The 57,671-nt window shown below is 66.5% G+C and carries 54 protein-coding genes and 3 tRNA genes (2 of these 57 cut by a window edge); 31 read left to right on the top strand and 26 right to left on the bottom strand.

Annotated elements, in window-relative coordinates; all coding sequences use genetic code 11:
- On the top strand, nt 1 holds a 1-nt sliver of the coding sequence (locus HF886_RS11075; RefSeq protein ID WP_169620914.1) for a hypothetical protein. Its footprint begins 671 nt before the window's first position; a 1-nt sliver of its 672-nt coding sequence is all that appears in the window; the start codon falls outside the window, past its left edge; the stop codon is cut by the window's left edge — 1 of its three bases falls inside, at nt 1.
- A 17-nt stretch (nt 2-18) separates the two neighbouring features.
- Here the strand turns inward: HF886_RS11075 and HF886_RS11070 are convergent, their stop codons facing one another.
- Nucleotides 19-573, bottom strand: a complete 555-nt coding sequence (locus tag HF886_RS11070; protein ID WP_169620913.1) for a TetR family transcriptional regulator — start codon at nt 571-573, stop codon at nt 19-21.
- Nucleotides 574-666: 93 nt separating this feature from the next.
- On the opposite strand from HF886_RS11070, the gene HF886_RS11065 reads away from it, so the two are divergent.
- From HF886_RS11065 to HF886_RS11050, 4 genes are all read left to right on the top strand, one after another.
- Entirely contained in the window at nt 667-1,866 is a 1,200-nt protein-coding gene (locus tag HF886_RS11065) for an NADH:flavin oxidoreductase (protein ID WP_169620912.1), read from the top strand.
- A gap of 162 nt (nt 1,867-2,028) precedes the next feature.
- Nucleotides 2,029-2,997 carry a thioredoxin-disulfide reductase gene (gene trxB / locus HF886_RS11060; RefSeq protein WP_169620911.1) on the top strand — a complete coding sequence of 323 codons (969 nt, stop codon included), beginning with the start codon at nt 2,029-2,031 and terminating at the stop codon, nt 2,995-2,997.
- A gap of 45 nt (nt 2,998-3,042) precedes the next feature.
- Complete coding sequence (gene trxA / locus HF886_RS11055; RefSeq protein ID WP_169620910.1) at nt 3,043-3,378, top strand: thioredoxin; 336 nt, start codon at nt 3,043-3,045, stop codon at nt 3,376-3,378.
- 131 nt (nt 3,379-3,509) lie between these two features.
- Entirely contained in the window at nt 3,510-4,688 is a 1,179-nt protein-coding gene (locus tag HF886_RS11050) for an N-acetylmuramoyl-L-alanine amidase (RefSeq protein WP_169652315.1), read from the top strand.
- A gap of 39 nt (nt 4,689-4,727) precedes the next feature.
- On the opposite strand, the gene HF886_RS11045 is transcribed toward HF886_RS11050, so the two are convergent.
- The 9 genes from HF886_RS11045 to rpmH form a co-directional block, all read right to left on the bottom strand.
- A complete protein-coding gene (locus HF886_RS11045) occupies nt 4,728-5,432 on the bottom strand; it encodes a GNAT family N-acetyltransferase (protein WP_169652314.1) in 705 nt (234 codons plus the stop codon).
- A 60-nt stretch (nt 5,433-5,492) separates the two neighbouring features.
- Nucleotides 5,493-6,698: a ParB/RepB/Spo0J family partition protein gene (locus HF886_RS11040; RefSeq protein ID WP_169652313.1), complete on the bottom strand. Its 1,206-nt coding sequence runs from the start codon at nt 6,696-6,698 to the stop codon at nt 5,493-5,495.
- Nucleotides 6,695-7,666: a ParA family protein gene (locus tag HF886_RS11035; RefSeq protein WP_169652312.1), complete on the bottom strand. Its 972-nt coding sequence runs from the start codon at nt 7,664-7,666 to the stop codon at nt 6,695-6,697. The genes HF886_RS11040 and HF886_RS11035 overlap by 4 nt, the downstream gene beginning before the upstream one ends.
- A 690-nt stretch (nt 7,667-8,356) precedes the next feature.
- A complete protein-coding gene (rsmG, locus tag HF886_RS11030; protein WP_169652311.1) occupies nt 8,357-9,037 on the bottom strand; it encodes a 16S rRNA (guanine(527)-N(7))-methyltransferase RsmG in 681 nt (226 codons plus the stop codon).
- Between the two features lie 108 nt (nt 9,038-9,145).
- Nucleotides 9,146-9,694 (bottom strand): R3H domain-containing nucleic acid-binding protein, encoded by a 549-nt coding sequence (locus HF886_RS11025; protein ID WP_169620904.1) that lies wholly within the window; start codon nt 9,692-9,694, stop codon nt 9,146-9,148.
- Nucleotides 9,695-9,716: 22 nt separating this feature from the next.
- Nucleotides 9,717-10,823 carry a membrane protein insertase YidC gene (gene yidC, locus HF886_RS11020; RefSeq protein ID WP_169620903.1) on the bottom strand — a complete coding sequence of 369 codons (1,107 nt, stop codon included), beginning with the start codon at nt 10,821-10,823 and terminating at the stop codon, nt 9,717-9,719.
- Nucleotides 10,824-10,891: 68 nt separating this feature from the next.
- A complete protein-coding gene (yidD, locus tag HF886_RS11015; RefSeq protein WP_169620902.1) occupies nt 10,892-11,176 on the bottom strand; it encodes a membrane protein insertion efficiency factor YidD in 285 nt (94 codons plus the stop codon).
- Nucleotides 11,173-11,616 (bottom strand): ribonuclease P protein component, encoded by a 444-nt coding sequence (gene rnpA, locus HF886_RS11010; RefSeq protein WP_169620901.1) that lies wholly within the window; start codon nt 11,614-11,616, stop codon nt 11,173-11,175. The genes yidD and rnpA overlap by 4 nt, the downstream gene beginning before the upstream one ends.
- Before the next feature lie 20 nt (nt 11,617-11,636).
- Nucleotides 11,637-11,780, bottom strand: coding sequence for a 50S ribosomal protein L34 (gene rpmH / locus HF886_RS11005; RefSeq protein ID WP_169620900.1), 144 nt, complete (start codon nt 11,778-11,780; stop codon nt 11,637-11,639).
- A 578-nt stretch (nt 11,781-12,358) separates the two neighbouring features.
- On the opposite strand from rpmH, the gene dnaA reads away from it, so the two are divergent.
- The 19 genes from dnaA (at nt 12,359) to HF886_RS10910 (ending at nt 35,097) form a co-directional block, all read left to right on the top strand.
- Nucleotides 12,359-14,041: a chromosomal replication initiator protein DnaA gene (gene dnaA, locus HF886_RS11000; protein WP_169652310.1), complete on the top strand. Its 1,683-nt coding sequence runs from the start codon at nt 12,359-12,361 to the stop codon at nt 14,039-14,041.
- Nucleotides 14,042-14,549: 508 nt separating this feature from the next.
- Nucleotides 14,550-15,734, top strand: a complete 1,185-nt coding sequence (gene dnaN, locus HF886_RS10995) for a DNA polymerase III subunit beta (protein ID WP_169652309.1) — start codon at nt 14,550-14,552, stop codon at nt 15,732-15,734.
- A 25-nt stretch (nt 15,735-15,759) separates the two neighbouring features.
- The gene (recF, locus tag HF886_RS10990; protein WP_169652308.1) at nt 15,760-16,995 is read left to right on the top strand and encodes a DNA replication/repair protein RecF; all 1,236 of its coding nucleotides are present in this window, start codon (nt 15,760-15,762) and stop codon (nt 16,993-16,995) included.
- A complete protein-coding gene (locus HF886_RS10985) occupies nt 16,988-17,545 on the top strand; it encodes a DUF721 family protein (RefSeq protein ID WP_169620896.1) in 558 nt (185 codons plus the stop codon). Before recF ends, HF886_RS10985 begins: the two co-directional genes overlap by 8 nt.
- A gap of 213 nt (nt 17,546-17,758) precedes the next feature.
- Nucleotides 17,759-19,795 (top strand): DNA topoisomerase (ATP-hydrolyzing) subunit B, encoded by a 2,037-nt coding sequence (gyrB, locus tag HF886_RS10980; RefSeq protein WP_169621078.1) that lies wholly within the window; start codon nt 17,759-17,761, stop codon nt 19,793-19,795.
- 366 nt (nt 19,796-20,161) lie between these two features.
- Nucleotides 20,162-24,181: an ATP-binding protein gene (locus tag HF886_RS10975; RefSeq protein WP_169652307.1), complete on the top strand. Its 4,020-nt coding sequence runs from the start codon at nt 20,162-20,164 to the stop codon at nt 24,179-24,181.
- Nucleotides 24,178-24,594, top strand: coding sequence for a roadblock/LC7 domain-containing protein (locus HF886_RS10970; RefSeq protein WP_072701130.1), 417 nt, complete (start codon nt 24,178-24,180; stop codon nt 24,592-24,594). The genes HF886_RS10975 and HF886_RS10970 overlap by 4 nt, the downstream gene beginning before the upstream one ends.
- A 13-nt stretch (nt 24,595-24,607) precedes the next feature.
- Complete coding sequence (locus tag HF886_RS10965) at nt 24,608-24,982, top strand: DUF742 domain-containing protein (protein WP_072701132.1); 375 nt, start codon at nt 24,608-24,610, stop codon at nt 24,980-24,982.
- A gap of 13 nt (nt 24,983-24,995) precedes the next feature.
- Nucleotides 24,996-25,550: an ATP/GTP-binding protein gene (locus tag HF886_RS10960; protein ID WP_169621077.1), complete on the top strand. Its 555-nt coding sequence runs from the start codon at nt 24,996-24,998 to the stop codon at nt 25,548-25,550.
- 26 nt (nt 25,551-25,576) lie between these two features.
- Nucleotides 25,577-26,344, top strand: a complete 768-nt coding sequence (locus HF886_RS10955) for an MHYT domain-containing protein (protein WP_206036875.1) — start codon at nt 25,577-25,579, stop codon at nt 26,342-26,344.
- Between the two features lie 24 nt (nt 26,345-26,368).
- Nucleotides 26,369-27,145 carry an MHYT domain-containing protein gene (locus HF886_RS10950; protein WP_169652306.1) on the top strand — a complete coding sequence of 259 codons (777 nt, stop codon included), beginning with the start codon at nt 26,369-26,371 and terminating at the stop codon, nt 27,143-27,145.
- A 178-nt stretch (nt 27,146-27,323) separates the two neighbouring features.
- Nucleotides 27,324-29,828, top strand: a complete 2,505-nt coding sequence (gene gyrA / locus HF886_RS10945) for a DNA gyrase subunit A (protein ID WP_169620892.1) — start codon at nt 27,324-27,326, stop codon at nt 29,826-29,828.
- Nucleotides 29,829-31,292: a DUF3566 domain-containing protein gene (locus HF886_RS21075; protein ID WP_169652305.1), complete on the top strand. Its 1,464-nt coding sequence runs from the start codon at nt 29,829-29,831 to the stop codon at nt 31,290-31,292.
- Between the two features lie 74 nt (nt 31,293-31,366).
- Nucleotides 31,367-31,440: transfer RNA gene (locus HF886_RS10935), tRNA-Ile, on the top strand.
- 138 nt (nt 31,441-31,578) lie between these two features.
- Nucleotides 31,579-31,651 (top strand) — tRNA-Ala (locus tag HF886_RS10930).
- 137 nt (nt 31,652-31,788) lie between these two features.
- Nucleotides 31,789-32,292, top strand: a complete 504-nt coding sequence (locus HF886_RS10925) for a hypothetical protein (RefSeq protein WP_169652304.1) — start codon at nt 31,789-31,791, stop codon at nt 32,290-32,292.
- 78 nt (nt 32,293-32,370) lie between these two features.
- Entirely contained in the window at nt 32,371-32,889 is a 519-nt protein-coding gene (locus HF886_RS10920; RefSeq protein ID WP_169652303.1) for a copper chaperone PCu(A)C, read from the top strand.
- Nucleotides 32,882-34,054 (top strand): Dyp-type peroxidase, encoded by a 1,173-nt coding sequence (locus HF886_RS10915; protein WP_169652302.1) that lies wholly within the window; start codon nt 32,882-32,884, stop codon nt 34,052-34,054. Before HF886_RS10920 ends, HF886_RS10915 begins: the two co-directional genes overlap by 8 nt.
- 65 nt (nt 34,055-34,119) lie before the next feature.
- Nucleotides 34,120-35,097, top strand: a complete 978-nt coding sequence (locus tag HF886_RS10910) for a R2-like ligand-binding oxidase (protein ID WP_169652301.1) — start codon at nt 34,120-34,122, stop codon at nt 35,095-35,097.
- 31 nt (nt 35,098-35,128) lie between these two features.
- On the opposite strand, the gene HF886_RS10905 is transcribed toward HF886_RS10910, so the two are convergent.
- A complete protein-coding gene (locus tag HF886_RS10905) occupies nt 35,129-36,229 on the bottom strand; it encodes a hypothetical protein (protein ID WP_169652300.1) in 1,101 nt (366 codons plus the stop codon).
- Between the two features lie 302 nt (nt 36,230-36,531).
- Here HF886_RS10905 and HF886_RS10900 point away from each other — a divergent pair, with 302 nt between their 5' ends.
- Nucleotides 36,532-37,827, top strand: a complete 1,296-nt coding sequence (locus HF886_RS10900; RefSeq protein WP_169652299.1) for a lipase family protein — start codon at nt 36,532-36,534, stop codon at nt 37,825-37,827.
- A 60-nt stretch (nt 37,828-37,887) separates the two neighbouring features.
- On the opposite strand, the gene HF886_RS10895 is transcribed toward HF886_RS10900, so the two are convergent.
- The 3 genes from HF886_RS10895 to HF886_RS10885 form a co-directional block, all read right to left on the bottom strand.
- A complete protein-coding gene (locus HF886_RS10895) occupies nt 37,888-39,825 on the bottom strand; it encodes an acyl-CoA dehydrogenase family protein (RefSeq protein WP_169620884.1) in 1,938 nt (645 codons plus the stop codon).
- Nucleotides 39,826-40,075: 250 nt separating this feature from the next.
- On the bottom strand, nt 40,076-40,285 hold the full coding sequence (locus tag HF886_RS10890; protein ID WP_169620883.1) for a hypothetical protein: 210 nt from the start codon (nt 40,283-40,285) through the stop codon (nt 40,076-40,078).
- A 27-nt stretch (nt 40,286-40,312) separates the two neighbouring features.
- The gene (locus HF886_RS10885; protein ID WP_169652298.1) at nt 40,313-40,735 is read right to left on the bottom strand and encodes a hypothetical protein; all 423 of its coding nucleotides are present in this window, start codon (nt 40,733-40,735) and stop codon (nt 40,313-40,315) included.
- Nucleotides 40,736-40,839: 104 nt separating this feature from the next.
- Between HF886_RS10885 and HF886_RS10880 the strand changes: the two genes are divergently transcribed.
- Both HF886_RS10880 and HF886_RS10875 read left to right on the top strand, forming a co-directional pair.
- A complete protein-coding gene (locus HF886_RS10880; RefSeq protein ID WP_169620881.1) occupies nt 40,840-41,367 on the top strand; it encodes a peptidylprolyl isomerase in 528 nt (175 codons plus the stop codon).
- A 10-nt stretch (nt 41,368-41,377) separates the two neighbouring features.
- Complete coding sequence (locus HF886_RS10875) at nt 41,378-42,304, top strand: rhomboid family intramembrane serine protease (protein WP_169620880.1); 927 nt, start codon at nt 41,378-41,380, stop codon at nt 42,302-42,304.
- On the opposite strand, the gene HF886_RS10870 is transcribed toward HF886_RS10875, so the two are convergent.
- Both HF886_RS10870 and crgA read right to left on the bottom strand, forming a co-directional pair.
- The gene (locus tag HF886_RS10870) at nt 42,289-42,744 is read right to left on the bottom strand and encodes a PH domain-containing protein (RefSeq protein ID WP_169620879.1); all 456 of its coding nucleotides are present in this window, start codon (nt 42,742-42,744) and stop codon (nt 42,289-42,291) included. The two genes, HF886_RS10875 and HF886_RS10870, sit on opposite strands and share 16 nt — an antisense overlap.
- A gap of 86 nt (nt 42,745-42,830) precedes the next feature.
- Nucleotides 42,831-43,097, bottom strand: coding sequence for a cell division protein CrgA (gene crgA / locus HF886_RS10865; protein ID WP_169620878.1), 267 nt, complete (start codon nt 43,095-43,097; stop codon nt 42,831-42,833).
- 123 nt (nt 43,098-43,220) lie between these two features.
- On the opposite strand from crgA, the gene HF886_RS10860 reads away from it, so the two are divergent.
- Both HF886_RS10860 and HF886_RS10855 read left to right on the top strand, forming a co-directional pair.
- Nucleotides 43,221-43,946 carry a DUF881 domain-containing protein gene (locus HF886_RS10860; protein WP_169620877.1) on the top strand — a complete coding sequence of 242 codons (726 nt, stop codon included), beginning with the start codon at nt 43,221-43,223 and terminating at the stop codon, nt 43,944-43,946.
- 20 nt (nt 43,947-43,966) lie between these two features.
- A complete protein-coding gene (locus HF886_RS10855) occupies nt 43,967-44,629 on the top strand; it encodes an aminodeoxychorismate/anthranilate synthase component II (RefSeq protein ID WP_169620876.1) in 663 nt (220 codons plus the stop codon).
- Between the two features lie 66 nt (nt 44,630-44,695).
- Here HF886_RS10855 and pknB read toward each other — a convergent pair whose 3' ends face one another.
- From pknB to HF886_RS10820, 7 genes are all read right to left on the bottom strand, one after another.
- Nucleotides 44,696-46,609, bottom strand: coding sequence for a Stk1 family PASTA domain-containing Ser/Thr kinase (gene pknB / locus HF886_RS10850; protein ID WP_169620875.1), 1,914 nt, complete (start codon nt 46,607-46,609; stop codon nt 44,696-44,698).
- Nucleotides 46,606-48,162: a serine/threonine-protein kinase gene (locus HF886_RS10845; RefSeq protein WP_169652297.1), complete on the bottom strand. Its 1,557-nt coding sequence runs from the start codon at nt 48,160-48,162 to the stop codon at nt 46,606-46,608. Before HF886_RS10845 ends, pknB begins: the two co-directional genes overlap by 4 nt.
- A 1-nt stretch (nt 48,163) precedes the next feature.
- Nucleotides 48,164-49,645 carry a penicillin-binding protein 2 gene (locus tag HF886_RS10840; protein ID WP_169652296.1) on the bottom strand — a complete coding sequence of 494 codons (1,482 nt, stop codon included), beginning with the start codon at nt 49,643-49,645 and terminating at the stop codon, nt 48,164-48,166.
- Nucleotides 49,642-51,087: an FtsW/RodA/SpoVE family cell cycle protein gene (locus HF886_RS10835; protein WP_169652295.1), complete on the bottom strand. Its 1,446-nt coding sequence runs from the start codon at nt 51,085-51,087 to the stop codon at nt 49,642-49,644. The genes HF886_RS10840 and HF886_RS10835 overlap by 4 nt, the downstream gene beginning before the upstream one ends.
- The gene (locus HF886_RS10830; RefSeq protein ID WP_169652294.1) at nt 51,087-52,580 is read right to left on the bottom strand and encodes a protein phosphatase 2C domain-containing protein; all 1,494 of its coding nucleotides are present in this window, start codon (nt 52,578-52,580) and stop codon (nt 51,087-51,089) included. Before HF886_RS10830 ends, HF886_RS10835 begins: the two co-directional genes overlap by 1 nt.
- Nucleotides 52,577-53,038, bottom strand: coding sequence for an FHA domain-containing protein (locus tag HF886_RS10825; protein WP_169620870.1), 462 nt, complete (start codon nt 53,036-53,038; stop codon nt 52,577-52,579). Before HF886_RS10825 ends, HF886_RS10830 begins: the two co-directional genes overlap by 4 nt.
- A 155-nt stretch (nt 53,039-53,193) precedes the next feature.
- Nucleotides 53,194-54,552 carry a DUF3662 and FHA domain-containing protein gene (locus tag HF886_RS10820; protein WP_169652293.1) on the bottom strand — a complete coding sequence of 453 codons (1,359 nt, stop codon included), beginning with the start codon at nt 54,550-54,552 and terminating at the stop codon, nt 53,194-53,196.
- Between the two features lie 202 nt (nt 54,553-54,754).
- Here HF886_RS10820 and HF886_RS10815 point away from each other — a divergent pair.
- Both HF886_RS10815 and HF886_RS10810 read left to right on the top strand, forming a co-directional pair.
- A tRNA-Leu gene (locus HF886_RS10815) sits at nt 54,755-54,840 on the top strand.
- Nucleotides 54,841-55,140: 300 nt separating this feature from the next.
- Complete coding sequence (locus HF886_RS10810) at nt 55,141-55,665, top strand: VOC family protein (protein WP_169652292.1); 525 nt, start codon at nt 55,141-55,143, stop codon at nt 55,663-55,665.
- A gap of 234 nt (nt 55,666-55,899) precedes the next feature.
- Here the strand turns inward: HF886_RS10810 and HF886_RS10805 are convergent, their stop codons facing one another.
- From HF886_RS10805 to HF886_RS10795, 3 genes are all read right to left on the bottom strand, one after another.
- Nucleotides 55,900-56,529 (bottom strand): DUF2510 domain-containing protein, encoded by a 630-nt coding sequence (locus HF886_RS10805; RefSeq protein ID WP_169620867.1) that lies wholly within the window; start codon nt 56,527-56,529, stop codon nt 55,900-55,902.
- 210 nt (nt 56,530-56,739) lie between these two features.
- On the bottom strand, nt 56,740-57,381 hold the full coding sequence (locus HF886_RS10800) for a LysE family translocator (protein ID WP_169652358.1): 642 nt from the start codon (nt 57,379-57,381) through the stop codon (nt 56,740-56,742).
- Between the two features lie 168 nt (nt 57,382-57,549).
- Nucleotides 57,550-57,671: the 3' end of a hypothetical protein gene (locus tag HF886_RS10795; protein WP_169652291.1), read on the bottom strand. The gene runs 304 nt beyond the window's last position; only the last 122 of its 426 coding nucleotides appear in the window; its start codon lies beyond the right edge, outside the window; its stop codon occupies nt 57,550-57,552.

The following is a 57,671-nucleotide window of genomic DNA, read 5'->3' as shown; positions in this document are numbered from 1 at the left end:
GGCGCTCGGCGTGCGTCGTCACTCGGCGATGGTCAGCAGCAGGTGAAGTATCCGTGCACGCAGCGCCGGGGTGTCGTCCTCCGCGGCGATCAGCCCGGTGAACAGCGCGGTCCCCGCCGCCATCACGAGCGCCGCCCGGGCATCGAGTTCCGCGTCCCCGTCACCGTTCTCGGTGAACAGCGCAGTACTCGGACCGCTGAAGGTTCGCCACAGTGTGCTGCGAAGGTCCTCGTGGTCACGCAGCGCCGCGAGGAGTCCGGGTAGGGCGGCGCGAACCTCGGGTCTCGAGAAGAGTTCGTTGCTCCCCGCGACAACCCATTCGATCCAGCCCTTGCGGTCGATTCCGTCGTACGGCGCCAGATCGGGTGCCGAGCCGAGCAGCGCATCGAGCATCAGGTGCGCCTTGCTCGGCCACCTGCGCGTCAGTGCGGCTCGCCCGACTCCCGCACGCGCCGCGATCGCCCGCATGCTGAGGCCGTCCCACCCGTCCCGGACGAGCATCTCGCGGGTGACGGCGAGGACGTCACTGTCGATTCGAGGATCTCTCGGACGTCCCGCAGGTACAGCTGGCATGGGCTCTCGTGTGAGTGGGACCAGACAGTGCCTGGTGTGTGATCGGGGTTATAGTCGGCCTATTACGATACCACTGGCATCGAAAGTAGGGTCATGACTTCGCCGCGATCCACCGTCTTCGAACCCGCCCGCCTCGGGCCTCTCACGCTCCGCAACCGCATCATCAAGGCCGCGACGTTCGAGGGTGTCATGCCCAAGGGTGCGGTCACCGACAAACTTGTCGACTTCCACGCCGAAGTCGCACGCGGCGGTACCGCGTTGACGACCGTGGCGTACTGCTCCGTCTCGCCCGCGGGTCGCGTCCACCGCGACACCCTCGTCCTCGACCGCGACGCCGTGCCCGGGCTGACCCGGCTCACCGAGGCCGTCCACCGGGAGGGCGCACTCGCGTCCGCGCAGATCGGGCATGCCGGGCTCGTCGCCAACCAGCTGTCGAACGGGATGAGCACCACCGCCCCCTCCACCCGGATCAGCGCCCCCGCGATGGGTCTCGTCCGCGGCGCGACACTCGGGCAACTCGACGCGATCGTGGAGGACTACGCGTCGGCCGCGCGATACGCCGTCGAATCCGGATTCGATGCGCTGGAAGTACACCTGGGGCACAACTACCTTCTCAGCTCCTTCATGAGCCCCAACCTCAACAAGCGGACCGACCGGTACGGGGGAAGCATCGCCAACCGCACCGCTTTTCCCCGGCGTGTCCTCGCCGCCGTGCGCGCTGCGGCGGGGGATTCGGTCGCTGTCATCGCCAAGTTCAACATGACCGACGGCGTCCCGAAGGGACTGTGGCTCGACGAGTCGCTGCCCATGGCCAAGCTGATCGAGTCCGACGGCACCATCGACGCGATGCAGCTGACCGGTGGCAGCTCGCTGCTCAACGGGATGTACTTCTTCCGCGGCGACGTTCCGATGAAGGAGTTCGTGCAGTCACAGCCGAAGGTCATCGGCTGGGGCTTGAAGGTGTACGGACCCAAGCTCTTCCCGAAACTTCCGTTCGAGGAAGCGTTCTTCCTCCCGATGGCCCGGCAGTTCCGGTCCGAACTGTCGCTGCCGCTGATCCTGCTCGGTGGCATCAACCGCATCGACACCATCGACAACGCCCTGCACGAAGGTTTCGAGTTCGTGGCCATGGGCCGGGCGCTTCTCCGTGACCCGTATCTGGTCGACAAGTTCCGCAACCACACCGCGGACGAAGGGTTGTGCATCCACTGCAACAAGTGCATGCCAACCATCTACACCGGGACCAAATGTGTGATCCGGGAAACCCTCCGGGATGTCCCGGGCGCGGTCTGACACCTCCGGGCGGCGGGTGCGCACGCGCTGTGGCACGACGCACGCTGCGAGGGGAACAACACCGTTTACCCTGGTGTTGACATCTGTGTATGCTGCCGCGCCGGTCTCTCGGCACGTGGCATCTACGACAGCCCCGACCGCCGACCGGAAGGCCTCCGCCGAATGACGACCTCGCCCACCATTCACGACCTCATCATCATCGGTTCGGGCCCGGCGGGATACACCGCCGCGATCTACGCCGCCCGCGCGGAACTCTCGCCCATCGTCTTCGAGGGAACGCAGTTCGGCGGCGAGCTGATGACGACAACCGAGGTCGAGAACTTCCCGGGCTTCAAGGACGGCATCATGGGTCCGGAGTTGATGGACCAGATGCGCGAGCAGGCGCTCCGCTTCGGTGCCGACATCCGTACCGAAGACGTCGAGGCCGTCGATCTCGCCGGCCCGGTCAAGACCGTGGTCGCGAACGGCGAAACCTACAGCAGTCACGCGGTCGTGCTCGCCATGGGCGCCGAACCCCGTTACCTCGGTGTGCCGGGGGAGGAGCGGCTCCTCGGCCGCGGCGTCTCCGCCTGCGCCACGTGTGACGGGTTCTTCTTCCGGGATCAGGACATCGCAGTGGTCGGCGGCGGCGACTCGGCGATGGAGGAAGCCACGTTCCTGACGCGGTTCGCGCGCAGCGTGACCATCATCCACCGCCGCGAAGAGTTCCGCGCCTCGAAGATCATGCTCGAGCGCGCCGAGGCTAACGAGAAGATTCGTTTCCTCACCAACACGAGGGTCCTCGAGGTCCTGGGAGAGAACAGCGTCTCGTCGCTGACCGTCGAGAACACTGTCACCGGCGAGCGCAGCGATCTCGCCGTCACCGGACTCTTCGTCGCCGTGGGACACGACCCGCGCAGCGCACTCGTCGCGGGACAGGTCGAACTGGACGACGAGGGTTACGTGAAGGTCGTCGGCCGCACCACTGCGACGTCCCTGCCGGGTGTCTTCGCGGCCGGAGACCTCGTCGACCACACCTATCGTCAGGCCATCACCGCGGCCGGCAGCGGTTGTTCCGCGGCGATCGACGCCGAGCGCTGGCTCGTCGCACGCCACGAGGTACCGCCCTCGATCGTGCCCGCCCAGGTCTGACCGTCCCACCCACCCCCCGATAACACGCGACACCAGGAGATAGCCGTGGCCGTCAAGGACACCAACACCGTCACCATCACCGATTCCTCGTTCGTCGAGGATGTGCTGCAGGCCGACAAGCCCGTGCTCGTCGACTTCTGGGCCACGTGGTGCGGTCCGTGCAAGATGGTTGCTCCGGTTCTCGAGGAGATCGCGGGTGAGCACGGCGACAAGCTGACGATCGCCAAGCTCGACATCGACGCGAACCCGTCGGCGGCCCGCGACTACCAGGTCATGTCCATCCCCACCATGATCCTGTTCTCCGGCGGCAAGCCCGTGAAGACGATCGTGGGGGCGAAGGGTAAGGCGGCGTTGCTTCGGGACCTCGCGGACGTCCTGTAGTACGGTCCCGAGGATCGATTCTCGGATGCGCCGCCCCGGGCCCCGGCTCCCGGCGCATCTGAGATAATTCCGTTCGATGCTGCCCTGCCCCGTGCCGGGCGCAATCCGGTCAGCACGGAAAGGCCCAACGCATGCGCCCTCTTCGTCACGGCGACCACGGCCCGGCAGTCGCCGAGATTCGGAGCACTCTGGCCGGTCTGGGTTTCCTGCACGCCCGTCCCGACTCCTCCGACAGCTGGATGGGGTCCGACGTCGTTTTCGACCGCGAACTCGACGGCGCCGTGCGCGCCTTCCAGCAGCAGCGCGGTCTGCTCGTCGATGGGGTTGTCGGCCCGGCCACGTACCGCTCCCTCAAGGAGGCGTCGTACCGACTCGGCGCCCGAACCTTGATGTACCAGCTGTCGGCGCCGTTGTACGGCGACGACGTGGCGGCGCTGCAGACCCGGCTGCAGGACCTGGGGTTCTACGTGGACCGCGTCGACGGCTACTTCGGCCAGAAGACCCACGAAGGACTCAGCTCGTTCCAGCGCGAGATCGGTCTCGCCGCGGACGGAATCTGTGGACCCGAAACGTTGCGGGCACTCGAGTTGCTCGGTACCCGGGTGTCGGGCGGATCGCCTCACGCCATCAGCGAGGAGGAGATCGTACGACGGTCGGGCCCCCAGCTGAGCGGTAAGCGCATCGTCATCGATCCCGGTCTGGGCGGCACCCACCACGGCATCATCGTGCCGAGCGTGCACGGGCCCATCTCGGAAGCCGACATCCTGTGGGATCTTGCGCGCCGCCTCGAGGGCCGCATGGCCGCGACCGGCATGGAGACGTTCCTCTCGCGCCCGTACCACGCGGATCCGACCGACGTCGAACGCGCCGGCACTTCGAACGCGTTCGGTGCCGATCTCATGATCTCGCTGCGCTGCGATTCGAGTTCGAACCCGCACGCGAGTGGCATCGCCAGCTTCCACTACGGCAACTCGCACGGCTCCGAATCCATGATCGGTCAGGTACTGACCGGGTTCATCCAGCGCGAGATCGTCGCGCGAACCTCGCTGCAGGACTGCCGCAGCCACGGGCGCACCTGGGACCTGCTGCGCCTGACGAATATGCCCACCGTGCAGATCGATCTCGGTTACCTCACCAACGAGCACGACGCATCACTGCTCGCCGACCCGCGCACCCGTGACGTCATTGCCGAGGCAATCCTCGTCGCAGTGAAGCGCCTGTATCTGCTCGGGCAGGACGATCAGCCCACCGGTACCTACACGTTCGCCGAACTGCTGGCCGAGGAACTCTCCATCACCGAAACTCGCTGACTCGCTGCCGGGGACTCGGCACCGCGGTCGCCGGCACCTTTACGGCACGCCCACCGCGGTGCGCCCCGTGACATCCTCCACGGTCAGTGAGGCCGCTTCGATCAGGCGCTCGAGAGCCGCTTCCACCTCTTCCTTCCATCCGTGGTCGCGGTCGAGTTCGAGCCGCAATCGTGGGAAGCGAGGATGCGGGGCGATCACCTCGAAGCCCATGTCCTCGAGAAAGTCGGCGCCGATCATGCATTCGGCAGGGGAGCATTCCCGCGCGGAGGTGGTGCTGGGCACGTCTCCCGCCGACGGCCTGTCGTCCTCCTGCGGTCGCACCCCGAACGCTTCGAGCGCCCGGACGTTGCGGCGGACCAGATCGGTCACGACGGCGCGAATGAGATCGGCACCCACATCCAGGTCGGACGCGTGAGGCTCGATGCGCATCGTGGTGAGCAGAATCGCGTCGGCGCTGACGGGTGAGGTCGGGAAGAGTCGCGCCCGGGGAACCATGTTGGGTGGCGCGTAGAACGCCACCCCTGCCACTTTGTCGTCGGTGTCCCCGAACGTGGCGACCTGTGCGCACGACCCCCACTCGAGCATGACCATGGACAGCCACGCTTCTTTCTCGAATTCGGGATCGCAGAAGTTGCGGGCATCACCGGCGGGCGCCGGATCCATTTCCCAGAACACACACCGCCTCGGGTGCGCAGGCAACTGCTCGATCGCACTCAAGGACAGCGGCGTGACTCGCGTCGACACGGGATACCTTCGCCTCCACGTCTTTCTCTCACAGACTGTTGTCCGACCCCCCTCGGGAAGTCAAGACTGGCGGGCCCGATCGGTCGGATCCGCGCCGACCTCGCGGTCGGTCTGCATCATGGTCACGATACGTTCGAGATCGTCCACAGACCCGAATTCGACCACGATCTTGCCTTTGCGCTTCCCCAGACTCACAGTCACGCGGGTGTCGAAGGAGTTGGACAGACGCTCGGCGACGTCCTGCAACCCCGGCATCTGGATGGGCTTCCGCTTCGAGGACGGCGACGGCGTGGGAGCACCACTGCGGTTCGCGAGCATGACCGCTTCCTCGGTCGCGCGTACCGACATCCCTTCGGCGACGATCCGCATCGCGAGTGCTTCCTGAGCGTCGGCACCGGCTTCGAGCGCGAGCAGGGCGCGCGCGTGACCCGCGCTCAGCACGCCCGCAGCGACCCGCCGCTGGACAGGGATGGGCAGCTTGAGCAACCGGATCATGTTCGTGATGACCGGGCGCGAGCGTCCGAGGCGTGTCGCCAGTTCCTCGTGGGTGACCTCGAACTCCTCGAGCAACTGCTGATACGCGGCCGCCTCTTCGAGGGGGTTGAGTTGCACACGGTGGATGTTCTCGAGCAGAGCATCGCGCAGCATCGCGTGATCGTCGGTGTCCCGGACGATCGCGGCGATCGTGTCGAGTCCCGCTTCCTGGGAGGCCCGCCACCGGCGCTCGCCCATGATGATCTGGAAGCGGTCATCGTCGGCTCGCCGCACCACGATCGGCTGCATCAGGCCGAACTCTCGGATCGAGTGGACGAGTTCGGTCAGTGCCTCTTCGTCGAAGACCTGACGGGGCTGCTTCGGGTTCCGGTCGATTCGGTCGATCGGGATCTCGAGGTACACCGCCCCGGCGGGAGAGGGGAGTTGACCCTGATCGACCTCGGCGGGCGCAGCCTCGTCGCCTTCCGTGCCCGGCGCCGTGGATTCGGGAGAGGCAGGCTTTCCGTCGCCGATGATGAGGTCCGCTGCGGCGGATCCGAGTCCGGACGGCGACGAGGACATTCCCGGTGACGCACCGGCACGTCGACTGGGGGCAGGCTTCACGGGCGGCGCGGGAGCGGCCGGTGCCGATGCGCTGGTCGTCGATTCGGTGGTCGTGGAGGTGGTGGTCGTCGAGGTGGGCGCTGTCGTGGCCGGCGCAGTTACCGGTGGACCGGTCGGGATGAGAGCAGCCAAGCCTCGTCCGAGCCCGCCCTTGCGTGTCGCACTCATTCGTTCCCCTGCTTCTTCTGTATCCCGCGTGCCGCCAGCTCACGACCCGCATCGAGGTAACTCATCGCGCCGCGCGATCCCGGATCGTAGTCGAGAACTGTCATCCCGTAGCCGGGAGCTTCGGAAACCTTCACGCTCCGGGGGATGACGGACCGCAGCACCGCGGACCCGAAGTGTGCGCGCACCTCGGAGGCGACCTGATCGGCAAGCTTCGTGCGGCCGTCGTACATCGTGAGCAACACCGTCGAGACGTGAAGGTCGGGGTTGAGGTGCGACTGCACGAGTTCGATATTGCGCAGCAACTGCCCGACACCTTCGAGGGCGTAGTACTCACACTGAATCGGGATGAGCACTTCCTTGGCTGCGACAAGAGCGTTCACCGTCAGCAGGCCCAGTGACGGCGGGCAGTCGATGATGACGTAGTCGTACTCGCGCGGCCCGAGCGCGTCCTTCGTGAGTGCGTTCCGGAGACGGTTTTCGCGAGCCACCATCGACACGAGTTCGATCTCGGCGCCTGCCAAGTCGATGGTCGCCGGGATGCAGAAGAGGCGCTCGCTGTGGGGACTCTGCTGGACGGCGTCGACGGCGCGCACCTCGCCCAGGAGGATTTCGTAACTCGACGGAACGCCGGAGTGATGAGGTACTCCCAGCGCGGTACTCGCGTTGCCTTGAGGGTCGAGGTCGACGACGAGCACCGTCAGACCCTGGACCGCCAGCGCGGCGGCGAGGTTGACCGCGGTCGTGGTTTTGCCGACCCCACCCTTCTGATTCGCGATCGTGAACACGCGGCGCTCGTGCGGCTTCGGGAGAGCAATTGCATCGCTCGGGTGGAGCACCTGACTCGCGCGATGTGCCGCAGCGCCGATCGGCGTATCCATCGCGGAAAACCCATCGAAGGGGACGGGTGAGAACTCGTCGTTCATCGCCTCGGTTTCACGTGAAACAGCGGATTCAGATCCACCCGTCATAGAACGCTCCTTAAACGTTTGATCCGCACGGTCCGCACGCTACATCCTCTTCGCTCCGGGGACACGGCGCACGGGACGCGGCCTGTTCGAGCAACGAGGAGGCGAGGCATGTCCGAAGAATTGGTCGTGGCTTCGACGCGTCGACTCACGTCCACTTCCTCGGTCGGTTCAGTATTCCACCCGCATTCTATGTGGCTGCCACGCGATCACACCGCAGGACGTTCCACGTGAAACAACGCTTCTTTGTTTCACGTGGAACATTGCGGGCCGGGGGAGTGGGGAATGTTTCACGTGAAACTACGACACGTGTCGCTTGGGTCGCTGAGATACGGGTATTGCTCACTTTCGATTAGCCGAATAACTTGTTGCGCAACGTGTTTGAAATTCTGTCACCGTAAGACGTTGTGCCACAGCGTTTCCCTCATCCGGAGAACTTTTACACGGCACGGTCCCACTTCTGGCGTCACAGTGACGAAAAGAGAAGGGGTCCCCGGTACCCGCCCACACGGGAACAAAATCGACCCTTGACGCCGTCCGAACACTTCCGGATGCCACTCGGTACTCGAGGGACTGCCTCGAGCTCGAGAGGCATCCCGGTCGATCGGTACTCGAGATGTCCGGCGCCGGCCCGAACAAAACAAGCCCCTCGACTCCGCGAGGGGAGTGAGGGGCTCGTTTCACGTGGAACAGTTACTTGTTCTTTCTCCGCCGCGAAGGACGTGGCATGCGCTCCGCTTTCACAACGAGTGTCGGAACCGGAAGCGCATCGCGGCCGCACTCGAGCACCTCGAGATTGCCGGCACCGAGGCGGGCAAGCTCGGCTCGGTCTCGCTCGATCTCCTCGTGCGCCGAGGAACCTTTCAACGCGAGCATGCGGCCGCCTTCGTGGATCAGGGGGAGGGACCACTTGGCGAGTTTCGCGAGCGGCGCGACCGCCCGCGACGTGACCACGTCGGCTCCGCCGGCTTCCTGAAGCACACTCGGCTGTTCCGCGCGGCCTCGCACCACCAAGACATTGTCGAGACCGTTGGCTTCCACAAATTCCGCCAGATAGACCGTGCGTCGCAAGAGCGGCTCGACGAGTGTGATTCTCAGATCGGGTCGAGCGATCGCCAGCGGAATACCCGGCAAGCCCGCTCCGCTGCCGACATCGACGACGGCCTCGTCCTCCTGGATGAGTTCGCCCAACACCGCGCAATTCAAGATGTGACGCTCCCACAGTCGGGACACTTCACGCGGACCGATCAGTCCGCGCTCGACTCCGTCGACCGACAGTGAGCGATGGTAACGCTCGGCAAGCTCGAATCTCTCGCCGAAGATCTGCTGGGCGGTGGCCAGCAATCCTGCCTCGTCTTGTTCCACGTGAAACATCCTCTCGTGCCGACGGCGTGCCGGCGGTGCCGGTCCCGCTGGCCTCCATCGAATAAAAAGAGGGACCCCGAGTGTTCAGGGTCCCTCTTCGAGCCGAAAGCGGACGGCTCAATCCTGCACGATCACAACGCGCCGATGCGGTTCGGCGCCTTCGCTCTCGCTGGAGACCCCGTCGACCTTCGCGACCGCATCGTGCACGATCTTGCGTTCGAAGGGAGTCATCGGGGCAAGTTCCTCACGACCGCCGCCGGCCAGGACCCGCTTCGCGGCGGAGGTACCCAGCTCGGTCAGCTCGGCACGCTTGCCCGCACGCCAGCCTGCGATGTCGAGCATGAGCTTGCTGCGTTCCCCGGTGGCCTGCTGCACGGCGAGACGTGTGAGCTCCTGGAGGGCGTCGAGAACGTCACCGTTGGTTCCGACGAGCTTGCTCAGATCCTTGCCGCCGTCGATGCTCACGACGGCCCGGTCACCCTCGACGTCGAGGTCGATGTCGCCGTCGAAGTCGAGCACGTCGAGCAACTGTTCGAGATAGTCGCCGGCGATTTCCCCCTCTTCGATCAAGTCCTCGTCGTCGACCACGTCGGTGTCGAGTTCAGGCTCGCGCGCCTCGCCGGTCACCTCGATGTCCTCCTGTGCCTTGTCCAGGTCACTGGCCATGATCAGCTCTCTTCTACTTCGGTCAGCGCCGCTTGCGCTTGGAGTTCTTGGGACGGCTACCCGGCTTCGGGGCCGATGATCCGGGACCGGACGTGGGCGTCGAGTTGCCGTTCGCCTGAGCGTCTACGTCCTTGGTCAGCGAGACCTCGGGCGTCACGTCGGTGGCCGCACCGTCGGCAGGAGCACTCTCCGCCGCAGCGACGGCGCCCTTCTTCTTCTTCGCCTTGTTCGGACGGGCACCCGGCTTCGGGGCGTTCTCGTTGCGGCGTGCGAGCGCCGCTGCCCGCTTCTCTTCTTCTTCCTGATCGATCTTCCGGAAGACGAGATGCTGCTGGCCGTACGTCCACACGTTGTTGCTCACCCAGTACAGGATGATGGCGATCGGGAGGAACGGACCACCGACGAGCACACCGAGCGGGAACACGTAGAGCGCGAGCTTGTTCATGATCGCGGCCTGCGGGTTCGCGGCAGCCTGAGTGCTCTGGCGGGCGACGGAAGCGCGGGCGTTGAAGTGCGTGGCGATACCGGCCACGATCATGAGGGGAACGGCGACCGCCGCGATCTGCCACCGCGAAGGGATGTCACCGAACGGCGCGAAGGCCTCGAGCGAGGCGATCGGCTGAGTGATCCACGACGAGATCGGGGCACCGAACAGACGCGCGCTCAGGAAGGATTCGACGTCTTCCGGGCTGAAGGCGTAGTTGCCGACACGTGCGTTCTCTTCCGGCGTCAGGCCGAGCTGGCCGAAGCCGGTACCGGTGCGGTTGAAGGACCGCAGCACGTGGAACAGACCGATGAAGACCGGCACCTGCAGCAGGACCGGCAGGCAACCCATCAGGGGGTTGAAGCCGTGTTCCTTCTGGAGCTTCTGCATCTCCAGTGCCTGGCGTTGCCGGTCGTTGGAGTACTTCTTCTGAAGCGCCTTGATCTGCGGCTGAAGTTCCTGCATCTGCCGGGTCGTGCGGACCTGCTTGACGAACGGCTTGTACAGAATGGCGCGGAGGGTGAACACGAGGAACACCACCGACAACGCCCACGTCCAGCCGCTGTCGGGAGCAAGGACGAACGAGAAGGCTTTGTGCCAGACCCAGAGGATCCAGGACACGGGATAGTAGATGAAGTCGAGCACGGCTCTATGTACTCCTCGGGTCGTCCATGTCGCCACGGAGAGGCGTCGGTCTCAGGTCTTCGCTCCGGTCAGGTACCCACGTGGGACGACCGATGACTCCGCTCGGGTACCGGATCCCATCCTCCAGGATGCCAGGGAGCACATTTGAGCAGCCGCACCAACGTGAGCGCCGTGCCGACCACGAACCCTCGCGCGCGCAACGCTTCGACCGCGTATTCGCTGCAGGTGGGAACGAATCGGCACGTCGGCATCCGGGTAGGCGACACGTACGTGCGGTAGAGCTCGATACAGAAGATCAATGCCCTTGCCGGCGCCGAGCGGATGGTGTTTCCGCTCGCATTCGGGGCGGTCATGCGGGCTTCCCGGCATCGGCGTGGACGCCTGCACTCTCGGCAGGGACGCTGGAGGACGGCTCCTCGCCGGTGGGAGATGCGTCGAGAAGAAGTCCGAGCCTGGTCAGACCCGACCGGAGCTGCTTGTCGAGTTCCCGCGAATCCGCGGTCGCCGAGCCCGGAAGAGCACGCAGCACGAGGTCGGTGTTCTCGGGTACTCGCTCGACGAGGCCGGCACAGATATGACGAAGCCGGCGTGCGACTCGATGTCGAATCACCGCCGGCCCGACAGCCTTATTCACGACGAGCCCGAAACGGGGACCGTCGACACTCACCAAGAACTCGGACCTATCACGCTCGAGAGCGTGAATCACCAGGTCCCGCCGCCCCTGACGGCGACCGCGACGGACGGTATCGGAAAAGTCCGTGCGGCGCCGCAGTCGATACGGCTCAGGTAACACCCCGAGCTCCCGTTACGGGATCAGGCGGTGAGTTCGGCGCGGCCCTTACGGCGACGCGCCGTCACGATCGCGCGACCCGCACGGGTCCGCATCCGGAGACGGAAGCCGTGGACGCGCGCGCGGCGTCGGTTGTTCGGCTGGAACGTCCGCTTGCCCTTAGCCACGGTCAACACTCCTCGAGATATATGTGACGCCGGCAGGCGCCATCGGTCTAACGTGTACGGATTTTCGCACGACCCGTGCGCAATAAGTGCAGCACGGACCTATCACTTCTGCATGAGTGACTGTTCGAGGCTACGCGGATTCCGACGCGAAATCAAACTGCGGTCTCTGTGCCCGAGCGGTCCCGGTTGTGGTGCACATCCGTCGAAAGTCGGGCCCCGAACACCCCTGTGTCCCACGTCACGGTGGGTTACGCTCTCTCGCATGGCTTCGTCAGCGAACCCGCAGCGCATAGGCCGTCTTGCCCATTCGCCGCACGTCCATAGACGATGCGCGCGGCCGCCGGTCGCGTGCCGTCGCTCCTGACGCGCCGCACAGCGCCACCGCGCGGAGCCGATCTCGTGTGCCAGACTGATCACGAAGCGTCGGCACACCGACGGGCCCCTCGAATCAGGTCTTCCACTTCACCCGTGCACACAGTTGCACCACTTCTGCAGACATCCACCGGGTCGTCCCCCCCGGTTGTCCACACCTGTGGATAATCGTGTGGAAATCATGTCGACCTGTGGGAGGAAGCTACGTGAACGACGAGCCGAACGCGCTTGCCGATGTGTGGGCGGACGTCGTCGCCGAGCTGACAGCGGACGACGGAGTGCTGACCAAGAGCCAGAAGGCGTGGCTTGCGCTGGTCAAGCCGATCACGCTGGCCCAGGGTTTCGCGCTGCTGTCGGTCCCGTCCACGTTGGCCCAGCAATCCATCGAGCGTGACCTGCGCGAACCTATTCTCCGGGTGCTCACCCGCTACCTGGGTCATCGCGTGGAAGGACTGGGCGTTCGGGTCGAGCCGCGCGAACGCATCGACGACCCCGCGGAGGATCCGTACGCGGAACCCCGCGACACTTTGCCCCTGGAGGGCCTTCCCGAGGACCGGGGCGCCGGGGATACCCGCAGCGGAGAGAGCCGCGCCCGCGATGCACGGCGCGAGCCGGCGGGATCTCGAGACGGTGGTTCACCTCGAGACGGTCGCTCCTCCCGCGACGGCATGGCTCCCGGCGAAGGCATCGGGCACCTCCGGCGGAGGTACACCACAGCCCGCGACCACGACATGCTCGACGGCGAGCCCGGCGACCACGAGGAAGTGGACGACGACCGGGAGGCACTGACCGCCGTCCGCGAATCGTGGCCGTCCTACTTCACGCAGCCGCCACCTCCCGAGACGCCCTCCATGGGCAGCAGCAGCCTCAACGCGAAATACACCTTCGACACCTTTGTGATCGGCGCGTCGAACCGCTTCGCCCACGCCGCGGCCGTCGCGATCGCCGAAGCCCCGGCCCGGGCATACAACCCGCTGTTCATCTGGGGTGCGTCCGGTCTCGGCAAGACCCATCTGCTGCACGCCGCCGGTCACTACGCCCAGCGGTTGTTCCCCGGTATGCGGGTCAAGTACGTCTCCACCGAGGAATTCACGAACGATTTCATCAACAGCCTCCGCGACGACCGCAAGGTCGCGTTCAAGCGGCGGTACCGGGAGACGGACATCCTCCTGGTCGACGACATCCAGTTCATCGAGGGCAAGGAAGGTATCCAGGAAGAGTTCTTCCACACCTTCAACACGCTCCACAACGCGAACAAGCAGATCGTCGTCTCGTCGGACCGTCCTCCCAAGCAGCTGGCAACCCTCGAGGAACGCCTGCGCACCCGGTTCGAGTGGGGCCTGATCACCGATGTCCAGCCGCCCGAACTCGAGACGCGCATCGCGATCCTCAGCAAGAAGGCGCGCATGGACGGGCTCAACGTTCCCCATGACGTCCTCGAGCTGATCGCCAGCCGGATCGAACGCAACATCCGCGAACTCGAGGGTGCGCTGATCCGCGTCACCGCCTTCGCGTCCCTGAACCGCCAGCCGCTCGATCTGACGCTGGCGGAGGTCGTGCTGCGTGATCTGATGCCCGATTCGACGGCTCTCGAGATCAACGCAGCGACCATCATGGCGGTGACCGCGGAGTACTTCGGTACGTCCATCGACGACCTGTGCGGTCCGGGCAAGGCGCGTCCACTCGCGCAGGCCAGGCAGATCTCCATGTATCTCTGCCGAGAACTGACGGATCTGTCACTGCCGAAGATCGGGCAGACGTTCGGACGCGATCACACCACAGTTATGTACGCGGACAAGAAGATTCGCAAAGAGATGACGGAACGCCGGAAGGTGTACGACCAGGTCCAGGAACTCACCGCGCGGATCAAGCAGAGGTCCAAGCGGTAGTCCTCGCCGCAGAAAGCTGTCCACAGGGAGTGCCCACACGGGCGCTCCCTGTCCTGTTTCCGTCCCGCATCTCGAGAAAGTCCGGGTACTCACACTTGTGGACAAGGGTGTGTACAACATGGGATCTTTGTGGACGGACGGTGGACAGAGGACTAACACTCTCGAGGAGTCCACATTCCATCCTCGAGTAGTCCTCGAGTTCATCCTCGAGTGCGGCGCCTCGAGAAGGGCACCCCACCAGCCTAGACGTCGATCGGTCCACAGATTGCACAGGACCTATTACTACTTCTGTGAGTTCTTCTGAGAAATACTATTTAAAAACAGGTGTGTGGATGAGCTGTTCCACAGGCGTCTCGAGTGAGGTGCCCTCTCCCGGCCCCAGCTTTCCAACCAGCCAGGGAAGGCATACCGTGGAGCCGCATCCCCCGACGCCGCCCCGCGGAGTCGGGGCCTTGTGTCAGACTTCGTACGACTTGTCGAGACCACGATCGAAGGGATCCACCGGGCGATGGAGCTTGGAAGCATGAAGTTTCGTGTTGCTCGCGAGGACTTCGCCGACTCTGTCGCGTGGGTTGCCCGGAGTCTGCCGTCACGACCTCCGGTGCCCGTCCTCGGCGGTGTCCTCCTCGGAGCCGAAGAGCAGGGCCTGACCGTGTCGGGATTCGACTACGAGGTCTCGGCGCAGGTCCACGTGGCGGCCGAAGTCATCACCACCGGCCAGGCCCTCGTGTCGGGCAAGTTGCTCGCCGACATCACCCGTTCGCTGCCCAACAAGCCGGTCGACGTGGTTCTCGACGGCACGCGTGTACTCATCACGTGCGGCAGCGCAAAGTTCTCGCTCCCGACGATGCCCGTCGAGGATTATCCCCAGCTCCCCGAGCTGCCCCAGCAGACCGGCTCGCTCGCCGGCGACCTGTTCGCCGAGGCCATCAGCCAGGTCGCGGTGGCAGCGGGCAGGGACGACACCTTGCCGATGCTCACCGGCATCCGGGTCGAGATCGACGGCACCGACGTGGTGCTCGCCGCCACCGACCGGTTCCGCCTCGCGGTGCGCAAACTCGAGTGGATGCCGACCACGGACACCACCACGGCCGCAGTGCTCGTACCGGCGAAGACTCTGTCGGAGGCTGCGAAAACCGTTGGCGGGTCGTCGAATTCGCCCGTGCAGCTCGCACTGGGTAGCGGTTCGTCGGTGGGCGCCGAAGGTCTGCTCGGCATCGTCGCCGACGGCCGCCGCACCACCACGCGGCTCCTCGATGCCGAATTCCCCAAGTTCCGCCAGCTGCTGCCGAACGAGCACACAGCGATGGCCACCGTCGAGATCGCTCCGCTCGTCGAGGCGATCAAGCGTGTCGCGCTCGTTGCCGAACGTGGCGCTCAGGTCCGACTCGAGTTCACCGACGGCGGCGTGCTCCTGTCCGCCGGTGGCGACGATGCGGGTCGCGCCGAAGAATCACATCCCGCCGAGTTCTACGGTGAACCGCTGGTCATCGCGTTCAACCCCGGTTATCTGCTCGACGGCTTGACGTCGCTGCACACCGACAAGGTCTCGTTCGGGTTCACCACCGCGAGCCGGCCCGCCGTGCTCCGGCCCGCACTCGAGGAAGAACCGTCGCCCGACGCTTCGGGTACCTTCGCTGCTCCCGAGAGCGATTACACCTATCTGCTGATGCCGGTGCGCCTGCCGGGCTGACCGGCGCGCCAGATTTGGACGGTCCGTGTACGTTCGCACCTTCTCGTTGCGCGACTTCCGCTCCTGGGAAGCCGTCTCCGTGGAGCTGTCGCCAGGAGCGACGGTCTTCGTCGGCCGCAACGGACACGGCAAGACGAACTTGCTCGAGGCTCTCGGATACCTGTCGACCCTGTCGTCGCACCGGGTCGCGTCCGACACACCGCTGCTGCGCGCCGGTACGACACGTGCATTCACAGGTGCGCAGGTCGTCAATGCGGGTCGTGAGCTGGGCATCGACATCGAGATCAACGAGGGCAAGCCGAATCGCGCCCGCATCAACCAGTCGCCGGCTCGTCGCCCCAGGGAGATTCTGGGGATTCTGAGGACCGTGTTGTTCGCGCCCGAAGACCTGTCGCTCGTCCGCGGTGACCCCGGTGACCGGCGCCGGTACCTCGACGAACTTCTCACCACCCGTTATCCCCGGATGAGCGGCGTCCGGGCCGACTACGACAAGGTGCTGCGGCAGCGTTCGGCGCTGCTCAAGACAGCCGGAGGCGCGCTGCGCCGGGGCACGCGCTCGACCGACGGTACGAGTGCGCTGGCGACCCTCGATGTCTGGGACGGGCACCTCGCCGCACACGGATCGGAGTTGCTTGCGGCCCGGCTCGAGTTGTTGCACGCTCTGGCCCCGCACGTGTCGGAGGCATACCGCTCGATCGCGCCCGAATCCCGTCCCGCCCGCCTGCGATATCGCAGCAGCCTCGGTGATGCACTGCCCGACGAGTTCTCCGATCCGGCCCGCGTTCCCGCACCGGACGACCGTGAATTCCTCGAGACCGTGTTCCTGCACCGTCTGGCAGAAGCGCGGAACAAGGAGATCGAACGCGGTGTGTGCCTGGTGGGCCCGCACCGCGACGATCTCGAGTTGATCCTCGGCGAGCACGGTGCGAAGGGATACGCGAGTCACGGCGAATCGTGGTCGTTCGCGCTCGCGCTCCGGCTCGGCGCCTTCGCGCTGCTCCGTACGGACGGTACCGACCCCGTGCTGTTGCTCGACGACGTCTTCGCCGAACTCGATCGCCGTCGCCGCGCTGCGCTCGCGGAGGTCGCTGCGACCGCGGAGCAGGTACTGATCACCGCGGCTGTTCCCGAGGACGTGCCGGACGAGTTGAGCGGCGCGCGGTTCCCCGTGGAGGTGGAAGACACCGACAACGGTCGGATCTCTGTGCTGGGATCGGTGCAATGGGCAGACGCACAATCGGTCGGGAGGTTCGATGAGTGACGAGTCACGGCCACAGGACGGCTCGCCGTCCGGCGAACCGGAACTGAAGGGTGTCGACCTCGCACGGCGCGCGCTCGAGGAAGCTCGAGCAGCAGCCAAGGCCAGCGGCAAGGCAGTGGGACAGGGTCGCGCGTCGCGCGGGAACCTGCGTCCTCGCCGGCGTCGCCGCGGCTGGTCCGGCCCCGGACCCGACGACCGGGATCCGCAGCCTCTGGGCGCTCTCACCGGCGCGGTAGCCAAGCAACGAGGCTGGTCGACGCACGTATCCGAGGGCACCGTCCTCGGCAGTTGGGCTCGTGTGGTGGGCGAGGACATCGCCGGCCACGCCCAGCCGACGACACTGCGCGACGGCATCTTGCACATCTCGGCCGAGTCGACGGCCTGGGCAACCCAGTTGCGGATGATGCAATCGCAGATCCTGGCGAAGATCGCCGCGGCCGTGGGCCACGGCGTGGTGAAGGAACTGCGCATCAGCGGACCCACGGCGCCGAGTTGGCGCAAGGGCGAGCGGCATGTCCGTGGGCGTGGTCCTCGCGATACGTATGGGTGATCCAGGTCGCCCGCGAGCATCACGAGCGCGGAATGAAGCCGACGTAGGAAATTACGTGTGTTGATGCGCGCGAGGCCCGCTGCGGGGATATCAGCGGGGTAAGCAACCGCATTCTGTGTCGCCCCCGGCATACGAGGGTCGGGCACGTAGGATGGATGAAGAATGCCGCGCGCGTTGTGCGGGGCCGAGGCGGAGAAGGAGAGCTACCCACCCGTGGCTGCCCAGAAGTCGAACAAGAGCAACAAAGACTACGGTGCGTCGTCCATCACCGTCCTCGAAGGACTCGAGGCGGTACGCAAGCGCCCTGGTATGTACATCGGTTCCACCGGAGAGCGTGGTCTGCACCACCTGATCTGGGAAGTCGTCGACAACTCGGTCGACGAGGCGATGGCCGGGTACGCGACGAAGGTCGAGGTCACCCTTCTCGAGAACGGTGGCGTGCAGGTCGTCGACGACGGCCGCGGTATCCCGGTCGGGATGCACTCGTCGGGCGTTCCCACGATCGAGGTCGTCCTCACCCAGCTGCACGCCGGCGGCAAGTTCGACTCGGATGCGTACGCCGTGTCCGGTGGTCTGCACGGTGTCGGCATCTCCGTGGTCAACGCGCTGTCGACCACACTCGAGGTCGAGATCGATCGCGACGGGTACCACTGGGAACAGACGTACACCTATTCCAAGCCCGGTGAGCTGGTCAAGGGTGAGCCGTCGACACGGACCGGCACCACTGTCCGGTTCTGGCCGGACCCGGACATCTTCGAGACGACCACCTTCAACTTCGAGACGGTCGCGCGCCGCCTGCAGGAAATGGCGTTCCTCAACAAGGGACTGACCATCACGCTCTCCGACGAGCGCGTGCTTCCCGAGGAAGTAACCGACGAGGTCGTCCTCGAGACCGCGGACGCGCCGAAGACCGCCGAGGATCAGGAACTCGAGGCCAAGAAGCCCGAGGTCCAGAAGGTCAAGACTCGCGTCTACCACTACCCCGGTGGTCTCGAAGACTATGTGCGCCACCTGAACCGCACGAAGTCGCCGATCCACAACTCGGTGGTGGGTTTCACGGCCAAGGGCACGGGCCACGAACTCGAGGTCGCGATGCAGTGGAACTCGGGTTACTCCGAGTCCGTCCACACCTTCGCCAACACCATCAACACCCACGAGGGTGGTACGCACGAGGAAGGCTTCCGTGCGGCCCTGACCACCGTGGTGAACAAGTACGCGAAGGACAAGAAACTTCTCAAGGAGAAGGATCCCAACCTGACGGGTGACGACATCCGTGAGGGTCTCGCGGCGATCGTCTCCGTCAAGGTCGCCGAGCCGCAGTTCGAAGGACAGACCAAGACGAAGCTCGGCAACACCGAGGTCAAGTCGTTCGTACAGAAGGCGTGCAACGAGCACATCTCGCACTGGTTCGAGGCGAATCCGGCCGACGCGAAGACGATCGTGACGAAGGCAGTGTCGTCCGCTCACGCCCGTCTCGCAGCCCGGAAGGCGCGAGAACTGGTGCGGCGCAAGAGCGCTACAGATATCGGTGGTCTGCCGGGCAAGCTCGCCGACTGCCGCTCCAAGGATCCGAGCAAGTGCGAGATCTACATCGTGGAGGGCGACTCGGCCGGCGGTTCCGCGAAGTCGGGCCGCGACTCGATGTACCAGGCGATCCTCCCGTTGCGCGGAAAGATCATCAACGTCGAGAAGGCCCGCATCGACCGGGTGCTCAAGAACGCCGAAGTCCAGTCCATCATCACGGCTTTCGGCACGGGCATTCACGAAGAGTTCGACATCGCGAAGCTGCGGTACCACAAGATCGTGCTGATGGCCGACGCCGACGTCGACGGCCAGCACATCGCGACATTGCTTCTCACCCTGTTGTTCCGGTTCATGCGGCCGCTCGTCGAAGACGGCCACGTCTATCTGGCGCAACCGCCGCTGTACAAGCTCAAGTGGCAGCGGAGCGAGCCCGAGTTCGCGTATTCCGACCGGGAGCGGGACGCGTTGCTCAAGGTGGGTCTCGAGTCCGGTAAGAAGATCAACAAGGACGACGGTATCCAGCGCTACAAGGGCCTCGGCGAGATGAACGCGAAGGAACTGTGGGAGACCACCATGGATCCGGCCGTTCGCGTTCTCCGTCAGGTGACGCTCGACGATGCCGCCGCCGCGGACGAACTGTTCAGCGTCCTCATGGGTGAGGACGTGGAGGCACGCAGAAGCTTCATCACGCGCAACGCCAAAGACGTACGGTTCCTCGACGTCTGACGCGGGGCCGCTCGGCGGGCGCTGAGCGAAATCTGACCACATCGGGATCCCTTTTGTGAGAGACATCACATTAGGGGTCCCGATGATGTGACATGTGACAGTGACACGCTGGTCGCGCTGGCTGGCTACCCGCTAGTACAGTCCATTGGGCCACCGCCATGTGTGGCAGCCGTACAGGGGGTCGGGTGCATTTCGCAGGAGCGTACGAGCGTGCGCCTTCCGTATTCCCTGTATGTACCGCTATGGTGCCCTCACCCAGGAACGTCTCGTTCGACTGCATCGATCGAAAACGCACTCAGTTTCGAGCGGTGCGCCGGTTGGCGCTCGTCGCCTGGCGCGAACGGGGTGGAAGGAGAGCTGTAATCCATGAGTGACAAATCGCCGCCCCGGCAGCGGTGGTGGAACATCGAGGGGTGGGGTCTTCGCACGAAGGTCACCGCCGTCCTCGCTGTCCCCGTGACAGTGGCGATGGTCCTGGGTGGTCTTCGCGTCGAGAACGAACTGTCCAATGCGGTGCACTTCTCCTCCGCGGCCGATCAGGTCGCGGTCGTGCCCGACATCGTCGACTTCTCGACGGCGTTTGCGACGGCGACCGGTAGCGCGGCAGCGGGAACGATCACGCCCGAGGAGATGGACACACTCGGGGAAACGTTCGTCACGATGAAGACGATCGCGGCAAGCCCCGAGTTCGACGAGGCGCTCGTCTCGGACCTCGACCGCACGATCGCCAGCGCCGAAACGCTTTACACCAAGATGCAGGCCGGGCCCGTCGCGATCGCTGAGATCGCCGCCGTCACCAGCGAGGTGCGCGACAACCTCAACAGGATCGTCGAAGCGGTCCTCGACGGTGTCGACGACCGCGAGATCCTCGACTACGGCAACCAACTCGTCAACGCCTGGTACTCGCAGCGATACCTGTTCGGACAGGTGCTCGGTGTGCTCGCGATCCTCGAGAACCCGGAACAGCCCGACACCGCGCTCGTGTCCGCGTCCGGCGGCGAGCTTGCGATGCTCGAACTTCTTTCCCGGTCGTACCCGATGGCCGACGCGCAGATTGCCGACCTGCGGTCCGGCGTCAAGGAACGCACCGACATGGTCGCGGCTGCCGGCGAAGGCCCGCTCCCGATCCTCAACGTCCGAGCGTCGCTGCTGCACAGCGTCGACGTGTACGGCGGCATCATCGACGCTGCAGCGCAGCAGATCACGACGACCATTCAGGATCGTGCCGCGGAGACCCGTGCAGCGGCCTTGCGCGACACCGCGATCGTGCTCGCCGCTCTGCTCGCCGCTCTCGTCCTCGCGCTGCTCGTGTCCCGGTCTCTCGTCGGCCCCATCCGCCGGCTGCGGTACGGGACCCTCAAGGTTGCCCGTCAGGAGCTGCCCGAGGCCATCGACCGCATCAAGGTCGGCGACAGCATCGAGGACATCGAGTTCACCCGCGTTCCCGTCCACACGACCGAGGAGATCGGTCAGCTGGCGCGCGCGGTGGACGACATGCACGGCCAGGCACTGCGTCTCGCGGGAGAGCAGGCCCACCTCCGTCTCCAGATCAACGACATGTTCGAGACGCTGGCCCGGCGAAGCAAGTCCCTCGTCGAGCAGCAGCTCGGACTCATCGAACGTCTCGAGTACGAGGAGAAGGACCCCAGCCGTCTCGAGAGCCTCTTCCGGCTCGATCACCTTGCGGCTCGTATGCGCCGTAACGGCGACAACCTGCTGATCCTCTCCGGCACGCGCATCCGCCGCGGTCACTCGGCGCCTGTACAGCTCGGCGACATCCTGCGTGCCGCGATGTCCGAAGTCGAGGACTACCAGCGGGTCCAGATCGGTTCGACACCGGACGGTGCGCTCAGCGGTGCGGTAGCAACCGACATCGTGCATCTCCTCGCAGAATTGGTCGACAACTCGTTGCGGGCCTCCCCGCCCGACAGCACCGTCACGTTCAGCTTCGCGCGCGCCGTCGACGGTGGACTGCTTGTCGAGATCGCCGACCGCGGCATCGGTATACCGCCGGAAGAACTCGAGATCATCAACGAGCGCCTGACGAGCGGTGGCGCGGTCGGTCCCGACACCGCCCGCCACATGGGTCTGTTCGTGGTGTCGCGGCTCGCCGAGCGTCACGGCCTCACCGTGCGGCTGCGCCCGACCTTCGACACCGCACGCAACCCCGGCATCACCGCGAGCGTTCACATCCCGGATGTGCTGCTCGTCTCGCCGCTCGCGTTGTCCCAGACGGGTCCGCAACCGCGAATCATCGACGCGGAGCCCGAGTCTGCACCCGAGGCACTGTCCTCGCCGTCGTCGCAGGAGACTCCCCAGCTGCCGCCGCCTTCCCGCGAGAAGGAATACGAACCGGCGCGGTCGCAGTCTCAGGCGCCCTCGCAGCCTCAACCCCGGCCGAAGCCCCAGCCCCGGCCGCAGTCCGATCAGCAGTCGCAGCCCCAGCCCCGGCCGCAACCGCAGTCCGATCAGCAGTCGCAGCCGATCCGTGTCGATGCGTACGACCGTTCCGACGCGGAGTCCAACCCGCCGTCGCAGCCGATCCGCATCGAGGCGCCCGACCGGTCGTACTACGCGCAGGACGAGCGGTCTTCGGAGAGAAGAGATCCGGGTCAGGGTGTCCGCCGTGATTCCGCACCGGGTCGTGACGAGCGTTCCCGCGACGACGAGCGTGCGGGCTTCGCGCCGGCCTCTCGTGGCGCGGTTCCGCGCGAGTCGACGGGTGCGCACGAATTGTCCGCACTCCGGGAATCAGGTGTTCCGGGCCGGCCTCAGCAAGGCCAGGGCGACCGCTCCGGTCTGCCGACGCGTCAGCCGGGCGCGGCACCGGGACTTCCTCCGCGCCAGCCGGGTTCGAACCAGCCGGCTTCGAACTCGGGTCTGCCCACCCGGAACCCCGGCGCAGCGGCATCGGGTCTGCCTACCCGCAACCCCGGCGCAGCGGCACCGGGTCTTCCGTCCCGTCAGCCGGGTACGACTCCCGGGTTGCCGACGCGTCAGCCGGGTGCGACTCCCGGTCTGCCGACGCGTCAGCCCGGCGCGACTCCCGGTCTGCCGACGCGTCAGCCCGGCGCGACCTCCGGTCTGCCGCAGCCGCAGCAGGCTCCGCGCAGGATCCAGCCCGACGCCGCGGCAGCATTCGTCTCGGCGCTTCCTCCCCGCGGCCAGCACGGTCAGAACCGTCCCGCTCAGGACCGCGTGTGGCAGGACGAACACGCTCGTCGTCAGGAGCGGGAGGCGCAGGCCGGACAGGAATCTCGTCAGGATCGTCCTCAGCAGGACGAGCGCGATCGTCGGATGGCACGGGACGAGCGTCCGGCCGAACGGACCGGCAGCCACGCGGCGGCCGAGCCGTCCACACATCGGCAGCAGCCGGAACCTGTTCGGGAACAAGAAGCTTCGAGCCTCCCGCAGCGTCAACCGGGTAATACTCCCGGCCTTCCGGTCCGTTCGGGACCTGCCCCGCAGGAGCAGCGTCCGGATGCGCAGCAGGGAACCCGTCCGTCGGGGCTCCCGCAGCGTCAGCCCGGTGCTACACCCGGACTGCAGGGACGCGGCGCAGCCCCGTCGCCGCAGCAGACGACTCCTGAGCGTGCTCCCCAGCATTCGCAGGCACAGCATTCGCAGGTGCAGCCGCCGCAGAATCTCCGGCCGTCGCAGCAGCAGCCGCAACACGAGGCTCCGAACGGGCTGCCGCAGCGTCGTCCGGGTGCTACGCCCGGCATTGCCGGTGGGCCGCAACCTCGCCCGGACAGCGCACCGGCCGGAGGACTTCCGCGTCGCCGGCCCGGGGCGACCCCCGGTCTTCCGCCGCGTCCTGCCACCGCGCAGGAACCCTCGGCTGCCGCACTGGCGGGTCCGACGCCAATCCCGTCGGCGAGTATTGCCGACGGCGGATCGGTGGCGCCGCAGAGCGACGCGCAGAACGCCGCTCGCCATCGCTACCGGACGAACTCCGCGAAGACAGCGTCGTTCTTCCAGCCCAGGCCGGATTCGGTCGGGCTCCGACCGCAGCCCGCACCGCACACGCCGATCTTCTCCAACATGATGTCGGATTGGCTTGTCGATCCGACCAGTCTTCCGGAGGACCGCCGGAGGAAGGAATGGCGTTCGGCTGCCGACGCAGGATGGGAAGCAGCACAGCGAGCAGCAGAAGTATCGGTGGAAGAACACACGACGGCCGGCCTTCCGAGGCGCGAGCCGGGTCACCGCCTCGTTCCGGGTGCGGTGAGGGCTCCCGCCACCGGGGAGCTGCCCAAGACGATCCGACGCCGGGACCCGGAAGCCATTCGGGCGAACCTGAGTCGCCACCAGCAGGGCGTCCGTAACGGTCGCACCTCGGCGAATACCAGCAATCGCGAGAACAATGAACAGGGAGTTCGATGAACATTGATCATGGATCCGACGTGGCCCGTCCACTGGACTGGTTGGTTTCCAACTTTGCGCGCGAAGTTCCAGGTGTCTCGCATGCCGTACTCGTGTCCGCCGACGGCCTGCTGATGGCTGCCAGCGCCCACCTTCCGGTCGACCGTGCCGAGCAGCTCGCTGCCGTCACCTCCGGCCTCGCGAGCCTGTCCAACGGTGTCTCGCAGTTGTTCGACGGCGGCGGAGTTCTCCAGTCGGTCGTCGAGATGCAGCACGGTTACCTGCTGCTCATGAGTGTCGGTGACGGTTCGCACCTCGCGGCTTTGACCGCGTCGGAGTGCGATATCGGACAGGTCGGCTACGAGATGGCGCTCTTGGTGGACCGGGTGGGTGCCTCGGTCGAGGCAACCCCGCGGGTCGGCCAGGGGTCCTGACGTCGAGGTGGCCATGGAATCGCGCAAGCCTGAGTCGGTGCCGGATCAGCCCAGCCTGGTACGGCCCTACTCGCTGACTTCGGGACGTACGAGTCCTGCGGTCGAACTGGCGTTGGAAGCACTGATCCAGGCGATCCCGGGCACGGACCCTCGGGCCCGTGACTTGGACAACATCAACGCCACGATCTTGGAGTTGTGCAAGGAGTCGCCCTCGGTTGCCGAGATCGCGGCGAGGGTGGGCGTGCCGCTGGGAGTGGCACGCGTCCTCGTTGCCGATCTTGTCGAAGCCGGACACGTACAGATCCTGGCCACGCTGAAAGACGATTCGAGCGACGCGGAGCGTCGTGAGCTGATTGAAAGGGTCCTCAGTGGACTTCGCGAACTCTAGCGCCACCAAGCGCGTGACCTCGACCAAGATCGTGATCGCGGGTGGCTTCGGTGTCGGAAAGACCACGCTGGTCGGGGCGGTGTCCGAAATCGTCCCCCTCCGCACCGAAGCGCTCGTGACGAACGCCAGCGACGGGGTCGACAATCTCACCGCGACGCCACAGAAGGCGACGACGACGGTGGCGATGGACTTCGGCCGTATCAGTCTGGCCGAGGACCTCGTGCTGTACCTGTTCGGTACTCCGGGCCAGCACCGATTCTGGTTCATGTGGGACGACCTCATCCGAGGCGCGATCGGTGCGATCGTGCTGATCGACACGCGTCGGCTCGACGAGAGTTTCGCGGCCGTGGACTTCTTCGAGGCGCGGAACCTTCCGTTCATCGTCGCGATCAACGAGTTCGACGACGCGCCGCGCTACCCGCTCGAGGACATCCGCCAGGCCATGGCGATCTCACCCGATGTCCCGATCGTGTCGATCGACGCTCGTTCCCGTGAATCGGCGAAGCAGGCATTGGTGACCGTCACCGAATACGCGCTGCGGAAGCTGCACCAGCCGGTGGCCCCCTAGTGGTCGAGGGACTCCAGCTTTTCACCATGGGTCCATGGGTGATCTTGCTGGCGTACCTCACCTCGGCGATCGGGGTGTTCGTCGGGGTCACCAGCGTCCGGAAGGTTCGTACCGCGGGCAGCGACCGCGTTCGCCGATTCTGGCTGGTGGTCGCATGCCTCGTCCTCGGTGGAGTCGGTGTGTGGCTCGCACAGTTCCTGCCGATGGCCGGGTTCGCGGTGGAGAACAGCATCGTCCGGTACGACCTGGTCACCATCGTGTTCTCGATGTTGCTCGCGCTGGTGACGGTGTTCATGGCTCTGCTGATCGCGTCGCCGTCGGATGGTTCCTCGTCGAGGACGGAGCCGGCTGCTCTCGTACTCGGCGCCGGACTCGCCGCTGTGCCCTACGTGATCATGTGGTCGGTCCGGACCCAAGGCGAGGTCTCCTTCAACCTCATCTTCGTCGGCGCCGGCGTGCTCGTCGCATTCGTGACGGCCGCGGGTCTGATGTGGCTGGTGCAGCACGCGGACACATGGCCCAAGCGGCTGGTCGGTGGGGTTCTCGGCGGCGCCGCAGTGATCGTCGTGCACTTTCTCGCTGCGGCGTCCATCCGGGTGACTCCCGACGCGACGGTGCCGGCACCCGCCGGCATCGAGGTGTTCGCGATTCTGTTCCCGTTGTTCGTCGCCGGACTGCTCATGCTGGTCGTTCCGATTGTCGCGGTGCTGCTCGCCCCGGACCGCGTCGCGGCGCAACTCGAGCGTGAAGCCGACGAGTGGAACGCGGAGACGTTCCGGACCCCCACGCGGTAACAGTCCGGCGTGCACCATTTCTCGATGGGGCCGTGGGTATTCGTGCTGGCCTACGCGACCGCTGTAGCCGGGTCCTACACCGGGCTGTCCTGCATTCGCAGGTCGCACGAGGACTCGGGACGCAACGGGGGCAACTGGTGGTTGCCCATGGCGTCCCTCGCCATCGGCGGCGTGGGGATCTGGCTCATGCACTTCATCGGCATGATGGGGTTCTCCGTGCCGGGAACCGTGATTCGCTACCACCTCGGACCCACGGTGCTCTCGGTGCTGGCGGCGGTGGCGACCACCATGCTCGGCATCTGGATCGTGACTGTCCGCTCCGCGGTGCTCGAGCGGCTTCCGCGCGGGGTCCGTCCGGGAATCGGCGGCCTGGTGATGGGTCTCGCGGTGACCCTCATGCATTACATCGGGATGACCGCGATGAGGGTCCAGGGCACCATCGACCACGATGCGAGGTTCGTTCTCCTGTCGGTGGGCATCGGTGTGGTCGCGTCGACGCTTGCGCTTGCTCTCGCGCGGAGCGCCGAAAGGGTTCACATCCGTCTGATGGCCGCGTTCGTCATGGCTTCGGCCGTGGTCGCGCTGCACTACACCGGAATGGCGGGGGTGCACGTGGTCGTCGACCCCGGAGCCCCGGAACCGAGCGGCATGAGCGTCCTGTCGTTTCTGTTCCCCGCGTTCATTCTCGGCATCATCGTGCTGGCTGTGCCGATCACCGCACTGGTGCTCGCACCGGAGGCCGAGAAGGACCGGCACGAGGACCTGATCGATCTCCGGACCGACGCGGGAAGTGGGGCATGACGTGGTGCAGGACGGCGCTTTCGTGTGTGATCTACCTCTCCCTTGCGGAGACGTGAGCGGAAAGTGCCTGTCCTTCGCGGCGTGGGGTGACCTGCACCTATAGACTCGTGTGGTTGCGAGACGTCTGCCGGGCGGAAGACCGCGGGCGGACGTTCGAGCCGAGTAGAAGAAGGAGCTCATGACCGACACCACGTTGCCTCCGGAGGGGCCGGGGCACGACCGCATCGAGCCCGTCGACATCCAGCTGGAGATGCAGAACAGCTACATCGATTACGCGATGAGCGTGATCGTGGGGCGTGCTCTGCCCGACGTGCGTGACGGACTCAAGCCCGTCCACCGTCGCGTGCTGTACGCGATGTTCGACAACGGGTTCAGGCCGGACCGCGGCTATGTGAAGTCGGCGCGTGCCGTTGCCGAGACGATGGGCAACTACCACCCGCACGGCGACTCTTCGATCTACGACACCCTGGTGCGCCTGGCGCAGCCGTGGGCGTTGCGGTACCCGCTCGTCGACGGACAGGGCAACTTCGGTTCCCGCGGCAACGACGGTGCGGCCGCCATGCGGTACACCGAGTGCCGGCTCACCCCGCTCGCGATGGAGATGCTGCGCGATATCGACCACGACACGGTCGATTTCCAGCCGAACTACGACGGCCGGACCCAGGAACCGACAGTTCTCCCCAGCCGTATCCCCAACCTGTTGATCAACGGTTCGGGCGGCATCGCGGTGGGCATGGCGACCAACATCCCCCCGCACAATCTCCGAGAGGTCGCCGAGGCGATCTACTGGGCACTCGAGAACTACGAAGCCGACGAGGAAACGACCCTCGCCGCGGTCATGGAGCGGATCAAGGGACCCGACTTCCCGACCGCAGCCTTGATCACCGGATCCCAGGGCATCCACGACGCGTACACCACGGGCCGCGGCTCGGTGAAGATGCGCGGTGTCGTGGAGATCGAAGACGACGCCAAGGGCCGCACCACCATCGTGATCACCGAGTTGCCGTACATGGTCAACCCGGACAACCTCATCACCTCGATCGCCGAACAGGTTCGCGACGGCAAGATCGCGGGCATCTCCGACATCCACGACGAGTCGTCGGATCGTGTGGGCATGCGCATCGTCGTGACCGTCCGTCGTGACGCGGTCGCGAAGGTCGTTCTCAACAACCTGTACAAGCACACCCAGCTGCAGACGAGCTTCGGCTGCAACATGCTGTCGATCGTCGACGGTGTGCCGCGCACACTGCGCCTGGACCAGATGATCCGGCTGTACGTCGTGCACCAGGTCGAGGTCATCGTCCGGCGTACGCGGTACCTGCTGCGCAAGGCCGAGGAACGGGCCCACATCCTGCGCGGCCTCGTCAAGGCACTCGACGCGCTCGACGACGTCATCGCACTCATCCGCAGGTCGCAGACCGTCGACATCGCGCGTGGCGGCCTCATCGACCTGCTCCAGGTCGACGAGATCCAGGCCGATGCGATTCTCGCGATGCAGTTGCGACGCCTCGCCGCTCTGGAACGTCAGAAGATCATCGACGACCTCGCAGAGATCGAGCGCGAGATCGATGATTACAAGGACATTCTCGAGAAGCCCGAGCGGCAGCGCGCCATCGTCCGCGACGAGCTGAAGGAGATCGCCGAGAAGTACGGCGACGATCGCCGGACACGCATCGTCGCCGCCGACGGTGACGTCACCGACGAGGACCTCATCGCTCGCGAAGACGTGGTCGTCACGATCACCGAGACGGGCTACGCCAAGCGCACCCGCACCGATCTGTACCGGTCGCAGAAGCGCGGCGGCAAGGGTGTCAAGGGCGCCGAGCTCAAGCAGGACGACATCGTCAAGCACTTCTTCGTGACCTCCACGCACGACTGGCTGCTGTTCTTCACGACGAAGGGCCGCGTCTACCGGGCGAAGGCATACGAACTGCCGGAGGCGAACCGCACCGCACGCGGTCAGCACGTCGCGAACCTGCTGGCCTTCCAGCCCGACGAGCGGATCCAGGGCGTCATCCGTCTGCAGAGCTACGAGGACGCGCCGTACCTGGTGCTCGCGACGCGCAACGGCCTGGTGAAGAAGTCGCGGCTGTCGGACTTCGACTCCAACCGCAGCGGCGGCATCGTGGCGATCAACCTGCGCGGGGACGACGAAATGGTGGGCGCGGTTCTGTGCTCCGCCGACGACGACCTGCTGCTCGTCTCGAAGCTGGGACAGTCCATCCGGTTCTCCGCGACCGACGAAGCGCTGCGGCCGATGGGACGCGCAACCTCCGGCGTCCAGGGCATGCGGTTCAACGGTGAGGACAGCCTGCTGTCGCTCAACGTCGTCAAGGAAGGCACCTACCTGCTGGTCGCGACCTCCGGTGGATACGCGAAGCGGACTCCGATGGAGGATTACCCGGTTCAGGGCCGCGGCGGCAAGGGTGTCTTGACCATCCAGTACGACCGCCGGCGTGGCACCCTGGTCGGTGCTCGGATCGTCGAGGACGATGACGAGCTGTACGCGATCACCTCGAACGGTGGTGTCATCCGTACTGTCGCCAAGCAGGTGCGCAAGGCTGGTCGGCAGACCAAGGGTGTGCGCCTGATGAACCTCGCCGAGGGCGACACGCTGTTGGCGATCGCCCGCAATGCCGACGAGCTGGACGACGCAGACGTATCCGGAGCTAAGGAGTCGTAAGTGAGCACTCCCCAGGGACCCAACGGAAACGGCCAGGGGCAACCCGGCCGGAAACCCGAGGATCGCAATGGGCAGGAGGTGTCGTCCGCTTCATCCGGTGCGGCGCCTTCACAGGGGCCGGCTCCGCAGGGGGCATCCTCGCAGGACCGGGCACCGCAGGACCGGGCTCCGCAGCAGGAACGGTCGCCCCAGAACACGGCGGCGGACAAGCCTGCCGGATCTCCGCAGAGCGGTGGCCCGGTTGGGCAATCCGCTCCGTCGAAGCCGGCGGAGGTTTCCGGGAAGGCCCCTGAGAAGGCCCGCGAGACGCCGAAGTCCGAAGGTAAGGGTCCGGCGGCCGGTACGGCGAAGCCCGCACAGCGCGAGGAGTCCGTGCGCAGCGAGTCGCAGGTACGCAGCGAGGAGCCTCGTCAGGCTGCGGCAGCGCCGCAACCGGAGGCTCCCAAGGCGAACCAGGGCGCCGGGAACCAGAGCGCGGGAAATCCGGGCACCGGGAACCAGGGCGGGGCACCGTCCGGAGCTGCGACAGCACAGTCGTCGCAGGGCGGCGATCAGTCCCGCTCGGCGAGGCCCGCCAACCAGACGGCGCGTCCGGGTGGCCAGACCCCGCCGTGGCAGCGCGGCCAGCAAGGGACCGCGCAGGGCGGTTCTTCGCCGCAGAAGACGCCGCAGACCAACCTGCCCGGAGTCGGCCCCGGTCTCGGCAAGTCCGGGCCGGCGGCAGGCGGCGGATCCTCCGCTTCGCGGCCGTCGACGGGTGGCCAGCCTCCCGCCGGCAAGCCTGCCGCAGCTCAGAATCCGGCACCGTCGACCCGTCCGGTCGTGACGGGTACGGCAGCGGCCGCGATGAACTCCGGTAACTCCGGTTCCTCGGCGTCGGCTACGCGCACCACCAACGAGCGCGCGAGCAACGACCGTGCTGCGGCGAAGGCGAAAGCCGCGGTCATCGACGGGCCCACGCGGCATATCGAGCGCAAGGATCTTGCGAAGGATCTGCCCGATCTCTCCGCCGTCAAGCATCCGACGCCTGTCGCGCCGGCAACGGGGGAGACCCCGAAGGTGGGTCCGACGGCGATTGCCCCGGCCCCCGCGGGTGTCGACACCGGTGATGCACTACGCGCCACGGTGCAGGTGCGGCGGATCGACCCGTGGTCGATGCTGAAGATCTCGTCCGTGATTTCCGTTTCGCTGTTTTTCGTGTGGATGATCGCGGTCGGTCTGCTCTACGCCGTGCTCGCCGGGATGGGCGTGTGGGACAGGCTCAACAGCGCGTTCACCGACATCGTGAGCGATGCGGGCAGTGAGGGACTCGTCACGGTAGGCCAGGTGTTCGGCTACGCGACCGTGATCGGCCTGGCCAACATGGTTCTCATGACCGCTCTCGCGACCCTCGGAGCGTTCATCTACAACCTGTGCACCGACCTCGTCGGTGGCGTTCAGGTAACGCTCGCAGACCCGGACTGACCTGCAGGAATGCTGCCCCGTCGAGGCGATTTGAATCATCCGGCGTCGGTGGGGTAGTGTTCCATCCGGTTCGAGGGCCTATAGCTCAGGCGGTTAGAGCGCTTCGCTGATAACGAAGAGGTCGGAGGTTCAAGTCCTCCTAGGCCCACTCCCCGTGCCCGAAAGGCAGCCAGAAATGAAGTTCCTGATCGCTGTGGGAGCTGGTTTTCTGGCGGTCGTCGGACTTGCTCGCATGCTGCGTAGTGAGGACGAGTGGCACGAGGTACCCAGTCGCTAGTCGGCGTACGGGGCCTTAGCTCAGTTGGTAGAGCGCTGCCTTTGCAAGGCAGATGTCAGGAGTTCGAATCTCCTAGGCTCCACAGCAACACGAAACCCACCTCCGTTCAGGGGGTGGGTTTCGTCGTACTTGCGGGTTGCGTGCGTTTCACGTGAAACCCGGCGCGACAGTGCTGCATCACATACGACGCTCTGTAGTACGAGACGTATCATCGGGGGCATGGCCGCCGACCCTCAGCTTCTCGCGCGCATGCGCGGTGGCTTCGTGGGTGGCACCTGTGGGGTGGTCGCGATCGTCGCGCACGCCGTTGCGGAGGGCGCATATCCGGGCACTACCGCCCTCACGGTTCTTCTTTCCGTCGCCGTGATCGCGGGCGCTGTCGCGGCGGGTACCCGGCTGGCGGTCGTACCGCTACTCCTCGCCGGGCAGGTCTTCGGTCATATCGCACTGTCGCTGGGCAGCGGCCACTTTCATCTCCCCGGTCCGGGCATGCTTGCTGCTCACCTGGCAGCGGTCCTCGTTGCGTCCGCCCTGATACGCGGTGCAGAACGGGGTAGCGCTCTCGCACTGAACGCGGTGCGCCGCATCGCCGCGATCCGCGTTCCCTTCTCCTCTCTGCCCGTTCCGGCCGCACTCCCCGTGGGTTACCGCCCCGCGGTGCGCCGGATGCAGGTCTTCCCCACGGGAGTCTCGACCCGTGGACCACCGCTCGTCACGGTCTGACCTCCTTTTTCCTCCTCGACCACCGTTCCTACGGCGGTCGGCGCCCTCGCGCGCCAACCCACTTTCCTGGAGTTACCGATGACGAGAAAAACTGTTCGTACCGTGGCCGTTGCGGGAGTTGCCGCTGCTCTGGCCGTGCTCACCGCCTGCGGATCGACCGATGCGCCGCCCACTGCCGCCGAGGCGCTGACGGTGTCCGATGCCTGGGTCAAGGCCGCCGACTCGGGCATGACCGGCGCCTTTGCCGAGTTGTCCAACACGGCCGATACGGACCTGCATGTGGTCGCAGTATCGAGCCCGAGCGCGAGCCGCACCGAATTGCACGAGATGGCCCCGGACGGGGGAAGCGCGATGGTGATGCGCGAAATGGCCGACGGCCTCGTGATCGGAGCCGGAAGCACCCACAGCCTCGCTCCCGGCGGCGACCACCTGATGCTCATGGACATCGTCGAACCGATCAGGCCCGGCAGTGACGTCACCTTCTCCCTGGAATTCGAGGACGGATCCGTGAAGGACTTCACCGCGCAGGTCCGCGACTTCGCAGGGGCACAGGAGGAGTACGAGCCGGCGACAACCGGGGCGGGTCACGGTGGCTGAGCTCAGCCGCCGTCATCTACTCGGTGGAGGACTGGCAGCCGTAGGGGCGGCCGGTCTCGCGGCGGTCGGTGGTGGCGCAGCCGTGGCATCCCGGACGCCCGAGCGCATGGGCGCGGCCACAATCGACCCCCACGGCCGTCACCAAGCCGGGATCGATACCCCGCCGCAGGCGTTCGCCTCGTTCGCCGCACTCGATCTCGCGAGCGGTGTCGACCGCGCGGGCCTGGCCGGAATCATGAAGGTGTGGGCGGAGGACATACGGCGCCTCACTGCCGGACGGCCCGCGCTGGGGGACACCGAACCGGAACTCGCGGTGGATCCGGCTCGGCTCACGATCACCGTGGGATTCGGACCGGTGGTGTTCGACGCCGCGGGACTGGCCGACCGGCGTCCGGCGTGGTTACGTCCCCTTCCCGAGTTCGCGGTGGATCGCCTCGAAGACCGGTGGTCGGGTGGGGACCTGGTGCTGCAGGTGTGTGCCGACGATCCCGTGGTGGTTTCCCACGCCACGCGCACCTTGACCAAGAACGTGCGATCGCTGGCCACCGTGCGCTGGGTACAGCGGGGATTCCGGCATGCCGTAGGCGCCAGGCCCGACGGGATGACGATGAGGAATCTGATGGGCCAGGTGGACGGCACCGTCAATCCGGCGCCGGGCAGCCCGGACTTCGGGCGGCAGGTCTGGAACCCCGGTGAACCGGAGTGGCTGCGCGACGGAACCTCGCTCGTGTTTCGCCGGATCCGGATGGAACTCGACACGTGGGACGAACTCGACCGGCCCGCACGAGAGCTCGCGGTGGGCCGGACCCTGTCGAACGGTGCTCCGCTCACCGGCACCGAGGAGCATGACGACGCCGATTTCGAGGCCACGGACCGGTACGGGATTCCGGTGATCCCACCGGAGTCGCACGTGGCGAGGGCGCGGCCACGGACCGCCGACGAGCAATTCCTGCGTCGGGGATACAACTACGACGACGACGGCGCAGGGCTGTTGTTCGCGGCGTACCAGGTCGATGTGGACCGTCAGTTCGTCCCCGTACAGCAGCGCCTCGCCGAGCATGATGCGCTCAATCCGTGGATCACCCCCGTCGGATCCGCGGTGTTCGTCGTTCCACCGGGCTTCGGTCCGGAGGGCTATCCGGGAGACACGCTCCTGGCCGGGTGAACTCGCGCCGGACGTGCCGGTGGCGAATGCTTCCGGGACGCCCGGGGCGGGGTTACCCTCGGGGTGTGACCGGAAGCACACAGACACGTCTCGGGTTCGCGTCGCTGCGGGAAGGCGGCCTCAACTGGGACGCCTTCCCGCTCCGACTCTTCGCGAAGGGCAACGCGAAATTCTGGGATCCTGCGGATCTCGATTTTTCGCGCGACGCTGCCGACTGGCAGGCGCTCAACTCCGAGCAGCGCCGCAGTTCCACGTTCCTCGTCGCGCAGTTCGCCGCGGGAGAAGAAGCCGTCACCCAGGACATCCAGCCGTTCGTGCGTGCGATGGAGGCCGAGGGGCGGATCGGCGACGAGATGTATCTGACGCAGTTCTGCTTCGAGGAGGCCAAGCACCTGCAGGTGTTCCGGCTGTGGATGGACTCGGTGGGGCTCACCTCCGATCTACATCCCTATGTCGCCGACAATCCGTTCTACCGGCAGCTCTTCTACGACGAGTTGCCGAACTCGCTGCGACTGCTCGAGTCCGATCCGTCGCCGGCCAACCAGGTACGCGCGAGCGTCACCTACAACCATGTGATCGAGGGGAGCCTCGCGCTCACCGGTTACTACGCGTGGCAGAAGGTCTGCACGACGCGCGGCATCCTTCCCGGAATGCAGGAACTGGTCCGGCGTATCGGCGACGACGAGCGCCGGCACATGGCGTGGGGCACCTTCACCTGCCGGCGGCACGTCGCGGCAGACGACTCGAATTGGGCTGTGGTGCAACAGCGTATGAACGAGCTGCTTCCGATGGCACTCGGCATGATCGGGTGGGTCAACGATCAGTTCGACGAGCAGCCGTACGGGCTGGATCCCGACGAATTCGTCTCCTACGCCGCCGACCGGGCCGAGCGGCGTCTAGGCGCCATCGAATCTGCTCGCGGTCGCCCGGTGGAGGAGATCGATCTCGATTACTCACCGGAATCGCTCGAGGAGAAGTTCGGTGCGGAGGACGCGGCCGAACTGGCGTCGATCGCCGACGGGGGAGACGGAAGTCCTCGCTAGATCCCGACCGTGATCGGGATTCCGCGCGGGTTCAGATCAGGACCGCGGCGGCGACGACCACGACCAGCACCGCCAGCAGCACGACAGCGGCTATCCGCACGGTGTCGGCCTGGCTTCGCACCGGCTGCGGAGGTTGGCGGGTTGCGGTGTCCGGTTCTACCGTCACCGCGACCGCAGCGGCGGAGTTCTCCGTCTCGTACAGATCCTCGATGGCTTTCAGACGCGCGAGGCCACCGGTGAGCACGTCCGTTTCATCGTAGGAGGGCGGCAGACCGATCCGGGTCTTCTTCGTCTCGCGCGCCGGAGTGAAACCAGCGGCGAGAATCGCCGCGCCGAGCGCCGCGGTCTGCTCCGGCCCCGGTCCGACGAGACTACGCACCATCAGCTTGGTCGCGAGGCTGTTGGCGATCTCCTGGATATGCGAGCGATCACGCGCGACGAGTCCGTCACCCATCACGACCACGGCGTCGAGATTGTCCGACAACCATCCGAACGAACCGAGTGCCGACGCGAGTTGGGCTGCGGGTGACGGTGCGTTCTTGACGGGAACCCGGAATGCCTTGCCGACGGGGACACCCGAGCGCACCAGCGTCACAGTCGAACCCACGTCGTCGACGTGATAAACCCCGACGAGCTGACCGGGCGTTTCCGAGATCTCGGAGGCATACCAGGTGGCCGCAGCCTGCGCGTCCGACACCAGATCGACGTGCCGGAGATCGGCGAAGTCGAGCGCGGATCGGAGGGTTGCGACGGTCGCGGGGTCCCAGTGGGAGGGGTAGGTGGCGGTGTATCCGGGGTCGCTGTCCCTGTCCATACCGCCGAACGTCGGCAGGGGATGGCACTCGGTGAGCAGGCAGTGGATGGCCGTCGCCATGGCGTCCTCCGCGCGGTAGACGCGCCCGTCGCTCGCCGAGAGTCCTGCGGGGTCGCCTACGCGGGAGAGGAAACCGCTGAGCGTCCGGACCTCGTCGTCGGCCCGCGCGGAGCCACCGAGAAAGGTCGAGTCGTCCCGGCCGATATGGAGAACGGTGTCGCGGGCGATGACCACCGGGTCGGGAGTGCCGGGTTCGTTGGACGCGACCACCGCTGTGGACACGACCCTTCCGATTCGGAGCCCCACCCCGATTGCCATGACTCTCCCCTCGTCTGTCGATCCGGGTCCATCTTGCTACCGGCACCACTCCGTGTGGTTGTGCCGCGCCGCGACCCCGATCGTCATGATCAGGACATACCACATACCGGTCGTCGCGCAACTGTCATCCCTTCCTGCGGGTGCAAACCGAGCACGCACCGAGCTTCCGCGACCGGGTTTCCGGGGCCGTCTCACCTCGTGTCCTGCGCCCGAGCATCGCCTTACCGGTCGGTAATGTACGTGTTACAGTCCGTACCATGTGACCGAAGGCACGCCTAGGTCCGGGATGTGGTGGAGGAAATATGGGAACGAGCAGCACCCGGAAATGGGCGGCAGCGGCGTTGACATCCGCAGCGCTCGTGGGGGGACTTCTGGCGGCGCCGGCGACGGCACACGCCGAGGGCGACTTCTACACGCCGCCCGCGCTGGAGCAGGGGGGAAGCCCGGGAGACATCCTCCGGAGCGAACCGTCCGATCTTGCCATCCGGGTTCCGACCGGGGACGGTGTGTTCCCCGCGCAGGGGACGCGGTTGCTGTACCGCTCGAACAATGCGAAGGGCGCACCCAATGCGGTGAGCGGCACGTACCTCGAGCCGTCGACCGTGTGGAACGGTGAGGGACCTCGCCCTCTCGTCGCGGTGGCGGTCGGCACGCACGGACAGGGCGACCAGTGCGCTCCGTCGCGCAATCTCGGTGCGCTGGTGCAGTACAACCCGCCGCTCGATCTGTTCACCGAGTACGAATTGCTGTCGATCAATGCGTTGCTGCTCCAGGGCATCGCGGTGGTGGTGACGGACTACGACGGACTCGGGACTCCCGGGCACCACACGTACGTGAACCGGGCCGCCGAGGCGTACGCGGTGCTGGATTCGGTCCGGGCGGCGTTGAATCTTCCCGGGACGAGCCTTACCCCCGACAGTCCCGTCGGGCTGTACGGATACTCCCAGGGTGGCGGTGCGAGCGGGGCCGCAGCCGAACTCGCTCCCACGTACGCCCCGGAACTGAACCTCAAGGGCGCCTACGTCGGTGCCCCTCCCGCCGATCTGCTGGCCACGCTGAAGCAGATCGACGGCACGCTCCTCACCGGCGCCGTGGGCTACACGATCAACGGGCTGATCGAGGCATACCCGGAGATTCGCTCCGAGGTCGAGGCCGAGATCAACGACCGCGGCCGCGCCATGCTCGCCGCGGTGGCGAACCAGTGTGTTCCGGAAACCGTTGCCACTCTCGCGTTCCAGCGGACCGAAGACTTCACGCGCACCGGTGAACCGCTCGACGTGGTGGTCGGCCGGCTTCCCCAGGTCCAGAAAGCGATCGACGAGCAGCGCATCGGCCGCCTGACCCCGCAGATCCCGGTGCTCCTCCAGCACGGCACGCAGGACGACACGGTTCCCTACGGGCAGGGTCGCCAGCTTGCGCTGGACTGGTGCGACAACGGCGCCACCGTCCAGTTCGACGCAAACCTCACGCCGCCGATCCTGCCGGGCTTCGTGATCAACCACGCTGTACCGCTGCTCACCGGGCTGCCCAACGCGGTCCAGTACCTCGACGCGCGTCTGCGTGACGCACCCGCGCCGTCCAACTGCGGCGCCTTCTGACGCGACCCCGAACGCAACGGCCCGCCCTCGTCACGAGGGCGGGCCGTTGTGGTTCTGCGCCTACACGACGTTTCTGGTGTCGATGATCCGACGAGCCACGTTCTCTTCCGTGGACGGGCCCGGTGTCCATTCCGCGATCCACGGGCCTGTTCCTTCACTCGCATCCAGGATGCCGTTCTCGAGCCAGCTGTAGCGACCGTCGAGGACACCGCGGGTGAGCTTCCGGTCGGAATCGTCGGTGTTGCTCCACAATCCGTCGAACAGTGCCTCTACCCGTAGCCGGGACTGCCGGCAGAAGGCGTCGGCGAGTTCGTATGCGGCATCGGCACCCGGATGGCCGTCGGCGCGTTGACGTTCGGCGCGCACACAACTGGCCGACATCGCGAACAGTTCGGCACCGATGTCGACGATGCGGCCGAGGAAGTTCTGACGCTTCTCGAGACCGCCCTGCCACCGGGCCATGCCGTAGAACGTCGACCTGGCGAGTTTGCGCGAGCTACGTTCGACGAACCGGAGATGTGGTGCGAGGATGCCGAATTCGGTGAAAGCTCCGGGAAGGCGGCCCTTTCCTGCCACCAGCGAGGGCAGCCACTTGGCGTAGAAGCCGCTCGCCTTCGCCGCGGCGCGCGCCTTGGTCTCGAGAGACGCCTTCGGGTCGATCAGGTCGCCGGCGGCACGGAGATGTGCGTCGACTGCCTCTCGGGCCACCAGTAGCCGCATGATCTCGCTCGAGCCCTCGAAGATGCGGTTGATGCGCAGGTCCCGGACGAGTTGTTCTGCGGGCACGGCTCTCTCACCGCGTGCGGCGAGCGACTCGGCTGTCTCGTAGCCGCGGCCCCCGCGGATCTGGATCAACTCGTCGGCGATGGCGCAGCCCATCTCGCTGGCCCACAACTTCGCGAGCGCGGCCTCGATGCGAATGTCGTTGCGCTCCTCGTCGTTCATCTGGCCGGACAGTTCGACCACGGACTCGAGTGCGTAGGAGGTCGCCGCGATGAACGAGATCTTGGCGGCCACCGCCTCGTGTTCGCCGAGTGCTTTGCCCCACTGCACCCGGGCTTCCGACCACTCGCGGGCGATCTTGAGCGCCCACTTGCCGGCTCCGGCGCACATCGCCGGGATGGCAAGCCGTCCGGCGTTGAGTGTCGTGAGGGCGATCTTGAGGCCGTCACCTTCGCGTCCGACGAGGTTCTCGGCGGGCACGCGCACCTTGTTCATGCGGGTCAGGCCGTTCTCGATGCCTCGCAGGCCCATGAAGGAATTGCGGCGTTCGACGGTGATGCCGGGCGAATCGGCTTCGACGACGAACGCGGAGATACCGCCGCGATGCCCGTCGCTCTTGGGGACCCGCGCCATGACCACGAGCAACTCGGCGACCACACCGTTGGTCGTCCACAGTTTCACGCCGTCGAGTTCGTACGCCCGGCCGTCCTCGACCGGAACCGCACTCGTGGCGAGTCGTGCGGGGTCGGAACCGACATCCGGTTCGGTCAGCAGGAACGCCGAGATCGCGCCGCGCGCGCAGCGCGGCAGGAACCGCTTCTTCTGCTCCGGGGTGCCCGCCAGTTTCAGCGGTTCGGGTACACCGATCGACTGGTGTGCCGAGAGCAACGCTCCCAGGCTGGGGTGTACGCACGCGACGAGCATGAGCGCCCGGTTATAGGCGACCTGCGACAGGCCCAGGCCGCCGTACTCCTCGGGGATCTTCATGCCGAAGCACCCGAGTTCCGCCAACCCGCGGATGTAGTCGTCGGGAATGCGTGCCTCGCGCTCGATGGTCGGGCCGCTCATGTCCCGGCACAAGTTCCGCAGCGAGGTGAGGAATTTTTCGGTGCGGGCGTCTTCGTCGGGTGTGGGACGGGGGAAGGGATGGACGAGATCGAGGGTGAACCTGCCGAGGAAGAGGTGTTTGGCGAACGACGGTTTCGTCCAGTCCGCTTCTCGTGCTTCTTCGGCGACCTCACGGGCTTGCTGTTCGGTGACGCGCGTTTCTGCCATGTCTGCCTCCAGAAGGGCTTGCCTACCGGCGAGTATTCACCCTTCTGTGTCGCACGTCACAGGATTGGACGGACCGATACCGGTGAGTAATCGCAGGACGTGCACCGCAGGTGTGAAACAGATCACCCGGGGCTGCGGTGTCTCGAGATGCCGGGTGCGCGATACAGGCCTACTCTCGAGTAGTCACCGCCGACGCGTCCGCCCGTCAACCCTCGTCGATCTTCGGATCGAACTGGAGGCGACCATGGCCCTACTTGCGTCCGTACCCGTTCTTCTCGCACTCGTCGTGCTTCTGTACTTCGTCTCGTGCCGCATTGTCGATCACGAGATACGCAGCGCCGAACGCGAATACGGTGGCATGCCCGCTGACCCGCCGGTCGTGCCGGATATCCCTGTCCCGGGGATGCCCGCCCACCGGTGAGCCGGGCTCCCGCACGAGTGCGGGACTCCGAGCGGGCACTCGGCAGAGAGGTGCCCGCCGACAGGATCAGTCGGTGGCGGGAGTCGTGTCACCTGCCGCCGGACGTACGCGCGGGGGTTCCGGCGCGATCGGCGGGTGCGCCGGCCGCCGACTCCGGTACAACGCGAGTGCGCCGAGCACGACCGCGGCGAGCGCGCCCGTCGTGACGAGTGCCTTGCGTCCCGGGCGGGGCGCTGTGCGCCGACGAGGTGCGGCGGCGAGCGCGGCCTTCTCCCGGCGGGCGTCCTGGACCCGCTCGACGGCATTTTTCGTCAGTTCCAGCCCTTGGCGGGAGAGCACGAGGCCTGCCGCCGCGGATCCCTGCGCCAGGGTGACCGCGCCCTCGCCGGCGACATGCAGGGCGTCGCTCAGGCTTCCCGTCTGTGCCAGGGGATATACGAGGTCGGGGAGGGAACCGCTGCGGGTGCTGGAGTCGCTCACCTTCGTCATACGTCCCACTCTTCCATACCGCAGCACGTGTTCCCGTCTGTCGTGCGGTGCCGACAGGGGAAGGACCGCGTAGGCCCCGAAGCCAGGAATGGCACCATAGGGGAATGACGTCACCGAATCAGACAGCAACCGCCACCCTCCACACCAACCGCGGAGACATCGTGATCGCGCTCTTCGGCAACCATGCCCCGAAGACCGTGGAAAACTTCGTCGGACTCGCCACCGGCACCAAGGAATACAAGTCCGCGAACGCGAAGGGCGAGTCCAGCGGACCGTTCTACGACGGTTCGGTGTTCCACCGCGTGATCGACGGCTTCATGATCCAGGGCGGCGACCCCACCGGCACCGGTCGCGGCGGCCCGGGCTACCAGTTCGGTGACGAGTTCCACCCCGAACTGCAGTTCGACCGCGGCTACCTGCTCGCCATGGCAAACGCGGGCCCGGGCACCAACGGCTCGCAGTTCTTCATCACCGTCGGCCCGACGCCGCACCTCAACCGTCGCCACACGATCTTCGGTGAGGTCGTGGACGCCGACTCGAAGAAGGTCGTCGACGAGATCGCCACGACCAGCACCGATCGCGCCGACCGTCCGGTCGACGAGGTCGTCATCAACAGCATCACCATCTCCTGAGAGAAGTGCCATGACGAACCCCGGCTGGGGTCCTGCGGCCGAGGGTGGTGGCCGGCAGCCCCAGCCGAGGTGCGTCCGCCACCCCGATCGCCCCACTCTGCTCACCTGCACTCGATGCGGGCGTCCGTACTGTCCCGAGTGCCTGCGTCCGGCCGCGGTCGGCCAGCACTGCGTGGACTGTGTCGCCGAGGCCGCCCGGTCCACCCCGCAGGCCCGGACCATCGCGGGTGCGCCCGCACGTTCGGCGAAGACGACCCCGATCGTGACGTACACGCTCATCGCGCTGAACGTCCTGGTCTTCCTCGTCACGGCCGCACAGTCCGGCAGCGTGATGAACAACGAGCGGTCGTCACCGCTGTTTCTCGACTGGGCTCTGTGGCCGCCGGCGATCGCCGCCAACGGTGACTACATCCGGATTATCGGCAGCGGATTCCTGCACTTCGGCCTGATGCATCTCGCGATCAACATGTTCGCGCTCTGGATCATCGGCCGCGACACCGAGTTGGTTCTCGGCCGCGCCCGTTACCTGTCGGTGTACGTGATCTCGATCCTCGGCGGTTCCGCCGCGGTGATGCTCCTGCAGACCGGGGCCGTCACGGCCGGCGCGTCCGGTGCGGTCTTCGGATTGCTCGGCGCCCAAGCGGTGATCCTCATGAGGCTCCGCCGCAGTCCCGCTCCGGTGCTGGCGGTCGTCGCGCTGAATGTGGTCATCAGCATCACGATCCCGGGGATCTCCCTGTGGGGACATCTCGGCGGGCTGGTGGCAGGTGCGGCCGCCACCGCGGCACTGCTGTACGGGCCGCAATCGCTCCGTGCGGGCAACGATCGCGCGCGGGCGACTCGCACGGGATGGGTCGCACTCGGTGCGGTCGCCATCCTCGTCGTGGCGGTGGTCGTGGTCGCGGTTCTTCGCTTACGGGCTCAGCTGGGCTTGTGATCGGGTGCCAGCCCCCGCGCGCCGAGTGCTTCGTGCACCTCGCGGGGGTCGGCTCCCAGATCCCAGCGACCGAAGATCATCAGGCTCTCGGAGCCGTCGCGAGGATCAATAGTGTCGATTTCCAGCATGGGCACCCGCCTGCCCATGCGGGGATACTCCACGAGTCGCACGCGGTGCAGCGCCGCGGCCGGGTACTCGCGTCGTCCCGTCAGCCGGGTCACGGCGAGTCCCGAGGATTCGGGTAGAACCTCGAGGCGGGGACGCTGGCGCCAGGCGGAGGCAGCGAATGCGAGCACCAGTGCGGCCGCGACCCCCACGAGGACACGTCCGGCCGCATCGACCGCCGTCGCAGCCGCCACCGCGAGCGCGACGCCTCCGGCAGCAAGGGCCACGACGGCGCCGGGCGGAGTGGACCACCGTGGTGTGTTCTCGGCGCTCACGTCAGCCCTCACATCGCTTTGTACACAGGGTTATCCCCAGGTGGGGATGAATAACAAAGATGTAATCCACAGAACGAGGCGCGATTTCAGCGCCATCTCATCGTCATGACGAGCCCGGCCACCATGAACCCGAATCCGATGAGGAAGTTGTAGGCACCCAGCGAATTCATCCACGAAATCTGTTCTGCGGCCAGGTAATACACCACCAGCCACAGCAAACCGATGATCATGAGGCCGAGCATCACCGACACGTAGAGGGTGCTCGACGGCGCAGCTTTCACCTTCACCGGTGTGCGGCTCACCGTCCTGGGGGCCGCGCTGTCGTCCTTCTTACGTACCTTCGACTTGGGCATCGTGTCCTCGTTCTTGCGACTCCGCCCGTGCCGGACGAGCGGAGTAAGTTGGGCAGCTACCTGTGCTGTATACGCTAACGCTGTCCTGTTCACGCTAACGTAAGGCCGGAACGGAGGGGTGAGGTGTCCGAGTGGCGGCCGCGTCGAGTGGCCTGGGGTTCCGCGACCCTGGCCGTGTGCCTCGTGGGTGGTCTGTTGATCGGTACCACCCGCGGCGTCTCCGACGGCAACGAACTCCGCGTCGGTGACTCGCCGCGCCTGTCCGATCTGGTCCGGGCCGCACAATCCGGAACCGACGACCTCGCGACCACCCGTGACGACCTCGCCCAGCAGGTCGCGCAGGTGCAGGCCCGCGTCGCCGCGACCGACGGCGACGTCGCGTCCGTGCTCGACGAACTTTCCGCCGTCGCGGATCCGGCGGGGCAGACGGCTCTGCGCGGACCGGGGATCACGGTGACCCTCACCGATGCGTCGCGCGACGCCGACGGTAAGTATCCGTCCGGTGCGTCGCCGGACGACCTCGTGGTGCACCAGCAGGACGTCCAGAGCGTGCTCAATGCGATGTGGGCCGGCGGCGCCGAGGCCATCTCGATGCAGGACCAGCGGATCGTCGCGACGTCGGCGCCGCGCTGTATCGGCAACACTCTGCTGCTCCACGGCCGCACGTATTCCCCGCCCTACGTCATCACCGCCCTCGGCGACCGCTCGCGTCTCGAGGCTGCCCTCGGGGCCGAACCGGGTATCCGGCTGTACAAGCAGTACGCGACCCGCTACGGGCTGGGCTACACGCAGACCGCGGGTGACGACAAGTCCGTTCCCGCCTATACCGGGGGCGCGCCCGCCCGCTGACCTGTGGGTACTCTCGTGGCATGCGCATCCTGGTCGTCGACAACTACGACAGCTTCGTCTTCAATCTGGTCCAGTATCTCGGGCAGCTCGGCACGACGGCCGACGTGTGGCGCAACGACGACGACCGGCTCACCGCGCCCGGCGCCCTGGCCCGTGTCGCCCAGGACTTCGACGGTGTGCTGCTGAGCCCGGGACCGGGCACCCCCGAGCGTGCGGGCGTGAGCATCGACCTCGTCAAGGCGTGCGCCGACACGAGCACTCCGCTGCTCGGCGTATGTCTGGGACACCAGTCGATCGGGGTCGCCTTCGGCGCGACGGTCGACCGGGCCCCTGAACTGCTGCACGGCAAGACCAGCGTCGTGCGGCACAACGACACCGGTGTTCTCGCGGGCCTGCCCAGTCCCTTCACCGCCACGCGCTACCACTCGCTGACCGTCCTTCCCGAAACCATGCCCGCCGAGCTCGAGGCGACCGGTCACACCGAGAGCGGCGTCATCATGGCGTTGCGCCACTCCGAGTTGCCGATCCACGGCGTGCAGTTCCACCCCGAGTCCGTGCTCACCCAAGGTGGTCACCGGATGCTCGCGAACTGGCTCGGGATGTGCGGCGAGGCGCCGGAGGAGACTCTCGTCGCGCAGCTGGAGGCCGAAATGGCACGCGCGCTCGACGGTGGCGCTGCCTGACCCGCACGCACTACGACGAAGGTCCCGGACATGATGTCCGGGACCTTCGTCGTCACGCGGGAGCGATCAGCGGATACCGAGAACTCCGACACCGATCGTGATCGTCTGGGTCTTGGAAATCTCCGAGCCCGGAGGTTGCGCCTGGGTGATCACGGTGCCCACCAGGTCCGGGGACAGCGTGGCTTCACGAGTCTGCACGAGATCCGACGCGGAGCCGGTCCACCCGGCGCTCCGCAGCGCCGACAGCGCCTCCGACACCGAGCGGTTGGTGACCACCGGCATCTCGACGCGGTCACCGTTGGAGACCTTGATCGTCACCGTCGACCCTTGTGCTGCGGACGCGCCGCCCGCGGGGCTCGTCGACACCACAGTGCCGTCCGGCTCGCTCGAGTCGACCTGCTCGACGACGACCTCGAAGCCGGCACCTTCGATGTTGCCGGTGGCCACGGCGGTGGCCTGACCGACCACGTTGGGCACCCGAACCTGTTCCGGTCCGCTTCCCAGCGTGATGGTGACTTCGCCGTCACGCTCGATGCTCGCGCCCGCGGCCGGGCTCTGTCCGACCACGAGATCCACATCGTCGGCGTCCGACGGCGCTCGCTGCACGTCCGAGCCGAGACGCAGACCCACGGCGGCGAGCTCCTGCGCGGCCCGCTGCTGCGACATTCCGGTGAGGCGGGGGATCTGCACCTGCTCCGGCCCGCTCGACACCTCGAGTGTCACGGTCGATCCCTCTTCGACCTGCGTACCCGAGACGGGCCGGGTGTTGATGACGTTGCCACGTGCCACCACCGGATCGTTCTTCTGCTGGATCGACACCCGGAAACCGGCGTCCTGCAGCTGGTTCTCCGCCACATCCGAGGTCAGGTTCCGGACATCGGGGACCGCCACCTGTGCGGCGGTCGAACCGGGACCGAGCGACCACAGGAACACACCCACGATGCCCACGACCACCAGCGCGACGAGACCGAGGAGCACGCGCTTGGTGACCGACCCGCCGCCTCCACCGGAATCACTGCTCCCCGCAGCACCCGCCGGGGCGGCCGGCGCCACTCGCGCGTGCCGTCCCGGATTCGTATCCGCGGAGTCGAGCAGGGTGGTGCGGTCCTCGTCGGTCATCACCATCGGAGCGCTGGGTCGCTGACCGTTGAGTACCCGGATCAGGTCGCTGCGCATCTCGGCTGCGGACTGGTAGCGGTTGGCGGGATTCTTCGCCATCGCCTTCAGGATCACCGAGTCGAGCTCGTGCGGAATCGACGGATTCACCGACGACGGCAGCGGCGGATCCTCCCGGACGTGCTGGTATGCGACCGCCACGGGAGAGTCGCCCTTGAACGGCGGTTCGCCGGTGAGGATTTCGAACAGCACGCAGCCGACGGAATACACGTCCGACCGCGCGTCGACCTGCTCGCCGCGCGCCTGCTCGGGCGACAGGTACTGGGCCGTACCGATCACGGCGGCGGTCTGCGTCATGGGGCTGGCGGCGTCCGACAACGCACGGGCGATGCCGAAGTCCATGACCTTCACGGCCCCGGCCTTGTTGATCATGACGTTCGCGGGCTTGACGTCCCGGTGCACGATCATGTTGCGGTGGCTGAAGTCCAGCGCTGCGCAGACGTCGGCGATGACCTCCATCGCGCGCTTGGGTGCCATCGGGCCGTCGCGGCGAACGATGTCGCGCAGGGTGTCGCCCTCGACGTACTCCATGACGATGTAGGGCAGCGGCCCGGCATCGGTCTCGGCCTCGCCGGTGTCGTAGACCGCGACAATCGCGGGATGATTGAGCGCCGCGGCGTTCTGTGCTTCGCGACGGAAACGCAGATAGAACGTGGGATCGCGCGCGAGATCCGCACGCAGAACCTTGATCGCCACGTCCCGGCCGAGCCGTGTGTCCCGCGCGAGGTGTACCTCGGACATGCCGCCGAAGCCGAGGATCTCACCCAGCTCGTACCGAGAGGAGAGCTTGCGCGGTGTGGTCATGACGTTCCTTGGGTGTCCGGCGGTGCGTTGTTCGTACCGTTGCTGGCTTCGGGATCTGGGTCCCCGCCGTCTGCGTCTCCGTCCGCCTCACCGTCGGTCTCGCCGGCGTCCGGCGCCGTCACCGTGGTCGTGGTGGGTGTGGTTGTCGCGTTCGTGGTTGTGGGGACGGTCGTGGTGGGAGCATCCGTCGTCGGCGGCACCGTGGTGGTCGGCGGGACGGTCGTGGTGGGTGCGTCGAAAGTCGGTGTCTCGACCGGGGCCGGGGCAGGCACGGTTTCCTCGGTGATCGTGGTGGTCCGAGGGGGCCGCGTCGTCGTGGTCGTCGAGGGACGGGTCGTCGTGATCTGGGTCGTCGGCGACGGTCCGGGTGTTCGCGTTCCCTCGTCGTCCCCGCCGAACAAGACGATCCCCAGCGTCACCAGGGCGAGCAGGATCGCCGCACCCGCGGCCCACGCCAAGGCAGTCGGGCTCGGCCCGCGTTTGCCGCCGTCACCGTCGCCGGCCGGCCCACCCGTCGTCGGCGGTCCCGAGACGGGCGGCTGTCCCGCTGTCGGGGGCAGCGCACCGGTCTGCGGCTGGGTGTAGGCGGTCGGGGAGTAGTACTGATTCGGATCGAGCGCGCGCGTGGCGGCAGTCGGCGCCGAGGTGCCCGGAACCCCGGGCGGCAGGACGCGATTCGCGCTGGTCACCGGCGGCACGTTGCCGGGCGGAGGCGCAGCCCGGCCCGAGCGCACCGCGGCCACCGCGTTCGCGAACTCGCCGCCGTTGGAATAGCGCTGGAGCGGGTCCTTCGAGATCGCAATGCTGATGAGTTCGCGCACCTCGGCCGGGAGATCGTTCGGCAGCGGAGCCGGTGTCTCCTGGACGTGCTTCATCGCGACCGTCACCACGCTGTCGCCGAGGAACGGGCGGCGACCCGACAGCACCTCGTAGCCGACGATGCCCAGCGAGTACACGTCACTCGCGGAGGTCGCCTCCTGCCCGAGAGCCTGCTCCGGGGCGATGTACTGGGCGGTTCCCATCACCATGCCGGTGCGGGTGACCGGAGACGCGTCGACGGCCTTCGCGATGCCGAAGTCCGTGATCTTCACCTGCCCCGTGGGCGTGATGAGGATGTTCCCGGGCTTGACGTCGCGGTGCACGACACCGGCATTGTGCGCGGCCTGCAGCGCACGCCCGGTCTGCTCGAGCATGTCCAGGGCGTGAGGAAGCGAAAGCCGACCCACCCGCGAAAGCACCGCGTTGAGCGGTTCGCCGTGGACCAGTTCCATCACCAGGTAGGCGATGGACTGGCCTTCGGTGTCGGTGGTCTCGCCGTAGTCGAACACCCCGGCGATGCCCGGGTGGTTCAGCTGTGCGGTGGTGCGCGCCTCGAACCGGAAGCGCGCGAGGAAGTCCTCGTCGCCCGAGAGTTCGGCCTTGAGCACCTTGACCGCGACGCGCCGGTCGAGCCGGGTGTCGAGTCCCTCCCACACCTGTCCCATGCCGCCGGTCGCGATGAGGCGCTGGAGTCGATATCTGTCGGCGATCATGGCGCCGTTGCTCAAAGCCATGTCAGCCTCCCTGTAACCCGGCCGAGATCACGGCTCGTCCGATGGGCGCGGCCACTGAGCCGCCGGTCGCGGCGAGTGCACGGTCGCCACCGTCCTCCACGATCACCGCGATGGCGATAGTGGGTTGCTGCGCCGGCGCAAACGCGATGTACCACGTGTGCGGCGGGGTGTTGCGAGGATCGCTGCCGTGCTCCGCGGTCCCGGTCTTCGACGCGATCTTCACACCGGGGATGCCCTGGCCTCCGGCGAAGTCCTCGGCACCCACCATCAGGTCGGTGAGGGTCGCGGCGACCTCCGGCGCAATGGCCTGGCCGAGCGACTCCGGTGTGGTCTCCTCGAGCACCGCGAGATCGGGGCCCTGCAGACGCTCGACGAGATACGGCTCCATCCGGACACCACCGTTGGCGATGGTCGCGGCGATCGACGCGTTCTCGAGCGGGGTGAGCGCCACGTCGCGCTGCCCGATGCTCGTCTGGCCCAGAGCGGCCCCGTCCGGGATGGGCCCGATGGTGCTGGGCGCGACCGGCAGTGGCACTTCCATGTTTTCGTCGATTCCCAGCGCTTCGGCCTGGTCGACGAGGGCTTCCCGCCCGGTGGCGATGCCCATTTCGACGAAGGCGGTATTGCACGACCGCGCGAACGCCTCACGCAGCGTCACCGTAGGTGCGCCACCGCACGCGGCACCACCGTAGTTCTCGAGGGTGGTCGCCGTGTCGGGCAGGGTGATGTTCGGGGCAGCGGTGAGCTGGGTGTCCGGGGTGACGCCGGACTCGAGGGCCGCGGCCGTGACGACGACCTTGAAGGTCGACCCCGGCGGATAGGTCTGCGAGATCGCACGGTTGAGCATCGGCTTGTCGGGATCGGCGTTGAGTTCGTCCCACGCCGCCGACGTCGCTGCCCCGTCGTGTCCGGAGAGACGGTTGGGGTTGTAACTGGGCGTGCTCACCATGGTCAGGATCCGGCCCGTGCTGGGTTCGATCGCGACGACCGAACCGGTGTAGCCCCTGCTCGTCAGTTCGTCGTAGGCGACCTGCTGCATGACGGGGTCGATCGTCGTGACGACGTTGCCGCCACGGGGATTGCGTCCGGAGACCAGATCGAACAGTCGCTGGCCGAACAGCAGGTTGTCGGACCCGTTGAGCAGCGCATCCTCGGAGCGCTCGAGTCCGGTGCTGCCGTACTGCATCGAGTAGAAGCCGGTGACGGGCGCGTAGGCGAGCGGGCTCATGGGCTGATTCGGCGGCGCCGGATATTCACGCAGGTACTTGTAGCGGCTGTCGGTCGGGATCGAGACGGCAAGCGCCTGCCCGGCTGCGGCGATCTGACCGCGCTGACGGGAGTACTCGTCGATCAGCACGCGGGAGTTGCGCGGATCGGTGCGCAGGTCATCGGCCTCGATGACCTGCACATACGTGGCGTTGGCGAGAAGAGCGACGACCATGAACATCACCGCCATCGCAACCTTACGAAGCGGACCGTTCATTCGCGCCCCAACATTTCCGTCGGCGCGTCCGCGATCGGCGTGGCCTTCTTCCGCGGAACCACAGGCTCGCGGGCAGCATGGGAGATCTTCATCAGCAGTGCCAGGAGTAGATAGTTGGCGAGCAGAGACGAACCGCCGTACGACACGAACGGTGTGGTCAGGCCCGTCAGGGGGATCAACTTCGTCACGCCTCCGACCACCACGAAGAGCTGGACCGCCAGGGTGAACGACAGGCCGGCGGCGAGGAGCTTGCCGAAGCTGTCACGGATCGCCAGGGCGGTGCGAAGGCCCCGGATGACCAGAATCAGGAACAGCAGCAGGATGGCGGCGAGCCCGATGAGCCCGAGTTCCTCACCGATGGTGGCGACGATGAAGTCGGTTTTCGCGAACGGCACCTGGATCGGCCGTCCGCTTCCGAGACCGGTACCCGCGACACCGCCGGTCGCGAGACCGAACAGCGACTGGGAGATCTGGTAGCCGGTGTTGTTGTAATCGGCGAACGGGTCGAGCCACGTCTCGACACGCACCCGGACGTGGCCGAACATCTGGTACGCGAAATAGAACCCGACCGCGAGCAGCGAGAAGCCGATCACCAGCCATCCGACGCGTTCGGTCGCGATGTACAGCATCACGAGAACGGTGGTGAACAGCAGCAGCGACGTACCGAGGTCCTTCTCGAACACCATCACACCGATGGAGAGAACCCAGGCCGCGAGGATCGGGCCGAGATCACGAGCCCGGGGGAAGTCCATGCCGAGGAAATGCTTGCCGGCGGTGGTGAACAGATCGCGTTTCGCGACGAGCACCGACGCGAAGAAGATGATCAGCAGGATCTTGGCGAACTCACCCGGCTGAATGCTGAATCCGGGCAGCTTGATCCAGATCTTCGCGCCGTTGACCTCGGAGAACCGGGACGGCAGCAGCGCCGGAATCGCGAGCGCGACCAGTCCGATCAGGCCGAGGGTGTAGCTGTACCGCGCGAGCAGACGGTAGTCGTGCAGGAACACGAGGACCGCGATGAACAGCACGATTCCGAGCGCGGTCCACAGCACCTGCTGGGTGGCATCGGGTGACGGCGCTTCCACCCCCATGTAGCGGGCGTTCTCCTGGTCGGCGAGGTCGAGCCGGTGGATGAGCACCAGGCCCAGTCCGTTGAGCAACGCCACGATCGGCAGCAGGAACGGATCGGCGTACTTGGCGAACCGGCGCACGGCGAGATGCGCGACGAGGAACAGCGCCGCGTACGTCACGCCGTACTTCAGGAGATCCGGGGTGATCGTCTGCTCGAGGCTCGCCTCGACGAGTATCAGCGACACCGTGGTGATGCCGATGGCACCCAGGATCAGGAGAAGTTCGGTATTACGACCTGTCGACTGAACCGGTGCCGGAGCGAAGCCACCCGGGGGACTTGGGAAGGCCCCCGCGCCATGGGTCACCGACATCAGGCGCCCACCCTGCAGTTCTGGCCGGGTATCTGGGGCGGCGCAGGAGGTGCCGCCGGTACCTCGGGCGCGGTCGTCTCGGGCGCGGGGAGCGGCTGACCGTCGACCCCGGGTGCCGGTGGTGCCGGCGCAGAAGCTTCGGCGGGAGGAACGCCGGGTGCGGCAGTGCCGTCCGTTCCGGGTGCCGGAGTCGCCGGCGGTGCCGGAGTGGGCTCGGTCGGGGGTGCTTCCTCGACGGAGCACACGGGCAGCAGATCCATCTCGGCGAGACGTTCCATCTGAGCGCTCGTGTCCTCGAGCGAGCCCGACGGCAAGCCCGCGCGAACCTGTTCACGCGCGGCAGGCCACAGATCGTCGACGAGCATGACCCGGCACTGCGCATCACCGGGTGCGGTGAGGGTCAGCGTGCCGTCGTCGGTGAGGCATCCGACCAGGGCGGCTTCCTGCAGCGAATACCCGAAGACGTTTCCGGGCAGGCCGCGCAGGACGGTCACCGCTCCGCTGTTGTCGCCCACGTAGTAGTTGTTGCGGACGAGTTGGCGGCCGACGACCAAGCCGACGGCGAGGAGCGCGACCAGCGCGAGGATGACGACGGGCCACCACAGTCGGCTGCGCTTCTTCGGGGGCGTCTCGGGCGCCTGGACGATCACACGCTTCGGAGCGGCGCGCGGCGGGCGCATCGCGGCGGCGCGTCCGGCAGCGGTGTTCGGAGGGGGAGTGTCCTCGTCGTTGTCGCCCGACGCGGCGCCGGCGACAATCGGCTTGCTCTGCCCGTAGTCGAGGTCGATCACGTCGGCGACGACCACGGTGACGTTGTCGGGGCCACCGCTGCGCAACGCCAGTTCGATGAGCCGGTCGGCGCACTCGTCGTGGGTGCCCTCGCGCATCGTGTTGGCGATCGTCTCGTCGCTCACGACATCCGACAGGCCGTCCGAGCAGATCAGGTAGCGGTCGCCGGCCCGCGCTTCGCGGACGGTCAGCGTCGGCTCGACCTCGGCGCCGGTCAGGGCGCGCATGATGAGCGAACGCTGGGGATGGGTGTGGGCCTGCTCGGCAGTGATACGACCCTCGTCCACCAGCGACTGCACGAACGTGTCGTCACGGGTGATCTGGGTGAGCTGGTCGTCGCGCAGCAGATAAGCGCGGGAGTCGCCGATGTGCGCGAGTCCGAGCTTGCTTCCGGCGAACAGGATGGCCGTGAGGGTGGTGCCCATCCCGTCGAGTTCGGGTTCCTCGTCCACCTGATCGGCGATAGAGGCGTTGCCTTCACGGACTGCGGAATCGAGCTTTCCGAGGAGGTCACCACCGGGCTCGTCGTCGTCGAGATGCGCGAGCGCGGCGATCATCAGCTGGGAGGCGACCTCACCGGCCGCATGCCCGCCCATACCGTCGGCAAGCGCGAGCAGACGTGCGCCGGCGTAGACGGAATCCTCGTTGTTCGATCGGACGAGGCCGCGGTCGCTGCGGGCGGCATAACGCAATACAAGGGTCACGGGCGGAGCTCGATCACGGTTTTACCCACTCGGACAGGCGTACCGAGAGGGACGCGGACAGCGGTGGTGACTTTCGCACGATCCAGATACGTGCCGTTGGTCGACCCGAGGTCTTCGACGTACCAGTCGGATCCCCGCGGCGACAACCGGGCGTGCCGGGTCGAGGCGTAGTCGTCGGTCAGCACCAGCGTCGAGTCGTCGGCGCGGCCGATGAGGACGGGCTGGGTGCCCAGGGTGATCCGGGTGCCTGCGAGCGCACCGTGGGTCACCACGAGATATTTGGCGGTCTTGTTGCGGCCCAGCGACGGGAGCATCGACTGCTTCGGCGAATACCGAGGCAACGGTCGAGCAGTCCCCGCATAGATGTCCGACCGCAGACTGCGCAGCACGGACCACACGAACAACCACAACAGGAGGAGGAAACCCGCCCGGGTCAGTTGCAGAATCAACCCCTGCACGGCTCATCCTCCTTCGGCTCGGTCGACCGGCATATGCCGTCCGGTGCGCTGCGGTCACTCACAATACGGACACGGCCGACTCGATACAGCGTCCGACGCGCAGTACACGCGTCGGACGGTGTCGACGGACCCCGTAGGCCCTGGATATCCGCAGCTCAGAGAATGCGCACAAGGATTTCCGAGTGGCCCGCCCGGACGATATCGCCGTCGGCCAGCTGCCAGTCCTGGATGGACGCGCCGTTGACGGTGGTGCCGTTCGTGGATCCGAGATCGGAAAGCATCGCGACCTGCCCGTCCCAGCGGATGTCGATGTGACGACGCGAGACACCCGTGTCGGGGAGACGGAACTGTGCGTCCTGCCCGCGACCGATGATGTTGCTGCCCTCACGGAGCTGGTAGTACCGGCCGCTGCCGTCTTCGAGCTGCAGGGTGGCCGTCAGCACACGACCGGCGGCGGGGGACTGGTAGCCACCTCCCGCGTAACCCTGGTCGTACGCCGGCTCTGCTGCCGCGTAGCCCTGGTCGTATGCCGGCTCGGCGTAGCCCTGCTGGCCGTACGGCTGAGCCTGGTAACCCTGGTCGGCGTAGCCCTGGTCGTATCCGCCGCCCTGCGGCTGCGGAGCCTGGTAACGATCGTCGTAGCCGGGCTGCCCGTACTGCTGAGCGCCGTCGCGGCCGTAGTCCTGGCTGTATGCCTGGGGCTGCGCGCCGTAGGCCTGCTGGTCGTAACCGCCCTGCTGGTCGTAACCGGCAGGCTGGTCGTAGCCGCCTTGCTGGGAATAGCCTTGCTGGTATCCCTGCGGATCGTAGTTCTGATCGCTGTAGGCCTGCTGGTCGTATCCGCCCTGGGCGGGGTCGCCGTAGCCACCCTGGGGCTGGTTGTCGTAACCGCCCTGCTGCGGGTCGCTGTAGGCCTGGCTACCTGCGTAGCCCGCGCCGTTGTTGTAGCCCTGTGCGTAACGCTGATCCTGGCCGACGTGCGCGTGACCGTTGCGTGCGTACTGCGGTTCCGCCTCGGCGGGGTCACGGCTCGGTTCGTAGCCGGGGTTCTGCGTCATGGGGCCAACTCCTGGTTCGGGTGTCACTGTTGGGCGGATCTGCGGGTTCCGCGGAGCCGGGGCGCGCGCCGCTGAGCGCCCCACATCTGGATCAACCGAGCCGCGAGTCCGGAACTGCCCTGTGTGCAGTGCCGACGACGACTCGAAGACGACCTGGATGTCACCGTACGTCTGCCATCCCTGTTCACGGATGAAGTCATCAAGGTGACGCGCGAAGGCCTTGACAGTCAAGTCCCGGTCGGCAGCGAGGGCCTCATGATCGGATTCGCTGATGGTGATCACGTATTTGTTCGGGGCCAGGGTATGGCCTCGATCGAGCTGCTGGACGCCGTCGGTCGCCTCTTGCTGCAGCGCAGCTTCGACTTCCTGAGGAACCACGCCGCCGCCGAACACGCGGGCGAAAGCGTCGCCGATAGCGGACTGAAGCTTGCGTTCGAATCGTTGGGCGATGCCCATTGCGACCCCCTTTCAGGTCTCCGCGTGTCGTGATGCAGATCGTGCAACTGCATGGTATCCACTTTTTCCACGTTTGGACCGGGCGGCACCCCGCGCGTGTTCCGATCGGTACTGCGCAGGGGTCCCGTGAGGCTCCGTTTTCGCCCTGACCAGGCGAATCGTTGTTTGATTAGTAGCTGTGTTACTGTTTTCTGCGTTGCTCGGGCGAGTGGCGGAATGGCAGACGCGCTGGCTTCAGGTGCCAGTGTCCTTCGGGACGTGGGGGTTCAAGTCCCCCTTCGCCCACCAGGAGCAGTTCCAACGAACTGCACACGAACGAGGTCACGAACTCGAAAGAGATCGGGGCCTCGTTTTTCGTTCGGAAAGGGCCGCGGAGTGCGTGTATCGGCATCTCGCGGGCTGCGCCCCCGGTGACCCCGGTCTCTCGACGACTGCCGACCCACGCTGCGATGTCCTGACGTTCCTCGTCCTCGCGCAGTCTTTCGGATCGCAGATTCCGAAACCGCAGCATCGAGGACCGAATCCGACCTCTTTCGTACATAGCGTTGCCCACGACCGCAGGGAAACAGCGTCGAGGGGGAACCGCCCATGTCCGAACAGCGCAACTCCGCCCCGGCCGGCTACACGAGCGTCGCCCCTTGGGTGGTCACCGACGACACCCGCGCTTTCCTGGACTTCGTCGCGCGGGCCTTCGACGGCGAGGAACTCGCCCGGGTCGAGACCGAGGACGGGTCGATCGGGCACGGAGAGATCCGGGTCGGTGACACAGTGGTCCTGGCCTTCGACCGCCGCCCGGAGTGGCCGACCATGCCGAGTCTGCTGCGTGTGTTCGTTCCGGATGCGGACGAGACGTTCGCCAAGTCGGTCGCCGCCGGGGCCGAGGTGGTCACAGAGCTGAGCGACAGCGCGTTCGGTCAGCGAGGGGGACGCATCAAGGATCCGTTCGGAAACATCTGGTGGGTGACGTGCCACATCGAGGACGTACCCGAGAACGTGATGTGGCAGCGAATGCAAGACCCGGTGTACGCCGAGCAGATGCGCGCGGCGCAAGCGACGCTCGATGCCGAGTTGAGCGGACGAAAGCACGGACGCAGCAGCGCTCCTGTGCGCTGACCACGCGGGTCACCCCGCCTTAGCGTGAGTTCATCGCAGGGTCCGTGATCGGCACGGGATCGTCTGGCATCCAGGCGATCCGTTCATCGCCGAGTTCGGCGTAGCCGGTCTTCCGCTCGCCACAGGTGGATCTCCCTCGCGCACATCCCGAGTCGGTCCTCGAGGCACACACCATCCAGTGGCTGGTCGATGCCGACGAGGTGTGTCCTGAGCTCGCCGACCGCAGGAACCCGATCAGAAGGCGTCGTTGATGGTGATCCGGTCGTACGTCGCCGGAAAGTCGTCGGCACCAAAGCAGTTCAGGGACGTGGTTTGCCCCACCTGAATCTGTTCCGTCGTGCAGTTGACCAGCGCCACCACTTCGCTTCCGTTCATGAACTTGATTTCTACGATCGCGCTGTCCGTCTCGTCCCGCGCGTTCGTGACTCGAAGACCCTCCACCTGTGCGTTACCGAGCGTGTCCTGGGTAACGGACCATCCGGGCGCATATTGAAATCCGGAGACCTCGAACGGTTGCCCCTCGGCAATCGTCAGCGGGTTGTCGGGGCCGCCCGGAGCAGCGTCGTCCACCTCTGCTGACTCGATCGCCTCGTTGACCTCGTTTCCCGCAAACGCCAGGAGAGCGACGCACCCGCCGATTGCCAGCACGAACACCGCGATCAGCGCGAGCAGGACATTGCGCAGCGTGTGCGACTTCTCCGGCGGCCGAGAGGGTGGTGGCTGGGGCGCAGACGGGGACGGACCGCTGTTCTGGACGCTATCGGTCCACCGGGCTCCGTCCCACCAGCGCATCACTCCCGATGGGTCGCGGTAATAGCCGGGGCCGGGTGATCCGGTGTTGCCTGGATTCGGATTATCGGACATCAGCGTTTCCTTCCGGCCGATGTGGATCCGGTTTCTTCAAGGTAGTGAGCCGAGGCACGTATCCGCAGGCCTACTCCGCGGAAACGAAAACAAACCGTAGGATTGATATATCGTCGTATTCAAACCGATAGTATGTGAGCGAGGCTGCGATGGGTTCGAATTCGTGAGTATCGACGGTTCTCCCCCGTTACCGGCTGCGGCGGCGCAGTCTCAGGCGGGCGCAGGTCCTTTGCCGAGCGCAGTCTTCACTGCGAAACCCGCCAAAAGTGTCCCGGCAGCCCATCGCTGGGCGAGCATCACGCGCGGCCGGGCGAACAGGAAACCCGCGATCTTCGCCGCTCCGAGCACGATCATCCCGTTGACAGCGACTGCGATCACGATCTGGACCGCGCCGAGTTGGAGGAGTTGCAGCCACACCGGGCCCGATTCCGGAGACACGAACTGGGGGAGCAGCGCGGCGTACATCACTGCGATCTTCGGGTTGAGCAGGTTGGTCAGAAGGCCCATCCCGAAGAGCCGGCGATCGCTTACCGGATCCAGTTCGCGAGGGGAGAACAGGCCGCGTCCGCCGGGGCGGATCATTCCCCAGGCCAGGTATGCGAGATACGCAGCGCCGGCCAGTTTCAGCACGGTGAACGCCGCAGGGACCGCGCCGAACACGACAGACAGACCGGCAACTGCCATCAGCAGATAGCAGAGGAATCCCACCCCCGTGCCCGCCAACGACACCAGGCCGGCGCGTCGGCCCTGCCCGATCGCGCGGGACGTCAGGTAGACCATGTTCGGCCCGGGGGTGAGCACCATGCCGAGCTCGATGAGGGCGATACCCCCTGCTGCGGCCGCATCGACGATCATCCGATTCCCCTCGAGAAGGCTGTCGACGCAGAATAAGCGGAATCGTCCGGCTGAGTCCGACCGCTCGGTGTCCGACCGCTCGGTCACGGTCCTGCACGTAAGGCCCCGCGAGGCTGCAGGGCTATGCCCCGCGCCCGCCGGGGACGCGGAGCATCTGCGCCTTTGTTACTCGACGATGGGGAAGATCGACTCGCCGTCTTCGGGGCTACCGTCGATCTGGCCGCGGTCCACGCGGGAATCCTCGACTATGACCCCGTCGACTACTTCCGCATGTTTGACGGTGCCGT

Origin of the sequence: Rhodococcus sp. 105337 (genome assembly GCF_012844225.1) — a bacterium.
Taxonomy (GTDB): Bacteria; Actinomycetota; Actinomycetes; order Mycobacteriales; family Mycobacteriaceae; genus Rhodococcus.
The sequence above is the reverse complement of the archived record's forward strand: the minus strand, read 5'-3'. Positions and strand labels throughout refer to the sequence as shown.

What these genes read in the sequence shown, in the direction of transcription:
- HF886_RS11070 (WP_169620913.1), bottom strand. Translation starts at nt 573, where the DNA reads ATGCCAGCTGTACCTGCGGGACGTCCGAGAGATCCTCGAATCGACAGT.
- HF886_RS11065 (WP_169620912.1), top strand. Translation starts at nt 667, where the DNA reads ATGACTTCGCCGCGATCCACCGTCTTCGAACCCGCCCGCCTCGGGCCT.
- trxB (WP_169620911.1), top strand. Translation starts at nt 2,029, where the DNA reads ATGACGACCTCGCCCACCATTCACGACCTCATCATCATCGGTTCGGGC.
- HF886_RS11050 (WP_169652315.1), top strand. Translation starts at nt 3,510, where the DNA reads ATGCGCCCTCTTCGTCACGGCGACCACGGCCCGGCAGTCGCCGAGATT.
- HF886_RS11040 (WP_169652313.1), bottom strand. Translation starts at nt 6,698, where the DNA reads ATGAGTGCGACACGCAAGGGCGGGCTCGGACGAGGCTTGGCTGCTCTC.
- HF886_RS11035 (WP_169652312.1), bottom strand. Translation starts at nt 7,666, where the DNA reads ATGACGGGTGGATCTGAATCCGCTGTTTCACGTGAAACCGAGGCGATG.
- rsmG (WP_169652311.1), bottom strand. Translation starts at nt 9,037, where the DNA reads ATGTTTCACGTGGAACAAGACGAGGCAGGATTGCTGGCCACCGCCCAG.
- HF886_RS11025 (WP_169620904.1), bottom strand. Translation starts at nt 9,694, where the DNA reads ATGGCCAGTGACCTGGACAAGGCACAGGAGGACATCGAGGTGACCGGC.
- yidD (WP_169620902.1), bottom strand. Translation starts at nt 11,176, where the DNA reads ATGACCGCCCCGAATGCGAGCGGAAACACCATCCGCTCGGCGCCGGCA.
- dnaN (WP_169652309.1), top strand. Translation starts at nt 14,550, where the DNA reads ATGGAGCTTGGAAGCATGAAGTTTCGTGTTGCTCGCGAGGACTTCGCC.
- HF886_RS10985 (WP_169620896.1), top strand. Translation starts at nt 16,988, where the DNA reads ATGAGTGACGAGTCACGGCCACAGGACGGCTCGCCGTCCGGCGAACCG.
- HF886_RS10975 (WP_169652307.1), top strand. Translation starts at nt 20,162, where the DNA reads ATGAGTGACAAATCGCCGCCCCGGCAGCGGTGGTGGAACATCGAGGGG.
- HF886_RS10970 (WP_072701130.1), top strand. Translation starts at nt 24,178, where the DNA reads ATGAACATTGATCATGGATCCGACGTGGCCCGTCCACTGGACTGGTTG.
- HF886_RS10965 (WP_072701132.1), top strand. Translation starts at nt 24,608, where the DNA reads ATGGAATCGCGCAAGCCTGAGTCGGTGCCGGATCAGCCCAGCCTGGTA.
- HF886_RS10955 (WP_206036875.1), top strand. Translation starts at nt 25,577, where the DNA reads ATGGGTCCATGGGTGATCTTGCTGGCGTACCTCACCTCGGCGATCGGG.
- HF886_RS10950 (WP_169652306.1), top strand. Translation starts at nt 26,369, where the DNA reads ATGGGGCCGTGGGTATTCGTGCTGGCCTACGCGACCGCTGTAGCCGGG.
- gyrA (WP_169620892.1), top strand. Translation starts at nt 27,324, where the DNA reads ATGACCGACACCACGTTGCCTCCGGAGGGGCCGGGGCACGACCGCATC.
- HF886_RS10925 (WP_169652304.1), top strand. Translation starts at nt 31,789, where the DNA reads ATGGCCGCCGACCCTCAGCTTCTCGCGCGCATGCGCGGTGGCTTCGTG.
- HF886_RS10920 (WP_169652303.1), top strand. Translation starts at nt 32,371, where the DNA reads ATGACGAGAAAAACTGTTCGTACCGTGGCCGTTGCGGGAGTTGCCGCT.
- HF886_RS10905 (WP_169652300.1), bottom strand. Translation starts at nt 36,229, where the DNA reads ATGGCAATCGGGGTGGGGCTCCGAATCGGAAGGGTCGTGTCCACAGCG.
- HF886_RS10900 (WP_169652299.1), top strand. Translation starts at nt 36,532, where the DNA reads ATGGGAACGAGCAGCACCCGGAAATGGGCGGCAGCGGCGTTGACATCC.
- HF886_RS10895 (WP_169620884.1), bottom strand. Translation starts at nt 39,825, where the DNA reads ATGGCAGAAACGCGCGTCACCGAACAGCAAGCCCGTGAGGTCGCCGAA.
- HF886_RS10885 (WP_169652298.1), bottom strand. Translation starts at nt 40,735, where the DNA reads ATGACGAAGGTGAGCGACTCCAGCACCCGCAGCGGTTCCCTCCCCGAC.
- HF886_RS10880 (WP_169620881.1), top strand. Translation starts at nt 40,840, where the DNA reads ATGACGTCACCGAATCAGACAGCAACCGCCACCCTCCACACCAACCGC.
- HF886_RS10875 (WP_169620880.1), top strand. Translation starts at nt 41,378, where the DNA reads ATGACGAACCCCGGCTGGGGTCCTGCGGCCGAGGGTGGTGGCCGGCAG.
- crgA (WP_169620878.1), bottom strand. Translation starts at nt 43,097, where the DNA reads ATGCCCAAGTCGAAGGTACGTAAGAAGGACGACAGCGCGGCCCCCAGG.
- HF886_RS10855 (WP_169620876.1), top strand. Translation starts at nt 43,967, where the DNA reads ATGCGCATCCTGGTCGTCGACAACTACGACAGCTTCGTCTTCAATCTG.
- pknB (WP_169620875.1), bottom strand. Translation starts at nt 46,609, where the DNA reads ATGACCACACCGCGCAAGCTCTCCTCTCGGTACGAGCTGGGTGAGATC.
- HF886_RS10845 (WP_169652297.1), bottom strand. Translation starts at nt 48,162, where the DNA reads ATGGCTTTGAGCAACGGCGCCATGATCGCCGACAGATATCGACTCCAG.
- HF886_RS10840 (WP_169652296.1), bottom strand. Translation starts at nt 49,645, where the DNA reads ATGAACGGTCCGCTTCGTAAGGTTGCGATGGCGGTGATGTTCATGGTC.
- HF886_RS10835 (WP_169652295.1), bottom strand. Translation starts at nt 51,087, where the DNA reads ATGTCGGTGACCCATGGCGCGGGGGCCTTCCCAAGTCCCCCGGGTGGC.
- HF886_RS10820 (WP_169652293.1), bottom strand. Translation starts at nt 54,552, where the DNA reads ATGGGCATCGCCCAACGATTCGAACGCAAGCTTCAGTCCGCTATCGGC.
- HF886_RS10810 (WP_169652292.1), top strand. Translation starts at nt 55,141, where the DNA reads ATGTCCGAACAGCGCAACTCCGCCCCGGCCGGCTACACGAGCGTCGCC.
- HF886_RS10805 (WP_169620867.1), bottom strand. Translation starts at nt 56,529, where the DNA reads ATGTCCGATAATCCGAATCCAGGCAACACCGGATCACCCGGCCCCGGC.